We start from the raw sequence: 55,509 nt of genomic DNA, 5'->3' as shown, positions 1-55,509 counted from the left end.
CGGTCTCCGGTTCGCCGGTCTCCGGTTCGTCGGTCTCCGGTTCGTCGGTCGGCTGTTCGCCACCCGTCGATCCGTCCAACAAGCCGGTACACCCGGCGAGACCGCCGGCGGCGGCGATCCCACCCAATCGGAGCGTCCGTCGCCGCGTCGTGTCACTGTCGGGCCACATCGTTCTCGGTATGCCAGCGGTGCGGGTCGGGACGCCTAAGTGTTACTTTTCGTGGATGAACGTTCCGACAGACCGGCCTCGACACCACCATCGAGTGAAGCACGTACCATTTACGGCAGTCGGCGTACGTGTCGGTCGTATGCAACGACGGACGTACGTCGCGACGGTGGGGGCGGCGCTGGCCGGTGGCTGTCTCGGACTCGGGGGCAGGGATGGACAGGGAACGGACGGCGGAACGGGGACGCCGACCGGAACTACCGAGTCCGGCGGGGACGGGACGGTGAGGTTCGAGCGCCAGTGGCAGACCGACCTGGGCATCGACCGTCTCAACATGACGCGCGTCTCGACTGCGACGCGGTCAGACACCGTGTACACGACACACGACCGGGGGATGACCGCGCTCTCGCTCGCGGACGGGGACGAACGCTGGGCCAGGCCGACCACGAGGCCGTTCGACGCGCTGGCCGCCGACGACGACGGCGTGTTCGCAGTGTGGACGACCGGCGAACTGCTGGCGGTCGACCCCGACACCGGCGACCTGCGCTGGGAACGCGGCGACAGCGGAAACGGGAACGCCGTCTACGGCCCGGTGGTCACGACCGCCGAACACGTCGCCGCCGAGGGCCCCGAGGGGATTGTCGTCTACGGGAAGGCCAGCGGCCAGCGCGTCGCGACCCTCGGCGAGTCGGGAGGGTTGCTGGCCGCGTACGACGGCGGCTTCCTGGTCGACGCCAGCGCCGGACTCACGCGGTACGCCCCCGACGGCACGGTCGACTGGCAGGTCACGGAGGTTCCGTACACGTTCGGCTACGACGCGTCGCTCGGGGAGACGGGCCTCGTCGTGGCCGGCGACACAGCGGTGATCGGTGTCGACCCGGCGGACGGATCGAAACGCTGGACGGAATCGGTCGACGCCGATTTCATGGACGCGAACGTGACCACCGCCGGCGGCGTCGCGTTCTTCGGTGGCGGCTTCGACAGAAACGCCGTCTACGCCGTCGAGATCTCCTCCGGCACGCGCCTCTGGGACGCCAGTCTCGACGGGATGGTCCCGTTCCCGATGGTGGCGCTGGACTCGGCGCTGATCGTCGAAGACGACGACCAGGCCCAGGCCCGCGATCTCGAAACCGGCGAAGTCCTCGATTCGATCTCGACGAGTTTCGAGAAGTCGTTCATGGGCACGGCCGCCCGCGGCCGGACCTTCGTCGGCGTCGGCCGGACGGTCTACGGCTACCGGGTCTGATCGCCCCGACCAGCGCCGACCCCTGTCCCGCGCGGCCCCGGAACCCTACACTTTTCTCCCGACGGCCCCTCCTCTCGGGTAATGAGTCGCGCCCGCAAGCCCGACTGGCTCAAGATGGCGCCCCCGTCGGGCGAGCGCTTCACCGACATCAAGGAGACCCTGCGCGAGCACGACCTCCACACCGTCTGTGAGGAGGCCAACTGCCCCAATCTGGGGGAGTGCTGGAGCGGCAGAGAGGGGCCCGGCACTGCAACCTTCATGCTCATGGGCGAGCGCTGTTCCCGGGGCTGTAACTTCTGTGACGTGGAGACCGGCGGGATGGACCCGCTGGACCCCGAGGAACCCCAGCAGGTCGCCGACGCCGTCGCCGAGATCGGGCTGGACTACGTCGTCCTCACCTCCGTCGACCGCGACGACCTGCCCGACCAGGGCGCGGGCCACTTCGCCGAGACGATCCGCGCGATCAAGGAGCGCCACCCCGGCATCCTGGTCGAGTGTCTGATCCCCGACTTCCAGGGCGAGCCCGAACTGGTCCGGAAGATCATCGACGCCGACCCCGACGTGATCGCCCACAACATCGAGACCGTCGACCGACTCCAGTGGCCCGTCCGCGACCGTCGAGCCGGCTACGAGCAGTCCCTCTCGGTCCTCCGGCAGGTGGATCGGGAGTCGGACATCTACACCAAGACCAGCCTCATGCTCGGCGTCGGCGAGTACGACCACGAGATCTACCAGACCCTCCGCGATCTCAGGACGGTGGGCGTCGACGTGGTGACGCTGGGCCAGTACCTCCAGCCCTCGCGGTCGCACCTGGAGGTCAGCGAGTACGTCCACCCCGACGCCTTCGACACGTGGCAGCGGGTGGCCGAGGAGGAACTGGACTTCCTCTACTGCGCGTCGGGGCCGATGGTCCGCTCCTCGTACCGCGCGGGCGAGTTGTTCGTCGAGGCCGTGCTGGACGGCGAGGATCCGGCCGTTGCGCGCGAGCGGGCGCGGGCGAGTGAGTGATCATGGAACGAAACGAAGACGAACTGGCGGAAATCGAGTCACTGACCGACCTCCGCGGCATCCTGGCGGGGAAGACTGACGACGAGGGGCGGACAGCGATAGAACTGCTCCGGGAGAGCCGCGAGGACGACAGGGAAGACGCCGAATAGCGATCTCATTCGGAGGTCGGAACTAACACCAGCGCCGGGCCGTCGGTGGTGTCGGGACAGCGTTCGGCTCGGCGGACCGGGACTGTTCCCAGGTCGCGAATCTCGGTAAGTGAGCGACCCTCGACGCTGTCGAGGAGGAGGACGACGCTGTACTGGCGACGCTGGTCACCAGCGAGTCGTACCTCGTCGACGGGCCTGGCATACTGGTCCTCCTCGACGACGAGAACGGGCCCGTGACCGGCAGTCATCTGAATCCGCTCGCCACCAGTGTCGTACAAACAAGCGACGTACGATGGAACGTCGGCGGTCCGTTGAAATTCAAAGGTATTGCCGGCCGAAAGGGTACCGACGGGAACGGTCGACGACTGAACAGTGTAATCAGAAACGAGATGCGACTGGTTCTCGGCGGCGGAAAGGTTCACCGTCGCGTCGGTGTCGAGTTCGACGGCAGGTCGCGGTCCGGAGAGGTCGTAAGCCATCGCGCCGCCGGCGACGAGCGCGAAGACGAGCGCAAACGCGACCGAGAGTCTGCGGTCGACCGGCAACCCGTTGCGTACCCAGCGACGTGCCACGAGGAAGGACGCGGTCCCGATGACCGCTGTAATCAACAGACCAGCAATATCGAATACAGGATACAGCGCCGCTGGGACTACGAACAGATAGATCGTCCCACCGGCGCTCGATAGTGCCGTGTCGAGACCACGAATCGACACCGCGTCGCCGGCGAAGACGAACGCGACGGCCGCCGCGAACAGCGCGACGAGTGGCAGCGTTGTCGAGAGCCAGTCCGGAACGCCGAATACCAGCCCACCACCGACGACCGAGCCGACAGCGGTTCCCGCCAGCGCGGTCGCAATGTGCTCCCACTCCATTCCGGAGTCTGCGGCGTTGCGGCCGCTCTCTCCAGTGGTCGCGCCCGATATCTGTGCCGCCGCCATCGCACCGAAGACGAAGAGAAAACCGACCATGACGTAGAAACTAAGCATGAGCGGGACGATTACAATCTCCAGTCCCTCGATCCGCACCAAGGGCGCGAGCGAACCGCCGAGGAGGCCACTGCCCGCGGCGATCAACAGAACCGCCCCAGCGACGAGCGCCTGCATTGCCAGCCGGAACGGATTGCTGTTTGACACGTTTCGTCCGACCCCGACCCGCAGAATAAGCCTTGTGTCACGTAGGGCGATGCTGTCTCGCGTACGCGGTCACACGCGGCCCAAGGGCGACGACGGCGCGACAGACCACCGACATCGCCGGCCCACGGCACGAAACGTTCGTCCACTTCTGAACCCAGTCAACATCTAAAAGTTCCAGAATATCCAGCCCTGAGCGCCCGACCGCGGAGCGCCGCGGGCAAGATTGCGTGGTAACGAAAGCTATTTGCCAAAAGCCTATTAGCGAGCGCCGCGACGTGTATGGTATGTGTTGTCGGAGGGCAGTATGAGTACCCTACAGCGTGACCCGGGCGAACGGGTCGAGATCCTCGACGAGGACGGACAGGTCCGGGAGGGCGCGACGGTGCCGGACCTCGGTGACGAGGAACTCGTCGACATGTACAGACAGATCACGTTGGCCAGACACTTCGATCAGCGGGCAGTCAGCCTCCAGCGGCAGGGCCGGATGGGCACCTACCCGCCCCTGTCGGGCCAGGAGGCCTCACAGGTCGGGAGCGCCCACGCGCTGGACGAGGAGGACTGGCTGTTCCCCAGCTACCGCGAGGCCGGCGCGGCGCTGATTCGCGGGGTGCCCCTGAAGCAAGTCCTCCTGTTCTGGATGGGCCACGAGGGCGGCAACGCCGTCCCCGAGGAGGTCAACATGTTCACGATGGCGGTCCCCATCGCCACGCAGGTCCCCCACGCGACGGGGGCGGCCTGGGCCTCCAAACTGAAGGGCGAGCGCAAGGCCTTCCTCTGTTACTTCGGGGACGGTGCGACCAGCGAGGGCGACTTCCACGAGGGCATGAACTTCGCCGGCGTGTTCGACACGCCCACCGTCTTCTTCTGTAACAACAACCAGTGGGCGATCTCGGTGCCCCGCGAGCGCCAGACCGCGAGCGCGACGCTGGCCCAGAAGGCCCACGCCTACGGCTTCGAGGGCGTCCAGGTCGACGGGATGGACCCCCTCGCCGTCTACCAGGTCACCCGCGAGGCCGTCGAGAAGGCCAAAGACCCCGCCGAGGGCGAGTTGCGGCCGACGATGATCGAGGCCGTCCAGTACCGCTTCGGCGCACACACCACCGCCGACGACCCGTCGGTCTACCGGGACGACGACGAGGTCGAGGAGTGGAAGCGCAAGGACCCCATCCCGCGGCTGGAGACGTTCCTGCGCGAACGGGGCCTGCTGGACGACGAGGCCGTCGCCGCCATCGAACAGGAGAACTCGGATCGGGTGGCCGAGGCCATCGACGCCGCCGAAGCGGTCGAGCGGCCCGAACCCGCGGAGATGTTCGCACACGTCTACGCGGAAATGCCCCAACGCTTACAGCAACAGCTAGAGTACTTCGAGCGCGTCAGGGACCGACACGGCGACGACGCCCTCCTCGAATAACATGAGTCAGGCAACCGATACCGAGACCGAGGCACAGGATCTCACGCTCGTACAGGCCGTCCGCGACGGGTTGTACGGCGAGATGCAACGGGACGACGACGTGCTCGTGATGGGCGAGGACGTGGGCGAGAACGGCGGCGTCTTCCGGGCCACGCAGGGCCTCATCGAGGAGTTCGGCGACGACCGGGTGATCGACACGCCCCTCGCGGAGTCGGGCATCGTCGGCACCGCCATCGGCATGGCCGCCTACGGCCTCCGCCCGGTGACCGAGATCCAGTTCATGGGGTTCATCTACCCCGCGTTCGACCAGATCGTCTCCCACGCCGCCCGCCTGCGCACCCGAAGCCGGGGCCGGTTCACCTGCCCGCTCGTGGTGCGGGCCCCCTACGGCGGCGGCATCCGCGCGCCCGAACACCACTCCGAGTCCAAGGAGGCGTTCTTCGTCCACGAGGCCGGCCTCAAGGTCGTCATCCCCTCGACGCCCTACGATACGAAGGGGCTGCTGGCCTCGGCCATCCGCGACCCGGACCCGGTGATCTTCCTCGAACCCAAACTCATCTACCGGGCGTTCCGCGAGGAAGTGCCCGACGAGCCCTACACGGTGCCGCTGGGCGAGGCCGCGGTCCGCCGGGAGGGGACGGACGTGTCCGTGTTCACCTGGGGTGCGATGACTCGCCCGACGATGGAGGCCGCCGAGAATCTCGCCGAGGAGGGGATCGACTGCGAGGTCGTCGACCTCCGGACGCTCTCGCCGATGGACGAGGACGCCATCAAGGAGTCGTTCAAGAAGACCGGGCGCGCGGTCGTCGTCCACGAGGCCCCCAAGACGGGCGGGCTCGCGGGCGAGATCATCGCCACCATCCAGGAGGACGTCCTGCTCTATCAGGAGGCCCCCATCAACCGGGTGACGGGCTTCGACACGCCCTACCCGCTCTACGCGCTGGAGGACTACTACCTGCCCGAGGCCGCCCGCATCGAGGACGGCATCCGCGAGACCGTGGAGTTCTAGGATGGTCCGCGAGTTCAAACTCCCCGACGTGGGCGAGGGCGTCGCCGAAGGCGAGATCGTCCAGTGGCTCGTCGGCCCGGGCGACCCCGTCTCGGAGGACCAGCCCGTCGCCGAGGTCGAAACCGACAAGGCCGTCGTCGAGGTCCCCTCCCCGGTCGACGGTACGGTCAAGGAACTGCGGGCCGAGGCCGGCGACGTGGTCCCGGTCGGCGAGGTCATCATCGTCTTCGACGTTCCCGACGAGGGAAGCGAGTCGGGTGCAAGTCGGACGGAGTCCGACTCTGTGGAGGGCGAGGAGGCCGAGGAGACCGGCGCGGATGCGGCACCCGAGCCAGCGGAGGGCGGTGAACCACCCGAGGACCCCGCGGGCCCGAGTACGAACGGCGAGTCGAGCGGCCGGGTCTTCGCCGCGCCCAGCGCCCGCCGACTGGCCCGCGAACTCGGCGTGGACCTCGCCGCGGTCGAAGGGTCCGGTCCCGGCGGGCGGATCACGGAGATGGACGTTCACACCGCGGCCGAGACCGACGCGGACGAACCCGACGAAGCCGAACCGGCGGCTGAGACGGAGACAGCCGGTGCCGACGGGACGGCGGCCGACGCCGACGAGACCGGCGAGGGCGAACGCGAGGCCGCAATCGCCGAGGCCGAGGAACCGCTGGGCGGCGCCCAACCGACAGTCGTCGAGGGGAGCCAGCCCACGACGGAGGGCGCGGCGGCCCCAGCGGCAGAACCGGCCGACCGCGACCGCACGCTGGCGACCCCGGCGACCCGCGGCGTCGCGAAGGAACTCGACGTGGACATCGACGCGGTGCCCGCGACCGAGGAACGCGACGGCGAGGCCGTGGTGACGACCGAGGCCGTCCGGCAGTACGCCGAGTCCCAGCGAGCGGCCCAGGCCGCCGACGCGGAAGCGGTCAGCGCGGGCGGCGAGCGCGAGGGAGCCACGGCGGCCGAGTCGGACCGGGCCGAAGTCGCGGCCGGCACCGAGGAGCGGGTCCCCTACCGCGGCGTGCGCCGGACCATCGGCCAGCAGATGGAACAGTCGAAGTTCACCGCGCCCCACGTCACCCACCACGATCAGGTGGACGTGACCGGGCTGGTCGAGGCCCGCGACGACCTCGCCGAGCGAGCCGAGCAACGCGGGATCAGGCTCACCTACCTGCCCTTCGTCGTGAAGGCCGTCGTCGCCGCGCTCCGGGAGTACCCGATCCTCAACTCCCAACTCGACGAGCAAGCGGAGGAGATCGTCAAGCAGGGCGACTACAATATCGGGATCGCCACTGCCACCGACGCCGGGCTGATGGTGCCCGTCGTCGAGGACGCCGGGCGGAAGTCACTGCTGTCCGTCGCCAGCGAGGCCAACGAACTCGTCGAGAAGGCCCGCGACCGGTCGATCTCCCGGGAGGAGATGCAGGGCGGCACCTTCACCGTCACGAACTTCGGGGCCATCGGCGGCGAGTACGCCACGCCGATCATCAACTACCCCGAGACGGCGATTCTGGGCCTGGGCGCGATCAAGAAACGTCCCTGGGTCGTCGAGGACGAACGCAGTGAGTCCTCGGAGAGCGCGACCGGCGAAGCCGTGAGCGGCGAGGTCGTCCCGCGCCACGTCATGACCCTCTCGCTGTCCATCGACCACCGGGTGATCGACGGCGCGGAGGCCGCCCGCTTCACGAACACGCTGAAGGAGTACCTGCGGGACCCGACCCTGCTGTTGCTGGAGTAAGGACCGCGAGCGGATCGACGGCTACTCCTCGATCTCGACCTCGGCACCCGGCGCGTTCCGCTGGACGCTCTCCAGGCCGTTCATCGCGTCTTTCCGGCGGGCGTACCCCTCACCGCTGTCGGCGACGATGTTGCCGTTGCGGTGGCGGAGTCGCCAGCGCCACTCGTCGGCCCTGTCCCGGAACACCTCGAAGGTGGCCTGTGAGGCGGGGGTAGTGTCGCCCGACGCGTTCGTGGGGTCGGCTGTCGTGTCGGCGGAGTCGGTCGCCGACGGGTCGTCCGTGCCGGCCGTCTCCGTCACCGCGGTCTCGCGCTCGTCGGCGGGGTCCCACAGGAGTTCGACCTCCAGTTCCCGCTCGTCGGTCTCTGTCTCCCGGTCGAGTTCGACATCGACGGTCATCTCGGTCGGGACGCCGACGTCGAGGGGCTCGCCGGCCAGCGCGTCGAAGCCGGTCCCCGATTCGAGGTCGTCGGCGAGCGAGCGCAACAGGGCGGCCGTCGCCGCGGCGTCGCGCTCGTCGGTCCGCTTGAACAGGCGTTCCTCCATACCCCGACTGGTCGGGCCCGCGAGGGATAAAGCCAACCCGCACACTCAAAGTCCGGGGGTGCGTTGCCGGTGTATGGTCGTCGGCGACATCGCGACTGGCACCGACGTACTGGTAATCGGCGCGGGCCCCGGCGGGTACGTGGCGGCGATCCGGGCCGCCCAGCTCGACCTGGACGTGACCCTCGTCGAGAAAGAGGCCTACGGCGGGACCTGTCTCAATCACGGCTGTATCCCCTCGAAGGCACTCGTCTCGGCGACGGACGTGGCCCACGAGGCCCGCGAGGCCGAACACATGGGCGTCCACGCCGACCCCGCCATCGACATGGCCGGCATGACCGCCTGGAAAGACGAGGTGGTCGACCAGCTCACCACCGGCGTCGAACGGCTCTGCAAGGGCAACGGCGTCAACCTCGTGGAGGGAACCGCGGAGTTCGCCGACGAGAACACCGCGCGGGTCGCCCACGGCGGCGAGGGCCAGGGCTCGGAATCCATCGAGTTCGAACACGCCGTCGTCGCGACGGGGAGCCGCCCGGTCGAACTCCCCGCCCTGCCGTTCGACGGGGAGCGAATCCTCTCGTCCCGGCACGCCCTGGCACTGGAGTCCGTTCCGGACAGCCTGCTCGTCGTCGGGGCGGGCTACATCGGGATGGAACTGGCGACGGTGTTCGCGAAGGCCGGGAGCGACGTGACCGTGGTGGAGGCGCTGGATCAGGCGCTCCCGATGTACGAGGCCGACGTGACCCGCGTCGTCACCCAGCGGGCGAAGTCACACGGGGTCGACTTTCACTTCGAGGAGGCCGCCGCCGACTGGGAGGAACGGGAGGACGGGGTGACGGTCGTCACCGAGGGCGAGGACGGCACGGTCTCGGAGTACGACGCCACGAAGGCGCTGGTCGCGGTCGGGCGCGAGCCGGTGACCGATACCGTCGATCTGGACGCGGCCGGCGTCGAGACCGACGCGGACGGGTTCGTTCCGACGGACGACCGCGCGCGCACGAACGTGGATCACATCTTCGCCGTCGGCGACGTGGCCGGCGAGCCGATGCTCGCCCACGAGGGGATGAAAGCCGGCGAGGTCGCGGCGGAGGTGATCGCGGGCGAACCGGCCGCGCTCGACCAGCAGGCGATCCCTGCGGCGGTGTTCACCGATCCGGAGATCGGCACGGTCGGGCTGACCGAGGCCGAGGCCGAGGAGGCGGGTTTCGAGCCAGTCGTCGGGGAGATGCCGTTACGCGCGTCCGGGCGGGCGCTCACCCACGACGACACCGACGGGTTCGTCCGGATCGTCGCCGACGAGGCCGACGGCTTCGTCCTCGGGGCCCAGATCGTGAGCCCGGACGCCTCGGAGTTGATCGCCGAGGTCGGCCTGGCCATCGAGATGGGGGCCACCCTGGAGGATCTGGTGGCGACGGTCCACACCCACCCGACGCTCTCGGAGGCGGTGATGGAGGCGGCCGCGGCGGCGTTGGGACAGGCGATCCACACGCTGAACCGTTGAATCGGACCCCTCCGCAGTCGGGCGAAAATCGTACACGTTTTCCGACAATCGTGGCCCCCTACTGCGATGAGGTCAGTGGTGGAGGTGACCAAAAGAGCTATAATCACGATTTCGAAATTCCGGAACACGAGACGACCGAATAGCCATGACAGACGATACGGACGACACGGACGACGCCGACGCCGCAGACGACATCACGAGCGCGATCCTCTCGGGTTCGATGTACGATCAGTTGCGCCTCCAGCGGCGGACGTACTTCTCCCAGCCGACTATCACGAAACTGACGTGGCAGAGCCTCCTGCTCGGCGGTCTCACACTGCTCTTGCCGATCTATCTGCTCTTTCCGGCGACGGTGCGGGAGTACGTGCCGTCGGCCGATCCGGCGACGGCCTCGCCGAAGGTGTTGATTCTGGGGCTGGTCGGCGCAGGTATCGTGACGTTCACCGCCCTCCTGCTGGTCGGCGGTGCGCTGTACCGCATCCGCAACCACCCCCTCGACGAGACGGAGGCACAGGCGATCCTCAACGTCGAGGACTTCGCGTCCTACCTGGCCTTCGGCACCGGCGGTCTGGCCATCGGGCTGACCGTCGTCTACTTCCTGCTCGGCCTCGGCGGCGGTGCGGCCGTCGGGAGCTACGTGCAGGCGATGGACGGCGTCAACCCGTTCGCGTCCTCGGGCACGGGGCTGTCCGTCGTCCAACTGGCCGTCGCCTCCTTCCTCGGCTGTATCGTCTTGCTCATGATCCGGCTGTACCTCAAGCTCCGACTGTTCGAACTCGACGGCGTGTGAGCCTGGGGCCGCCGGACGTGGCCGGCCAGTGATTGCTGACGGACATATAGCATCGAATATATTTTATGTGATTACATACAGGAATACGCCATGGAACAGACACGTCGGCGGTTTCTCACCGCCAGTGCAACGCTCGGGACAGGCGCGCTCGCGGGCTGTAGTACGGTCACGGACGCGATCCCGTTCATCGGCGGTGGCGGCCTCGGCGACTACGAGCAGTGGGTCTACGAACCGGATCGGTTCGCGAGTTCCGGCGGGGGCGGGGACTTCGGTGACGAAAACGTCGCGTTGAGTCTCTTTGCGATCAACCAGCAATCGATCTACGAGAACCGCAAGGAACTGTATCCGAGCACGTACAACTCGCTGTCGACGAACTTCGCGTCGAACACGGGGATTCTCCCGCGGAACGTCTCGTTGCTGCTCAGCCTGCCCGAAGGACTGGTCCTCTCGGGGTCGTTCGAGCGGAGCGAGGTCACCGCCGAACTCGAAGACGGCAGCAACACCGAGTACGAGAGCGACGGGAGTTACGACGGGTTCGACCTGTACGTCCGGTCCGAGCGCGAGGAATCGCCGGACGCGTTCGGCGTCTCCGGTAACGCCGTGGTCCAGGGCCAGCGGGTCGACAACTTCGGGTCCGACTCCGACTCGGTCCCGGCCACGGACGTGGTCGAGGGGATCATCGACACCAAACGCGGCAGTGCCAACAGGTACGTGAACGCAAACGACGCCTTCGGGACGCTGGTCAGTTCACTCGGCGGCAGCAGTTTCCTCAGCGCGACCGTCCGGACCGAGCCAATCAGTGCCGGCGAGGCCAACGAGGACAGCGGCGAGTTCGAGGGGCTGGTCGCCAGCGGGCAGGCATCCAGCATCAACGGCGGAACGACCGACTCCCAGTCCGTGTTCGTCTTCGACTCACAGAGCGACGCCGATACGGGGTCGGTCAACGACTACATCGAGTACAACGACAACAGCGGCCAGTTCGCCCGCGCCAGGAACGTCAAGGTCAGCCAGAGCGGTCGGACGATCACCGTCAGCGTCACCTCGGACACCTACACCACCCCCAACCTGGGGACCGGCGGCGAGTGACGCCACACGCCCGCCGTCGACACACTCCACCTCGACCGCCGTAACGGCCCGCTACCCCGTCTCGAACGCGGACGGCGGGGCACCTGGGGTGTTACTATCGAATATATTTTATGTGATAACATACAGAAACAGTACATGGAACAGACACGTCGGCGGTTTCTCACCGCCAGTGCTGTGCTGGGTACAGGTGCGATGGCGGGCTGTAGTACGGTCACGGACGCGATCCCGTTCATCGGCGGTGGCGGACTGGGCAACTACCAGCAGTGGGTCTATCCGGCCGACCAGTTCAACCAGGACGCCGATAGTCTGAATTTCGACGGCACGAACCAGAAAGGCATCTACGACAGCCGCAAATCGTTCTATCCGAGTACCTACAGTTCGCTCGCGACGAACTACGGCGCGGTCGGACTCACGGGCCGGTCCGTGTCCATGGACCTCGGCCTGCCCGAGGGGCGCGTGCTGACGGGGTCCTACGACACGGCCGAGGTCGTCGCCGAACTCGAAGACGACGCCAGCACCGAGTACGAGAGCGACGGGAGTTACAGCGGCTACGAACTGTACGTCCCGTCGGACAGGGACACACCCTCACAGGCGGTAGGTGTCTCCGACAGCGCCATCGTGTTCGGCCAGCGCGTCGAACCCGGGTTCGGTTCCGACTGGGACGCGGTCGGCGCGACGGACGTGGTCGAAGGCATCATCGATACCAAAGGCGGGAGCGGCACCCGCGCAGTCAACGAGAACGACGACCTGGCGACGCTGGTGAACGCGCTGAACAGCGGGACCAGCGTCAGCGGCGGGACCCGAGCGGACGAGGTCGATTCGGACCAGGCAGACGCCGAGTCGGGTGTCTTCGACGGCCAGGTCGCCAGCGGCCAGTCCTGGTCGGTCAACGGGAACACGACCAGCCGCCAGTGGGTGTTCGTCTTCGACTCCGAGGGTGACGTGAGTACCAGCGACCTCAACGACTGGGTCGAAGCCAACGACACCGGCGGTGCGTTCACCCGCGCCCGGAACGTCAAGGTGAGCCAGAACGGGCGTGCGGGCGTGGTCACCGCCAAGATCGACACCTACGACCTCTTCCGCTGAGGACGGCTCCCGGTCGAGATCGAGCGCTGGGCGTCCGTTTCCGGGCCGACACCACGACGCTTTTCACCGCCAGGAGCGAAGGCGTCGGCGATGAAGGCACTCACGCTCGGTCCGGCGGGGACCTACTCACACCGGGCCGCGACGGCCGTCGCCGACGAGGTGGCCTTTACCGAATCGGTGACGGCCATCGTCGAGGCCGTCGCAGGGGGCGAGTACGACCGCGGCGTCGTCCCGGTCGAGAACAGCATCGAGGGCAGCGTCACCGAGTCGCTCGACGCCTTCGCCGAACACGACGTGGCGGTCGTCAGGGAACTGATCACCCCCATCCGCCACGCCCTGCTCGCCCAGGGACCGGAGTTCGACCTGATCGCCAGCCACGCCCAGGCGCTGGCACAGTGTCGGGACTACCTCGACGCCGAGTACCCCGACGCCGACCTGGAAGCGGTCGCCTCGACCGCTCGCGGCGTCGAGCGCGCCCGCGAGGACCCGTCGGTCGCGGCCATCGGCCACCCCGAGAACGCGACCAACGGGACCGATCTGGAGGTGCTGGCGAAAGACATCCAGGACCAGTCCTCGAACGCCACGCGCTTCCTGGTGGTCGCGCCCGAGAGCGAGCGCTCCGAGGGCGGCGGCAAGACCTCGCTGATCGTCTACCCCAACGTCGACTACCCCGGCCTCCTGCTGGAGATGCTGGAACCCTTCGCCGAGCGGGACATCAACATGACCCGCGTCGAATCCCGCCCCAGCGGCGAGCGACTGGGCGATTACGTCTTCCACATCGACATCGCGGCCGGCCTCTACGAGGACCGCACGCAGGACGCCCTCGCGGAGATCGACGACATCGCCGAGGACGGGTGGGTCCGTCGGCTGGGGTCGTACGATACCGAGCACGTGGTGGATTAATTAGCCGTCGGCGCGACGGAACGAACCGATGCTCGACGCAGGCGACGCGGCACCCGATATCGAGGCACAGAACCAGGACGGCGAGACGGTCACACCGACGTTCGCGGAGCCGACGGTCGTCTACTTCTATCCCCGCGATGGAACGCCGGGCTGTCAACTCGAAGCCCGCCAGTTCCAGGACGAACTCCCCCAGTTCCGTGATCTGGGCGCGACCGTCTACGGCGTCTCGACCGACGACGTCGACTCCCACCGCGAGTTCGCCGACGAGGAGGCTCTCGATTTCGACCTGCTGGCCGATCCCGGCGGCGAGGTGGCCGCGGCGTTCGGCCTCGACACCGAGGGCGGGTACGTCGAGCGGATCACGTTCGTGCTGGCCGACGGGGCGGTGCAGGCGGTCGTCGACGCCGACGACGTGAACCCGGACGGCCACGCCGCGGCGGTCCGCGAGCAGGTGGCGACCCTGTAGCCCGTTATCGCAGACGATACCCTCGGCGAAACGTTCAGGGGAGAGGTGTGTGAACGTTCGGCAGAGATGTCTGAGCAAGAGCGACGCGGGGCGGCGGGCGTCTACGCCGACTTCGACGACGCCGAGATGATGTGGGTACAGGCGTTTCTGGACCTGCCCGTCCCCATCGTCGTCACGGACGCCGAGCCGAATATCCTGCTGTTCAACCCCGCCATGCAGGAGTTGATGGCGCTTCCCCCCGAACGCGTCCCGGAGATGGAGGGGTACGAGGTGTTCCGGACCGAGGAGACACACGGGACACAGACGACGACGGCACAGCGGACGATGGCCAACGAGACCCAGATCAGGGGCGTCGAGGCGAAACTGTTGAACCACGACGACGAGGAGCGGACGGTCAAGATCACGAGTACACCGATGTACGACGCCGACGGCGACCTCGCGGGGTCGGTGACGGCACTCCAGGACGTGACCGAGTTGCGCGAGAAGGAGCGCCGCCTCCAGGAGAGCCAGGAGCAGGTCGCCGAGCGGCTGACGGACGTGATCGCGCGGCTGGAGACGGTCGCGGGGGACGTGGCCGACAACGCGGCCGACATCGAGGACCGTGCGGTCGCACAGGACGACCGGCTCGACGAGATCAGCGGGGAGATGGAGTCGCTCAGCGCGAACATGGAGGAGATCGCGGCGACGACCGACGAGGTGGCCGAGACGGCGGCCAGCGCCCGCGAGGCCGCCCGCCGCGGACAGGAGGCGGGGACGGAAGCCGAGTCGGCGGCCGACGACATCCTCGCGACCAGCGAGAGTCTGGAGGCGACGGTGGACCGACTGGCCGACCGGATGGACGACATCGAGGCGGTCGCCGAGATCATCGCCGATATCGCCGAACAGACGAACATCCTGGCGCTGAACGCCAACATCGAGGCGGCGCGAGCGGGCGAATCGGGGGAAGGGTTCGCCGTCGTCGCCGACGAGGTGAAAGACCTCGCGGACCAGACTCGCGAGTACACCGACGAGATCGGCGACGAGATCGAGGCGATCACCGGCGAGACCGACCGGACGGTCGAGGAGGTCGAGCGGGCCCACGAACGCGCCGTCGAGGTCAGCGACCGCGTCGACGAGACCCTCGACGCGCTGGAGGAGATCGTCGAGCACGTCGAAGACGCCGCCGAGGGGGCCGAGGAGATCGCGACGGCCAACGACGACCAGGCGGCCCACATCGAGGAGGTCACCGCGTCGGTCGAGCAGAGCGCCACGGAGGCGACCGAGATCCACGAGACCGCCACCGAGACGGCCGACCTGACCGAGCGCCAGCACGACATCGTCGAGGAGGTCCGCGAGGCCGTCGAGGAACTCTCCGAGGACCTCGCGGAGGGGGACGACTGACCGGCGGGGTGGCCCTCGCCGACAGACAGTTTTAGCAGGCCGTCGTAGTCGTGGTGGGGTGAGCCCATGGATCGACAGAACCCATTCGAGGAGATCGACCGTCTGTTCGACCGGATCAGCAGCGAATTCGCGGACCTGCCGGAGGCCGGACCGGGCGGGAGCGTCGCCGTCGACGTGGCCGACACGGGCGAGGCCTTCGAGGTGACCGCCGACGTGCCCGGCTACACCAGCGACGACATCGACGTGACCCTGCCCGACCCGCGGACGGTGCGGATCGCCGCCAGCCGGGAGACGACCAGCGAGACCGAGGACGGGGACGACGACCGCCAGTACCTCCGTCAGGAGCGGACCCGACGCTCGACGAGCCGCACAGTGGCCCTCCCCGACCGCGTCCGGAAGGGCGACGCCGAGGCGAGCTACGACAACGGCGTCCTGACGATCACGCTCCCGAAACAGGAGGCCGGTGGCGGGACGGACATCCCGGTGAACTAGCACAACGGCCTTCCCGCCGGCCGTCGAACCGGCGGGTATGCTCGAACCGGGCGACCCGGCACCCGACGTGACGGCACGGAACCAGCACGGCGAGTCCGTCTCGCCGACGTTCGCCGACCCCACGGTGGTCTACTTCTATCCCGAGGACGGGACGCCGGGCTGTACGACCGAGGCCGAACAGTTCGCGCGCGAGCGCGAGACCTACGACGACGCCGGCGTCACGGTCTACGGCGTCTCGACCGACGACGCCGAGTCCCACCGCGCGTTCGCCGAGGAGACCGGCGTCGAGTTCGACCTGCTGGCCGACCCCGACGGCGAGGTGGCCGCGGCGTTCGGCGTGCCCCTGGACGCACCCGGCGATTCGACGCCACGGACGACGTTCGTCCTCGTGGATGGCGTCGTCGAGCGCGTCCACACGGGCGTGAATCCGGACGGCCACGCCCGTGATCTGCTGCTCGAACTGCTGGACGACGGCGTCGTCGCGCTGGAGTGAGGGGTCCTATACGATACGGGCGAGGATAAAGTTTCCACGCTGGTAGTTTTTTTAGTAGTGGATATCGAAACGGTAGGTTATGGTCGACGAGAGGTCGCCGGCGGACGCTGCCGGGCACGGCGTGGGAGAGCGGGACAGGGCACTCGCGGAGCGGGGTGAGCGGACCGGACGGTACCAGCTGGCCGCCGACGGAACGGTCGTCGCTGTCGACGACGGGCTGTGCCGGCTCACGGGGTACAGTCACGCCGAGGTCATCGACGAACACGTCTCGTTCTTGCTCGGTGAGGAGGGGAGCGAGCGCTACGGTGTCGCGCTCGGCAAAGTGCGACAGCGCGGCGAGTTGTGCCGGACCGACATCGCCGTCACGCTCGCCACCGCGGACGGCGACCCGCTCCCCTGCACCGTCGACCTGCAGGCACTGGGTGGCGGGTCCGGGGCGTGGGCGAGTCTCGGCGAGCTTCGGCCACAGCGAGTCGAGGACTCGGCGGACGCCACACCGAGGCAGGGCGAATCGACCGCGGGCCGCTCCGCCGACTCGGCCCCGCTCACCGACCGGATCTACGGTCTCAGTCGCGTGCTGGGGACGGCCACGACGCGGGCCGAGCTGGCCGAGCGTGTCTGCGAGCGGCTGGCGGCGCGCCCGGAGTACCGGGCCGTCTGGTTCGGCCGGAGCCACTGCAGTGACGCCGTCCTCGAACCGGACGCGACCGCCGGGGTCGACGACGTGACGCTCCGGACCGACGGTGGCGGGCCGGTCGAACGCGCCGTCGAGACCGCGGCGGTACAGGTGGCCGAGACCGACGCGACCACGGACCTCCCGGTGGACCTGACGGAGACGGGGGCGACGGTGGCGGCCGTGCCGCTCGTCCACGGGGAGACGGTGTACGGATTGCTCGTCGTCACGGCGGTGGAGGCGGACCCCCTCGGCCCGGCAGAGCGGGCGGCGTTCGCGGACATCGGGGGTGCCATCGGGCACGCGTTGTGCTGTCAGCGGGCGCGGCGGACGCTGATGACCGGGCGCGTGACCGAGGTGACGCTCCGTGTTCGGGACGGCGGATCGGTCCTGCCGGCGCTGTCGGACCGCCTGGACTGTCGCGTCACGGTCGAGGGCGTCGTGTCCACGACCGACGGCCGGCCCCAGCACTACGTGACCGTTCACAGTGCGGACACGGACCGGATCCGTGCGGTCGGGGACGACTTGCCGGGCGTCGAGCGGTTCGAGATCGTCAGCGAACACGACGACGCGTGCGTGGTCAGAGTCGAACCGCCCGAACCGACGCTCCACCGGGTGACCGCCGAACACGGCGGGTCGGTCCAGGAGCTGGCCTTCGAGTGTGGCGACGCGACGGTCACCGTCGAGTTGCCCGACGCGGACGGGACCCGGGAGTTGCTGGCGGCCCTGCGGGCGAGGTTCGAGACGGTGACGCTGGCGGCCCAGCGGGAGACCGACCGGTCGATCCAGACCAGACGGCAGTTCCGGTCGGCGCTGCTCGACCGGCTCTCGGATCGCCAGCAGACGGCGCTCCGACTGGCCTACCGTGCGGGGTACTTCAACTGGCCCCGCGAGAGTACCGGCGAGGACATCGCCGCATCGATGGACGTCTCGGCGCCGACCTTCCACAAACACCTCAGACACGCCGAGGAGAAACTCGCGGGTTCGGTGGTCGCGCCCGAGGAGGGGTGCTAATTCTTTACCCGTCTCACTGATGGGCAACGAACAGAGAGGTATATACAATGGGTAAGAACGGCCCCTCCGGAGAGCGCAGCGGCGGTCCAGTCGGGTTGCCGGTCGAGGGGAACACCACACGGGACGAACTGTTCAGAGCGCTCGCCCACGCCCGTCGCCGCCGCGTCCTCGCGTACCTCCGTCGCGAGCAACGCGCCGTCCCGGTCGAACACGTCGCGACGTACGTCGCCACAGCCGAAACGACGGGCGACAGCGACGCGCCGTACGCCGACGTCGAAACCTCGCTGTACCACGTCCACCTGCCGAAACTGATCGACGTGGGGCTCGTCGCCTGGGCGGACCCCGACAGACGGGACGCCATCCGCTTGACGACGCTGGGCGAGGAGTTACCGACGACGCTCGGGTGGGTCCCCGGCGACCTGACGAGCGGCGACTGAACGGGCGAGGAGTCGGATAGGGAGTTCTTTTAGGCTGGCAGGGGGAACCGGTACGTATGGATTACGAGCCCCAGGAACTCGAAGCGAGGTGGCGCGATCGCTGGGCCGAGGCGGGACGGTACGAGGCCGATCCCGACGGCGAGGCCGAGCCGACGTTCATCACCGTCCCCTACCCCTACCCGAGCGGCGGCATGCACATCGGGCACTGCCGGACCTACACCGTGCCCGACGTGTACGCCCGCTACCGCCGGCTCCAGGGCGACGACGTCCTCTTTCCCATCGCCTGGCACGTCACCGGCACGCCGATCATCGGTGCCGTCGAGCGCCTGAAGAAGGGCGAAGAAGATCAGCTGTCGGTCCTGCGTGACACCTACAACGTCCCCGAGGACACGCTCGAAGACCTCGAAACCCCGATGGGCTACGCCCGCTACTTCATCGAGAACCACTACAAGTCGGGGATGAAGCAACTCGGGCTCTCCATCGACTGGCGGCGGGAGTTCACCACCAACGACGACCGCTACTCGAAGTTCATCACCTGGCAGTACGAGACGCTCAAGGAACGGGGCCTGCTGGAGAAGGGGCTCCACCCCGTGAAGTTCTGCACCGACGAGGAGAACCCGGTCACCACCCACGACCTGCTCGAAGGGGAGGAGGCCGAGTTCCAGGAGTACACGCTGGTGAAGTTCGAGGCCGAGGTCGACGGTGACTCGGTGATCGCACCGATGGCCACCCTCCGCCCCGAGACCGTCCGGGGCGTCACGAACGCCTACGCCCACCCCGACGGCGAGTACGTCCGGGCCGACGTGGATGGGGAGACGTGGATCGTCTCCAGTGCGGCCGTCGAGAAACTGCGACTCCAGGAACGCGACATCGAGGTTCGCGAGGAACTGTCGGGTGCGGACCTGATCGGCGAGACGGTGACGAACCCGATCACCGGCGACGAGGTGTTGATCCTGCCGGCGACCTTCGTCGACACCGACAACGCCACCGGCGTCGTCATGTCCGTCCCGGCCCACTCGCCGGACGACTACCTGGCCCTACAGGAGGCCAAGGCCGACGACGAGCGCATGCGCGAGTACGGGATCGACCCCGCCGACGTGGCCGACATCGAGCCGATCCCGATCCTCGACATCGAGGGCTACGGCGACGTTCCCGCGAAGACCGCGGTCGAGGAGGCCGGCGTCGAGTCCTCGGACGACCCCGACCTGGAGGGCGTGACGGCCGACCTCTACCAGGCCGAGTTCCACCAGGGGATCATGCACGACGACTACGGCGAGTTCGCGGGCATGACCGTCGAGAACGTCCGCGAGGAGTTCCGCGCCCACTACCAGGACGAGGGCGCGTTCGACGAGATGTACGAGTTCACCGAGGACGTGGTCTGTCGCTGTGGCGGCGACGTGGAAGTCGCCAAACAGGACACCTGGTTCCTCCGGTACAACGACGCCGAGTGGAAGCAGAAGGCCCACGATGTACTCGACGGGATCGAGACGATCCCCGAGAACACCCGCGACCAGTACGATCACACCATCGACTGGCTCAACGAGTGGCCCTGCATCCGCAACTACGGGCTGGGCACCCGCCTGCCGTGGGACGAGGACTTCGTGATCGAGCCCCTGTCGGACTCGACGATCTACATGTCCTACTACACCATCGCCCACCGACTGGACGAGATTCCACCCGAGGACCTCGATCACGACTTCTTCGACGCGCTGTTCTACGGCGAAGACGCCGTCGACGACCCCGACGAGCGCGCGCTCGAACTGCGCGAGGAGTGGGATCACTGGTACCCCGTCGACTGGCGCTGTTCCGGCAACGACCTCATCAACAACCACCTCACCTTCTTCCAGTTCCACCACGGCGAACTGTTCGACGAAGACGCGTGGCCCGAGGGCATCACCATCATGGGCATGGGCCTGCTCGAAGGCGAAGCGATGTCCTCCTCGAAGGGCCACGTCGTCCTGCCCTCGAAGGCAATCGACGAGTACGGGGCCGACACCGTTCGGTTCTTCCTGCTGAACTCCGCGGAGCCGTGGCAGGACTACGACTGGCGCGACGACCTCGTGGGGAGCACGCGCGACCAGCTCGAACGGTTCTGGAGCCGGGCCCAGGAGGTCATCGACTTCGACATCGACGAGATGGTCGAGATCACCCTCGAAGTCGAGGGCGAGGAGACGACCGACGTGGCCATCGACGAGGACGCGCGACCCGATCTCGAACACGTCGACCGGTGGCTCCTCTCGAAACTGCAGGGCACGATCCGGGAGGCGACCGAGGCCATGGAGGGCTTCGAGACCCGGACGGCGAGTCAGGCGATCTTCTACAGCTTCGAGGAACACCTGAAGTGGTACCGGCGGCGGGCCGACCTCGACCGCGAGGGCGCACAGTGGACCCTGCGTGAGGTCCTGCGGACGCGCCTGCGCCTGCTCGCGCCCTTCGTCCCGTTCATGGCGAACGAACTCCACGAGCAGTTGACCGGCGAACCGGCCGAAGACGCCGACTGGCCCGAACCCGACCCGGCCTTCGAGGACGAACGCGTCGAGCGCCGGGAGCGACTGGTCGAGGCCGTCACCGACGACATCCACGACATCGTGGACGTGACCGGGACCGACCCGGACACGGTGCGGGTGTACGTCGCGGCCGACTGGAAACGCGACGTGTTCGAGACGGTCCGGGAGGTCGGCACCGACATCGGCGCGGTCATGGGCCAGGTCATGGAGGACCCGGACCTCCGCGAGAAAGGCGACGCGGTCAACGACCTCGTGCAGGACCTGGTGGAACTCGTTCGGGAGCGCGACGAGGACGAACTCGCCGCGCTGGCCGGCGTCGACGAGCGGGCCGTCTACGCGGACGCCGAGGCCTTCCTCGAAAACGAGTTCGACGCCACCGTCGAGGTCTACGACGAGGCCGACCCCGACGCCGTCGACCCCGACGGGAAAGCCGACAGTGCCGTCCCGTTCCGGCCGGCGATCCACCTGGAGTAGTCACTCCAGCGAGAGCGCACCGTCCGCCAGCCGCCCGTCCGTTCCGGTGTAGTACCAGCCGTCCCGGAGCGCGTGGGCCGCGTTCCGGTCGTCGAGACAGCCGTCCATCACGGTCGGCCCGTCCAGCAGGACGGTGCCGTCCTCGGACAGCGCCAGTTCGGTTCCCGCCACTGGCGTCCCGACGGTCCCGAGCTGGAACGACGCGGCGCGGTTCAGCGTCGCCACGCCGGCCGTCTCGACCGGGCCGTACAGTTCCGTCAGCGGCACGCCGATCCCGCGGAAGAACTCGATCAGGTGATCGTCGAGCCGTTCCAGCCCCGAGAGGGCGTACTCCAGGTCGGCCAGACCGAACGCCTCGCGGAGCGGGCCGAAGACGAGGCGCTTCGCGGCGCGGTACTTCAGCGGCGTCCCCTCGCCCGCGAGGATGCCCCGCCCGTACGCGGTCGCGCGTCCGGCGAGTTTCCGTTTCATCCAGCCCATGTCGCCGATCCGATCCTGCAGGGTGCCGTAGAGTTGCTGGTAGAGTTTGGGCACGCCGACGAGCACGTCGGGGTCGATCTCGCCGAGCCGGGCCGTGGCGTCCTCGAAGGGGGCGTAGGCGACCGCGCCGCCGGACGACCAGAGGTGGTAGGCGAGCACGCGCTGGTAGACGTGTGCCAGCGGCAGGAAACAGGTTCCGGTCGCGCCGGGGTCGAGCGGTAACTCGGCGTCCAGCGCGGCGACGGCCGCCCGCAGGTTCCGCCCGGTCAGCACACAGCCCCGGTCGGTCGGTGTCCCCACGTCGAAGACGACCGTCGCCGGGTCGTCGGGGTCGGCGTCGAGTCCGGGGAGTGCCCGCGGATCGGCGGTCGGGAGGTCGTCGACGTGGACGACGGTATCCGCCACCTCCTGCACCGCGACGGGCGTGTCCACGTCCGCGACCAGGCCGTCCACGTCGGCCCGTTCGGCGCGCTCGCGCAACCGCTCGTCCGTCGCGGAGGGGTACAGCGGCACCGACACCAGCCCGGCCAGGTGACAGGCCAGGTCGACGACCGACCACTCGTAGCCCGACGGGAGCGGAACGGCGAGCCGGTCGCCGGGCGCGAGGTCTGTCGTGAGGAGGCCGCCGGCGACGGATCGGGCCCGGTCGTAGAGGTCGTCGAAGGTCCGCTCGGCGTACCCGTCACCCGCGGGAACGAGCGCGGCGGTCCGGTCGCCGTGGGTCTCCGCGAGGTCCGCGAACCAGGTCGCCATCGACGCCTCGGGGACCGCGAGCGACCCACCGTCCTCGACCTCGCTCCCGAGGGTGACCGGCTGGTCCTCGATGCCGCCGGTCGCCTCGGTCTCGCCGGCGGTCTCTGGGGGTTCGTCGACAGCCCCGGGGTCGTCGGTCGCGCGGTCGCGTTTCAGCGTCCCCGGGCTGTACTCGTAGTCCTCGTCGACCTCGGCGTCGTAGTAGTCGCCGTATCGCTGGTCCTCGTCGGCCGCGGCGATGTGTGAGTCCAGCCAGTCACGGGCGAACACCAGCACGTCCATCGTGACGTACTCGCCGTTCTCGTGTCGCTCGCGGAGTTCGCGTACCTTCTGTTCGAACTGCTCGTGCATCTCCCGGTGGTCGAAAAAGCAGTCCGCACAGTCCATCGCGTACCCGCAGTCCTGCATGAACTCCTCCTCGTCGCCGAAGTGGTACTCGGTGTACCGCTCCAGTTCCCGCAAAATGTCCCCCACGCGCTCCTCGGAGTGCCCCTCGTCCATCGCAGTGTGCAGATCGTTCAACAGTCCGAACAACCGTTTGTGCTGTTCGTCGAACCGTTCGATGCCGGTGCTGTACCGGTCGTCGTCCCACTCGGCGAAGGCCTCGCTCGAACGAGAGGTCATAGTCGACGTAGAGCGCAGTGGCTGAAAAAGGAGCCAACGGGTTCCCGTCGTGTGAAAATACGCCCGACAGTCATTACGTCGGCGTGTGAGGTGCCAGCAGAATGCGACAGCTCAGCGACGCGGAGATCGTCGAGGTCCTCACCGGGAACCGTGTCGGCGTCCTCGCCCTGGACGGCGGTGACCACCCGTACCCACTCCCGGTGTCGTTCGGGTACGATCCCGACGCGGACCTGTTCGTCCTCCAGCTCGAAGGCGACGACGACACCCGCAAGCGGCGCTGTCTGGACCGCGACGACACGGTCGGATTCACCGTCTACGAGGAGACCGAACCGGGACGGCGCTGGCGCAGCGTCGTCGTCAGCGGCCGACTCGTCGAGACGACCTACCAGGCGGCCGAATCGGCGCTCGCCACGCTCGCCCGGAGCGCACAGTCGGTCCCCAATCCCGTCACCTGGAGCGACGCGTCGGCGGTGACGCCGTTCGAGTTACGGATCGAGGACTGGAGCGGACGGGCGTTCGACGTGAGCGGCCCCTGAAGCGTCCACACCGACGGTCCTGCGGACCGAGCGGCCGCTACACCTCCGCGAGCGACTCGTACTCCTCCCAGCAGTCACAGTCGAGATCGTCCAGCGAATTCACCTCGTCCGGCAGGTCCGAGAGCGGCATCCACCCCGACTCCTGTTTGGCGCAGTCGTCGGCGTGAACGCTGAAATCGTCACCCGACATGTACGGCATACTAGCAGATACGGCCACAAGATTGAAAACAGTATCGTCGGGTTTGGAGCGTGGAAACGGCGGCCGAACCCCGACGGCAATCCCGGCGTAAGCGGGCCTTACCGGAGTCGTGACAGCCCCGGTCGGGAAACGATCACGGCGTTTTATCGCCCGGTTCGTGGAGCGGCCGGACATGAGCGAGCGAGCGGCCGATTCGCCACTGCCCGAACCGCTCCGGACCGTGACGCCGCCGTACCAGGGGCGGCCGAACGTGGAGATGGACGTGATCGGCTGGGGCGTCTTCCTCGTGATGGCCGTCCTCGTCTTGCCGCTCTTGCCGTTCGTGCTCCTGCTCTGGCTCGTCTGGAAACTCATCCCGAATTTATTTGGTATCGTGTGTGAGTGGTAATCCAGTGAATTACGCCGTTTGGCCTTGGTTTTTGGCCATTTTATCTGAAACTCTCCGGTAGATTATTATACAGGTCTCAGAAACCCCTCGGCGAGAACTATGGCGTCACAGGAAGGATCTGCGGATGGGATTACGTCGAGCGACGGAGCGAGTGCGGACGATCTTCGGTTCCCGCTCTCCTTTGGCCCGATACTGGATCACATCGACGCGGCGATATTCGTGCTGGACGCCGACCACGAGATCGTCACGTGGAACGAGGGGCTTCGGCAGTTGACGGGCCACGACGAGGCCGAGGCGAAGTCGATGGAGATGGCGAGTCAGGCGTTCTACCACGACGGGCGGCGGTCGAAGACGCTGGCCGACAAGGTACTGGACGCGCCCGAGTCGGCCGACGAGGCGTTCGGCGTCCCGCGAGACGAGGACGTCGACTACACGCTGTACCGGGACACGAGTACGATGGTCGCGGCCGACGGCACCGAGCGCGAGATCGAGTTCAGCGCCGCGCCACTGTACGAGAGCAGCGAGGGACAGGGTCCCTCTGGCAGCCGGACGCAGTCCGGCGACGGCGACCTCGTCGGCGTCGTGGAGAAGGTCCGGGACCGGACCGACGCGGTCCGCCGTCGCGAGCAGTTACAGGCGCTCGTCGACGAGGTGTCCGGAACGCTGACCGAGATCGCCGACGGGAACCTCGACGCGCGAGCCAGTTTCGAGTCGGATCGCCTCGACGACGAGGTACTCGCGGTCGTCGAAGCCGTCAACCGGACGGCCGAACAGCTAGCGGACCTCGTGGCGGACATCGGACAGCGAACCGGTGAGCTGGAGCGGTCTGCGGCCGACGTGGCCGAGAGCGCGAACGAGATCTCCGACCTGGCGGAGGGCCAGGCCAGCGAGGTCGATACCGTCGCCAGCGAGGTCTCACAGTTGAGCGCGACCGTCGAGGAGATCGCCTCGACCGCCGACGAGGTGGCGGAGACGAGTCGCGAGGCCGCGGACATCGCCGAGGACGGGCAGACGGCCGGTGAGCAGGCCATCGACGTGATGACCGACGTGGGTGCATCCACGGAGACGGTGACCGACGACGTCGACGACCTCCGGGATCGTATCGAGGCGATCGACGAGATCGTCGAGATCATCAACGACATCGCCGATCAGACGAACATCCTCGCGCTGAACGCGTCCATCGAGGCCGCTCGGGCCGGCGAGGCCGGCGAGGGGTTCGCCGTCGTCGCCGACGAGGTGAAACAACTGGCCGGCGAGTCACAGGAGAACGCCAGCGAGATCGAGGAGATGGTTCGGGCCATCCAGGCCGACGCCGACGAGACCGTCGCGAGCCTCGAGGAGATGGCCCAGCAGGTCGAATCGGGCATCCAGCAGGTCCAGCGGGCCGTGGACCGACTCGACGAGATCGTCGAAGTGGCAGAGGAGGCCGCCGACGGCATCGAGCAGGTGTCGGACGCGACCGACGATCAGGCCGCCTCGACCGAGGAGATCGCGAGCATGATCGACGGGATCGTCGACCGGGCCGAGGAGGTCTCGGCCGAGATCGAGGAGGTCGCCGCCGCCAACGAGGAACAGACCGCGACCGTCAACGAGATCAACGAGTCGCTCCAGCGGCTGACCGAGGCGGAGTGACCGCGACGCCGCTCACAGGTCGGTCCCGACCAGTTCCATCGACTCGCCCACGCCGTGCTCGCGGGCGTACTCGTAGACGACGTGGGCGCTGGCCACGTCCTGGATGGCCAGTCCCGTGGAGTCGAAGACGGTGATCCCGTCCTCGTCGGTCCGGCCGCTCGCCTCGCCGATCACCACTTCGCCCAGTTCCGCGTGGATGTCCTCGTCCCCCAGCGTCCCGGCGGCGTAGGGGACGTTGATCTCCCCGGAGTGGGTACACTGGGCGTGGTCGTCGATGACGAGTTTCGCGTCCAGCAGGATCTCGTCGTCGAGTTCGTGTTTCCCCTCGGCGTCGGCCCCCATCGCGTTGATGTGGGTGTGGTCGCCGACGGCCTCGCGGGGGACGATGGGGTCGCGGACCGGGGTCGTCGTGGACACCACGTCACAGCCCACGGCGTCGGCGATGGAGCCCTCGCGGACCTCGAACTCGTCGCCAGCGTCGGCCCGGAACGCCGCCACGGCGTCGGGGTCCTTGTCGGCGACGACGACGGTCTCGATATCGCGGACGGTGGCGATAGCGTCGAGCTGGGCGTGGGCCTGGACGCCGGCCCCGACCAGTCCCAGCGAGGTGGCGTCGGCGACGGCGAGGTGATCGGTGGCGACGGCGGCGGCCGCGCCGGTCCGCTTGCGGGTGAGCGTGGTCCCGTCGATGACGGCCAGCGGCACCGCAGTCTCGGGGTCGGAGTAGATCATCGTCCCCATCACGGTCGGGAGGCCGTGGTCCTCGGGGTTGCTGGGGTGGGAGTTGACCCACTTGATGCCCGCACCGTCCCAGTCGTCCGCTTCCAGGTAGGCAGGCATCGACCGGAAGTCCCCGTCGTACTGGGGGAGGTCGATGTAGGATTTGGCGGGCATCTGGGCGTCACCGCGGGCGTAGGCGGCGAAGGCGGCCTCGACGGCGTCGACGACCGCCGGCAACTGGGCGCTCTCCTCGACGGCGGCCGGATTCAACAGCAGCGTCTCCATACCCGCATCTGGTCGGCCGGGCGACTTAGTTCCAACCCCGCACCCGGCCGAGTACGGCCGGAGGTTTATCCCGAAACAGCCCCACGAGTGGCTATGTCCCGCCTCGCGCCGGTCCTGCTGTGCTGTGTCCTCCTCGTGGCCGGCTGTGCCGGGTTCACCGCCGACGAGCCCGAGACTCCCGGCCCCGTCTCCGTGCCCGAGGTCACGGTCCCGACGCCCGAGGCGACGCCGACCGCGACCGACCGCCCCCGGATCGCCGCCGGCGTGACCCGGGAGCGCGTCGTCGACCCCGAGGCGCTCGTGGCCGCCCACGTCGGAACCCTCCGGAACGCCTCCGTCCTGTTCACCTACGAGCGGACGGTCACCGCCGGGAACGGGACCGTCCAGCGGCGCGTGATCGACGGGCGCGTCGACCGCGGCGCGAACGCGACGACGACGTGGACCGTGACGAACACCAGCGACACCGCCGCCGGGACGGAGACCACGACCGAGACGCGGTCCGGTGAGGACCGGTCGTTCTCACCATCGTTCCGGGACCGGCTCCGACCAGTGCTCGCGGCGGTCGAACTGGTCCGGACCGACAACCCCAGCGGGGTGCCGCTACGGACGACGACGTACTTCTACCGGGCCGACGCGACGACGGCGACGCTGTTCGGGGAGCGAGCGCGGAACGTCTCGGTCCTGCTGGAGGTCGAATCCAGCGGCGTCGTGATGTCCTACCGACTGCGCTACGAGCGGGTCGGGACCGGCGCGGAAGTGGTCGAGCGCCTGAACTACGGCGCGGTCTGGTTCGGGAGCGACTGAGCCGTCGCTGGGCGGCGAGCGTCGAAAGAAAGCGTCCGTTTGTTCAGCGAGCGGTGCGGGTTGCAGTTCGGCGGGAACGAGGACGTTGCACCGCACGCGAACGGCACGAAGTGCCGTGAGCGCGCGGATCGCGGCGAGCGACTACGGGCGCGCTGTGCGCGCCCACTGGAGCGAGCCGCGATTTTTCCCCACGTTTTTGCCTGACCGAGCGCGCCTTCGGCGCGCGAGGGAAGTGCAAAAAGTGGGCTTACATCATCCCGCCCATGCCACCGCCCATGCCGCCCATGCCGCCGCCCATACCGCCGGGCGCGCCGCCGGGGCCGCCTGCGGGTGGTCCTTCGTCGTCGTCGTCGGAGCCGCCGCCCTTGAGGTCGCCGGCCGCGATGACGTCGTCGATGCGCAGGATCATGACTGCGGCCTCCGTCGCGGACTCGACGGCCTGGGTCTTGACGCGGAGGGGCTCGACGACGCCGTCCTCCTCCATGTCGACGACTTCGCCGGTGTAGGCGTCCAGTCCGGACGTGGTGGCACCGCCGTCGTGCTTGCTTCGCAGGTCGACCAGCGAGTCGATGGGGTCGAGCCCGGCGTTCTCGGCGAGCGTGCGCGGGACCACGTCGATGGCGTCGGCGAACGCTTCGACGGCGAGCTGTTCGCGGCCACCCACGGAGTCGGCGTAGTCACGCAGGCCCAGCGCGAGCTGGGTCTCGGGTGCGCCGCCGCCGGGGAGGACCTTGCCGTCCTCCAGCGTGACGGACACGACGCCCAGCGAGTCGTCGATGGCGCGTTCGACCTCGTCGACGACGTGGTCGGTGCCGCCGCGCAGGATCATCGTGACGGCCTTTGCGTCCTCGACGTCCTCGACGAAGATGCGCTGGTCGCCGCCGATGTCCTTCTCCGCGACGGAGCCGGCGAAGCCGAGGTCGTCCTCGGTGATGTCGTCGATGTTGGAGACGACGCGAGCGCCGGTCGAGCGGGCGAGCGCCTTGATGTCGGACTTCTTGGCCCGACGGACTGCGAGGATGCCCTCCTGGGCGAGGTAGTGCTGGGCCATGTCGTCGATGCCCTTCTGGCAGAAGACGACGTCGGCGCCAGCGTCGGCGAGGTTGTCGACCATCTCCTTGAGCTGTTTCTCCTCCTGGTCGAGGAACTGCTGGAGCTGGTCGGGGTCGGTGACGTTGACCTCGGTGTCGAGTTCGGTCTCGGGGACCTCGATGGCCGTGTCGAGCAGGGCGACGTTGGCGTCCTCGACGGCGTAGGGCATGTTGTCGTGGACGCGTTCCTTGTCGACGATGACGCCCTCGACGAGTTCGGACTCGTCGATGGAGCCGCCGACGACCTTCTCGACTTTGATGTTGTCCGTGTCGATGCCCTCGTCGTCGGCGACGGCACGGACCGAGTCGACGACGAGCGAGGCCAGCGTGTCCTTGGCGTTCTCCGCGCCCTTGCCGGTCATGGCGGTCGCGGCGATCTGCTCGAGGATGTCGGTGTCGTCCTCGTCGACCTCGATGGCCATGTCCTCGAGGATCTCTTTGGCCTTCTCGGCGGCCTGGCGGTACCCCTGAGCCAGGATGGTGGCGTGGATGTCCTGGTCCAGCAGGTCCTCGGCCTTCGCGAGGAGTTCACCGGAGATGACGACGGCGGTCGTGGTGCCGTCGCCGACCTCGTCTTCCTGGGTCTGGGCGACCTCGACGATCATGTTGGCCGCGGGGTGCTCGATGTCCATCTCGTCGAGAATGGTGACGCCGTCGTTCGTGACGACGACGCTGCCCGTGTCGCCCACGAGCATCTTGTCCATCCCCTTCGGACCGAGGGTGGTCCGAACGGACTCGGCGACGGCCTTGCCGGCCGTGATGTTCATCGACTGTGCGTCTTTCCCCGATGTCCGCTGACTCTCCTCGGAGAGTACGATGAGGGGCTGGTTACCCATCTGCTGAGCCATAGTCAAGCAAAGGATTGTATTGCCATTCTATATAAACGTTGTGTTACCCACAGGGAAAACCGCCAACGGGCGACGCGTCCGGACGGCGTGGCACCGGATACCAAGGGAGGGTTTAAACAGCAGGACGGCGGCCGGGAGGGGCTCGGCGGCCGGTCCGGCACCGGGATTTACGTGACCTGTTCACATACGTTCGAGCGATGGAGATTCGCCTACGTCTGGACGACGATCTGGTCGCCGAGTTGGACGAGGAGGCACAGCTCCAGGGGTTCGACGACCGGGGGTCGTACCTCCGGTGGATCGTCGCCAACCGCCCGATGTCGGACCTGGCGACCACACAGGCGCCGGCCGTCGCGAGCCGTGTCTCGGAACTGGAGGAGCGCGTGAAACTGCTCGAACGCCAGCTGGACCTGGACGAACCGACGAACCCCGACGCCGACCTCGGGCAGACCGGCGGGTCGGGAACCGTGACGACGGGTTCCGACACCGGCGGTGCGGGGCTGGAGCCCAGCGGGACGAGCGAGCCCGACGAGACCGCCGACGGCGAGCCGGCGAGTCTGGACGACGACATCGAACCCGACCAGGAGGCGATGGATCTCGACGGCGAGGAGACCGAGGAGGAGGCCGCCGCCGACGACGACATCGCCGAGGCCATCGGGGACGTGTCGCTGGAAGACGAAGAAAAAGAGGGCTGAGCGCCGGCCGAGACCGACGGGGTTTTGCCCGCCAAGCCACAGCCCCGACCGATGGGTACTGAGGCCGAGGCCGACGACGGTTCGGAGGTGTCGTTCGTGGAGTACGGAGTCGACGACTGGCCGGGACTGGGGCCGTCGATACTGCTCGGGCTTCAGCACTACCTGACGATGGTCGGGGCGAACGTCGCCGTCCCGCTGATTCTCGCGGGTGCGATGGGGATGCCGACCGACGTGACCGCGCGGTTCGTCGGCACCTTCTTCGTCGTCTCCGGCGTCGCGACGCTGGCACAGACCACGCTGGGGAACCGCTATCCGATCGTCCAGGGCGCGCCCTTCTCGATGCTCGCACCGGCGATCGCCATCGTGACCACCGTGACCGCCACGGGCGGACTCCCGGGCTGGCAGGCCAAACTCCAGGTCCTCCAGGGCGCGATCATCGTCGCGGCGCTGGCGGAGGTCGCCATCGGCTACCTCGGGATCGTCGGGAAGCTCAGAGCCTTCCTCTCGCCGGTCGTCGTCGCCCCCACGATCACCCTCATCGGACTGGCGCTGTTCGACGTGCAACAGGTCACCGCCGCCACCACGGACTGGTGGTTGCTCGGGCTCACTCTGGGCCTGATCGTCCTGTTCTCGCAGTACCTCGACCGCAGTCACCGCGTGTTCAGTCTGTTTCCCGTCCTGCTGGGCGTGGTGATCGCCTGGGTCGTCGCGGCCGCCCTCTCCGTGGCCGGCGTCTACACCCCGAGTGCGGCCGGCTTCGTCGATCTTGGCGCGGTCACCGAGGGGCGGCCGCTGTTCCCGATCTACCCGCTCCAGTGGGGGCTGCCCCGCTTCGAGCTGGCCTTCGCCATCGGCATGTTCGCCGGCGTCCTCGCCTCCATCGTCGAGAGCTTCGGCGACTACCACGCCGTCGCGCGCCTGACCGGGAGCGGCATGCCCAGCGAGCGCCGCATCAACCACGGGATCGGCATGGAGGGACTCACCAACGTCTTCTCCGGGATCATGGGGACCGGGGGCGCGACCTCCTACTCCGAGAACATCGGTGCTATCGGCCTGACGGGCGTGGCCTCGCGCGCGGTCGTCCAGATCGGCGCGCTCGTGATGCTGGTGGTCGGGTTCGTCGGCTACTTCGGTCGGCTCGTCGCGACCGTGCCCGACCCCATCGTCGGTGGCCTGTTCGTCGCCATGTTCGGCCAGATCGTCGCCGTCGGCCTCTCGAACCTGAAGTACGTCGATCTGGACTCCTCGCGGAACGTGTTCGTCCTCGGCCTGGCGCTGTTCGTCGGCCTCGCCGTCCCCGAGTACATGGCCAACGTCGGCGACGTGGCCACCTTCCAGGCGGGATTGGCCGGAATCCCCCTCGCCGGCCCGGTTCTGGGCACGGACGCGGTCGCCAACACGGTCTACGTAATCGGCACGACCGGCATGGCCGTCGGCGGCCTCACGGCGCTGGTGTTCGACAACACGATCCCCGGGAGCGACGCGGAGCGGGGCCTCACCGAGTGGGACCGGATCTCCGAGGCCGAGGACGCCTTCCAGCCGGTGTGGACCCGCTGGTTCGGGCGGGAGGCGACGGAGGCGGAGATGGAGGAAAAGCGGTAGAACGGTCAGCCCGTGTCCACACGAGCGGAGGGGGTGTGGGCTCGGATACCCGTGTTATCCGGTGAACTGGTGGTACTCCATGCCCTTCTGTTTCATCTCGTTGTGGCGACGCTCCAGGAACGAGTAGACCGAGCCGTGGGGCGCGCCGTCTAAGATCATCTCGGCGGCTTCCCGGACGGTGTCGACCTGCTCGGGTTCGCCGATGATCGACAGCGTGGAGCCGTAGATGACGACGGCCGCGCCGGAGAGTTCCTCCATCAGTTCCCGCGTCCGGCCGTCCTCGCCGATGAGTCGGCCCTTCTTCCGGCGCATGTCCTTCTTGTTCCGGGAGGCGGCCTTCAGATCGACCACGTCGAACATCATCAGGTCGTCTTCGAGCAGTTCCAGTGCGTCCTCGGGGGCGAACCCGCGGCCGATGGCCTTCACGATGTCCGGGCCGTTCAGCCCCACGATGGGGTCACCGACCGTCTCGACCTTGACCGAGCCACTCTCGGAGTCGATGTCGAGTCGCACCTCCGCGCGCTCTTCGATCTCGCGCATCGTCTCCCCACCTTCGCCGATGAGCACGCCGATGCGGTCCTGCGGTATCTTCACGTGCTGCATAATATGCTCGCATCTACGGCACCGCGCGGTTTTAAGGCTTCGCACGGAGACCGCCACTGAACCGTCGCTCCGTGGCCGTCGATCAGCCGTCGTCCTCGCCGCCCGTCACGAATTTCAGCAGGTCGTCGTCCTCGACCTCCAGTCCCTGTCGGCGGAAGAAGGAGGCGACGTTGTGGCAGTCCCGTTCGAGGAAGTCGCGGCTGTTGGGATGGTGGACGGTGACCGCCTGGCCCAGGTCGATGACGACCAGTTCCTCGCCGTGGAGGATGATGTTGTACTCCGAGAGATCGCCGTGGACCAGTCCGGCGCTGTGGAGGCGGCGCATGTACTCCCGGACCACCTCGAAGGCGGTCTCGGGGTTCTCGACGTGGACCTCCGCCAGCCGTTTCGCGCGGCCCTCGTCGATCCCCAGTAGTTCCATCACGAGGACGTTGCGCTCGACGGCGATGGGTTCGGGGACGCGGACGCCGGCTTTGCGCGCGCGTTCGAGATTGGCGAACTCCTTGCGGACCCACGCCTTGACGATGTCGCTTTTCTTCGAGCCGATGCCGTCGAACCGGGGGTCGCCGTCGAGATAGCCCCGCATGTCCCGGAAATCGGAGGCGTTGATCCGGTAGACCTTGACGGCGACCTCGGGCGACTCCGCGGTATCCAGCGTGTCGGCGGCCGCCCGGCCGCCCAGCGCGGAGTAGACGTTGGCTTCCTTGCCCGTCGATATCGGGCCGCCGAAGGCGTCGATGTGGCCGTCCTGGACGAGTTTGTAGAGGGCACCGAAGGTGGCGTCGTCGAAGACGGACGCCTCGACCTTGAACTGGTCCGCGTCTTTGATCCGCTCGCGGAACTGGCTGAACTCCCGGTCGCGGCTCCGGGCGATGCGGTCGGCCTCGGTGTCGGCGACGTCGATCTCCTCCCACTCGTCGCCGGGCGAGTCCACGTCGTCGGTGTCGACCAGATCGAATTCGGCGGTCATCGGACCGCCCCGTCACTGTCGGAGCCGCGTGTCCTCCCGGCGAGCCACCCGGCGGGTTCGGAGGTCACTCTTGGATGTGACCCTCCTGTCGAAGCTGGTCGGCCTCCTGTTTCTCGTAGCGCCACGTGATGTCCGCCTTCTCGTCCTGCCAGTCCCACGGTTCGACCAGCACCACGTCGTCCTCGCGGATCCAGATGCGTTTCTGCATCTTTCCAGGGATGCGCGCTGTGCGTTCGACACCGTCCATACACCTGACGCGTACCCGGTTCGCACCGAGCATGTTCGTAACGACCGCAAAGACCTCGTCGTCGTCGGGCATCCGGAGGTCCTTGCGTCCCTCGTTGTCGCTCATAGTCGCCCCTTCGGCGGGCAGACGGTTTAAGTTTTTCAACACCCGGAGGCGCGCACGACACCCCACACAGCGGCCGAAATCGGCCACGTACGCGTGATACCACACCCCATGAAATACGACCCCATATAACCGGGCAGACCTCAAAAATTGGGGGTATGAAAAGGCCTACCAATGTTTTATTACGGTGTCTCTATTGATAGGGGCTGTATGAAAGCAGCAGTCTTTCAGGGGGTAGAGGAGCCCCTTGAGATTCAGGACGTCGAGGAGCCGACGGCCGACGAAGACCAGGTGGTCGTCGAGACAGAGGCCTGCGGGATCTGCCGGAGCGACTGGCACGCCTGGAAGGGGGACTGGGGACACATCGGCGTGGTCCCGACGGAGGGGCTGATCTTCGGTCACGAACCGGCCGGCCGCGTCGTCGAAGTGGGGGACAACGTCGAGCGGTTCCGCGAAGGCGACATGGTGACCGTCCCGTTCAACCTCTCGGACGGCACCTGTCAGCACTGCCGTGACGGCCGCGGGAACATCTGTGACCGGATGGTCCCGCTGGGCTTCCTGCAGATGGCCCCCGGGGCATTCGCCGAGCGGTTCCCCGTCCGGGAGGCCGACCACAACGTCGTGAAACTGCCCGACGGCGTGGACCCGGTCAGCGTCGCCGGCCTGGGCTGTCGGTTCGCCACCGCGTTCCACGGCCTGGTCAGTCGCGTCGACATCACGCCCGGCGACTGGGTGGCCGTCCACGGCTGTGGCGGCGTGGGGCTGTCGGCGGTCCACATCGCCGACGCGCTCGGCGCCAACGTGATCGCCGTCGACATCAAGGACGAACAGCTCTGGGCCGCCGAGGAACTCGGTGCCGACGAGATCATCAACGCCACCGAGGTCCAGGACACACCCCAGGCGGTCAAGGCCCGCACCGAAGGGTCCCACGGCGTCGACGTGGCCGTGGACGCACTGGGCGTCGCCCAGACCTGCAAGAACGCCGTCAACTCGCTGGGCAAGGCCGGCCAGCACCTCCAGATCGGCCTCACCACCGGCGAGAACGACGGCAACGTCGAGTTGCCCATCGACAACATGGTCATGGACGAACGGGAGTTCTACGGCTCGTTCGGCATGCCGCCCAACGAGTACGACCAGATCTTCCGCATGATGTCCCGCGGCAAGATCGACCCCGGTCAGATCGTCACCGAGACCGTCGCCCTCGAGGAGGTCCCGGGCGTGATCAGCAACATGGGGAACTACGAAACCGTCGGCATCCCCGTCTGCAACGAATTCTAGCGGTCTTTCCGTTTGCCTTCTGCCGAAAACGAGCGCGCCTAGTCCGACGAGAAGCCAAAGGCCGGTGTACCGGAATCGGTGCCGAAGGCGAAGTCCGCCCCACCGGCGTCCGTGCCGAAGTCGAAGCCGGACTCGCCCGTGTCGTCACCGAACCCGAAGGTCGGCGTGTCCGAGCCGGTCTCGAAGCCGAATCCGGACCCGGCACCGTCGTTGCCGAACTCGAACGCCGGCCCGCTCGCGTTCGTCGCGAAGTCGAAACCGGAACCACTGCCCTCGGTGCCGAACTCGAACGCCGGTCCACTCGACCCCGACGCGTTGAACCCGTCGAACGATCCGCTGGTATCGTTCCCCATTCCGTCGAACGTCCCACCGCTCGAATCGTTGCCGTCCTCGAACGTCGGGTCGGAGTCCGTCGAGTCGTTGCCGTCCTCGAACGTCGGGTCAGTGTCGCCCCCGTCGGACCCGCCGTCGGAGGTCCCGCCGTCGCTTCCGCCCCCGTCGGAGGTGTTCAGCGACGGGTCGACGGTGAGGACGGTCGAGGCGGCCGCGTCGCCGCTCCGGACGGTGGCGGTATAACTCCCCTCGGCGTCGGCGCTCGCCGTCCACACGAGCGTGACGGACTGGGTCGCGCCGGCGGCCACCGAGACGAACGTGTCGTCGACGGTCGCGCCGTCGACGACGAGCGAGACCGGCTGGCTGACCGTCTCGTCACGCTGGTTCGTCAGGGACGCGTCGACCGCGACCGTGCCGCCCGGCGCGACCGGATCGGACGTACCGGTGATCGCGACCGCGAGCGGTGCCTGGGACGCGTTGCGTTCGGCGAGCGCGAAGTCGGTCTCCGTGGTCTGGCCCGCCTGAACGTCGATCTCGCTGGTGGTCGGCCGGTAGCCGTCGGCGTCGACGACGACCGTGTACGTGCCTTCGGCCATCGTGAGATCGAAGGTCCCGTCGGCACCGGTCGAGGCTGACATCGTGCCGTTGAGCGTCGTCACGGTGGCGTTCGGGATCGGCGTCCCGCTCTCGTCGGTGACGGTACCGGCGAGCCCGCCGTCGGCCCGGTCGAGCGTGAAGTTCCGCGTCAGCGTCTCACCCGGCGAGAGCGAGACGTTCGTCACGTGGAGTTCGTACTCGACGCTCCCGGCTCCGAGGTCGTACTCCCCCGGGTCGACGGAGAGCTGGTAGCTCCCGTCGGCGGCCGGCTGTGTGCGAGCCACGTACTCGTCGGGGAACCCGGCCGTGTCCGCGAACCCGCCGGGCTGGCGCAGGTCCACGAGTACCGAACTGATCGGGTCGCCGTCGCTGTCGGTCACCGTTCCCTGAATCGTCGTGGTCACCGTGACGGTCACGTCGACGGTCGTCGTCGCGTTGGCCGTCACGTTCACCGACCGCGTGGCGACCTGCTCGCCGTCGACCGACACCGCGAGCGTGTACGTCCCGGTCTGCACCGCGACCGCGTACCCCCCGGTCGCGTTCGTCGTCGTCGCCGCCGGGCCGACCGAGACGGTCGCGTCCGCCACCGCCGCACCACTGCCGTCCGTCACCGTCCCCGTGACGCCCCCGATGGTAGTCTCGTCGGTCGTGTCCGTGCCGTTCGTCCCGTCAGTCGTGTTCGTGTCCGTCGTGTTCGTCGTGTCCGTCGTATTGGTCTCGTTCGTCTGTATCGTCCCGAGCGACGCGTCCGCCGCGTCGGCCCCTGTCACGGTTGCCCCGCCGACGGCACCCGCAACCCCCACGGCCGCGATACCGAGTGCGACGACGGCAACCACTGCTGCGATCCGTATCTCCCCCATAGTGTTCACTTAATTTCTATATTTTCCGCTTAAAATTTTTCTGGCTATTTTAATTATAAACTCGTGTCCCGTTTCCGTCGCTGGGGTCGTCGGGACAGCCCCAAGCACTGGCGCTGTCATGCCGAGTCACCGTTTTTAAGCTACCCGAGACGGGAGGGGAGTGTATGCTGGACAAAATCGGGACGGCTGGGGTTCTGGGGCTGGTCCTCCTGATCGGAGGGATCGGTCTCGTCGCGATAGAGAACCCACTCATCGCGGCTGGCATCTGTTTCGCCATCGCGGGCTTGCTACTGGTGGCGTACGGGTTCGTGACGACAGTACTGGGCGCGCTCGGGATGGGACTGGGCGACGTGACCTAGCTCTCCGGTCGGTCCGCCCGGTGTTCGCTGATCAGTCGATCCACCATCTGCTCGTTGTTCTGTTTCTCGCGTTCCTCGGCCCGGTCTTCCCAGTCGTCGATCACCGTCTCGACCTCGCTCTCCCGGGCCACCGCGAGTTCGTCGACCTCCTGAATCCCAACGTCGTCGGCGGGGCCGACGGGCACCTCGTGTTCGAAGAGCAGGTCGTCGGCGGCCTCGGAGAGTTGGCCGCCGTCCCGCAGGACCACGCGCGGGTTCACGTCCGCGAGGCGCTGAGCGGTCGACCGACCGGCACCGCTCCCGTCGCGCAGGTAGATCACGTCACCCTCGGCCAGCCCGTAGGCCTCGTCGGCGTGTTCGAGGGCGTCTTTCGTGAACTCCTCGACCACCTTCACCGGGACGAGATCGGCCTGTTTCTCCGACACGTCCGCGAAGTTCGAGTGGTCGAGTTTCCACAGCGCCTTCAGCCGTTCGAGTTTGTTCTCCAGTTCGTCGACCCGCTCGCGCTCCTCGTCGAGTTCCCGTTCGAGGCGTTCGTTCTCCCGCTCTAGCCGGGTGATCTCGCGGCGCTCGCGGGCCTCGCGGCGTTCCTCGCGGCGGGCCTCCGAGAGTTCCTGTTCGTACTCCTCGATCCGGTCGTCCTTGCGCGCGATGGTGTCTTTCAGGTCCTCGTTGTGGTCTTCCAGTCGGTCGACCCGGGCTTCGAGGCGCTTGATTTTCTTCTCCTCGGCGGTGAGTTCCCGGGCGGTGTGTTCGGTCGTCTCCTCGTCCTCGTCGGGGTCCCGTTCCAGATCATCGATGACGGCCTCGACCGACTCCTCGCCGGCGACGACGCGGGCCAGCACCTCGCCGAGGTCGAACTGCGGCGGCACCTTCTCGGCGACGCGCTCGAACTGGTCCTCGTGGGCGTCGAACGCCGACAGCGCCGCGGCCAGGGCGTCGCGCTGGTGGTCGTCGTCGTACCCCTCCTCGCGGGTGCGGTGTTTCTTCTCGTCGACCGGGAGGTCGCTGGCTGGCACCCACGCGGCGGCCTCGAAGCTCCGCCGGATCTTCTCGACGGTCTCGGGCATCGGCTCCACGTCGGCGGCGACGACTATGGGTCGACCGCGCTCGATGATCCACTCGATCACGTCCGCGGTGTCCGCGGTACGAGTACTGAACACGTCCAGCACCTCCCCGTGCACGTCGACGACGGCCGCCGCGGTGGTCGTCCCGGGGTCGATGCCGACGATGACGTGATCGCGGCGCTTGACCAGCGGCTGGAACTCGATGCCGTCGCGGCGCTCGCGCTCGATCTCGACCCGCACGTCGCCCGAGCGGTGCGCCGAGACGGGGATGTCGACGGGTCGGCCCTCGACCTCGAAGATCGCGTTCGAGAACCCGCCGTACTTCTCGGTCACGTCCCGCTCGTAATCGAGGCCGGCGTCGTCCAGTTCGGACTCGACCTCGCGGCTCCGTTTCTTGACTGCCCCGTGAATCCGGCGGGTGTAGCGGTCCTCCGACCAGCCGCCCTTGCCGGTCGAGCGCCCGCGAGCGACCTTCACGCGGGTGGTGTTCGTGAAGGCCGACACTTCCTGCCCGACGTTCATCGCGGCGAGTCGCGCCGCGGCCTCGGCTTCCTTCATCGGGTCCTTGCCGTACGGGACGTTGTGCCGGCCGGCGACCCGGGAGAGCGGTTCCGGCCGCTCCGCGCCGGTGACCTGGACGAGTTTCGTCTCGTCGGGGAGTTCGCCGAGGAAGTGGATGAGGGCGTCCTTGTCCGCGGCGAGTTCGTACATGTTGTCCGTCGCGACGATGGCCGGCTCCCGGTCGTCGATCAACCGGCGGAGTTTCCGCCGGGAGACAACGTCCCGGTCGACCGACTCGCCGTCGAAGACGACCAGTGCGTACGACGGTGCATCCCCCCTCACGTCACCGCTCTGGATGTCCACCCCGAAGACGACTGCATCGAGCGCGCTCGTACGGGCGTTCACGACTACCACGGACTAGGGACCTGTGTGGCATAAACTTCGTGCCGGGTCACCCGCCGAACAGGTCACGACGGTGCGACGAGCCCCGCGAGGACCTACAGCTCCGCCGCGACCGCGTCGGCGATGGTGTTCAGCCGTTCGCGTCCGGGTTCTGACCGCTCGAACCCGAGTGTGACGCTGTCGTCCCCCGTTCGAGGAATGACGTGCAGGTGGACGTGGAACACTTCCTGGCCCGCGACCGCGCCGTCGGCCAGGAAGAAGTTGATGCCCTCGGTCGGCACGTCCGACGCCCGCAACGCCGCGGCGATCTCCTGTCCCACCCGAAACAGTCGCCCGCCGGTGTCGGGGTCCAGTCCGTCGAGCCCCGCCGAGTGGGCCTTCGGAATCACCAGCGCGTGTCCCTCCGTGACGGGTGCGATGTCCATGAACGCGAGCGTCTCGTCGGTCTCGTGGACGACGCTGGCCGGCGCGTCACCGGCGACGATGGCACAGAACGGACAGTCGTCGGGCATAGCGGCATCTGGGTGGCCGACGGGAAAAAGTCAGTCCCCGCCCTCCCCGTCCGGGAAGGGCACGTCGAGTTCGTCGCCGTCGTCGGGGAGGAAGGCCTCGCCGTCGAACACCTCGCGGGCCTCCCGTTCCAGTCGCTCGGACTGGCCGGCGTAGCGCGTCGAGACGTGGGTCAGCGCCAGCCGTTTCGCCCCCGCGCGGTTGGCGATCTCGGCGGCCTGTTTCGCCGTCGAGTGGCCGGTCTGGCCCGCCCGCTCGCGGCGGTCCTCGGCGAAGGTGGCGTCGTGGATCAACAGGTCCGCGTCCTCGGCCGCCTCGACGACGCCCTCGGTGGGGCAGGTGTCGCCGGTGTAGACGACCCGCCGACCGGGCCGTGGCGGGCCGACGACCTGTTCGGGCTGGACGACGGTGCCGTCGTCGAGTTCGACCGGCTCGCCGTTGTGGAGTTTGCTGTACGCGGGGCCGGGTTCGATGCCGAGTTCCTCCTCGGCTTTCTCGCGGTCGAACCGGCCTTTGCGGTCGTCCTCGACGATGGCGTAGCCGACCGACGTGGCCCGGTGGTCGGTCTCGAACGCCCGGACCTCGAACTCCCCGCCGTCGAGTGCCACGTCGCCGGGCGAGACCTCGTTGACGCGGACGGGAAAGGAGGGTTCGTTGCCGGTCACGGTGATCAGGTCCCGGATCCGGCGGCGGGTGCCCGCAGGCGTGTGGATCGCCACGGGCTCCTCGCGGTCGTTGAAGTCCCAGGTCTGGATCAGACCGGGGAGGCCGAGGACGTGGTCGCCGTGGAGGTGGGAGACGAAGATCTGCGAGACGGCGAAACCGGTGGCAAAGCGCATCATCTGGCGCTGGGTCCCCTCGCCGGCGTCGAAGAGGAAGCGCTCACCTTCCCGGCGGACCATCACCGCGCTCGGGTTGCGCATCGTCGTCGGAACGGCCCCGCTGGTCCCGAGAAAGGTCACGTGCATATCCATCCGGTCGGCAGGCGGCCCTAAACCCGCTTCGAAAGGGGGCCAGCCGGGATCGGGACCCCACGGCAGCGCCGGCTTGCGGTTGCAACGGTAGAGTCGCGGCTTACCACCAGCCATCGGGGACCCGAAGCGAGTGCAATCCAGTCCTACCAGCGAGTAAGGCCGGGTTCCAGCTGTTGACGGAGCGAGGCCGGCCCGCAACGGTGGCCGTGATTTAATCACGTCACCGTGGAGGGGCCGACGCCCATGACACAGCGTACCCTGGCAGCAGCGGCCGCCGTCGTCGTCGTGCTGGGGCTCGGCGTCGCCGGTGCGATGGCGGTCAACGCCGGCACGAGCGGGCCCACGGCGACCCAGATCGCACAGCAAACACCCCCGGACGATCCGGGCGTCACCTTCGACGATCAGGAGACCGACGGCGAGACGGTCACGGTCGAGCAGGTGCGCCTCCCCGACGGCGGGTACGTGGTGATCCACAACCGGAGCCTCCTCGACGGCGATGCGGTCGGGAGCGTCGTCGGCGTCTCGGAGTACCTCGACCCCGGCACCTACGAGGACGTGACGATCCGGCTGTTCGACGTGCGAGGCGCGCAGTTCGACCGTGACGACCTCGACGACGATCAGGTCCTGATCGCGATGCCACACCGGGACTCGAACGACAACGAGACGTTCGACTTCGTCACCGGCGACGGGGACGTGGACCCGCCCTACAGGAACGACGACGGCACGCTGGTTCTCAACGGCGCGTTCGTGACCGTCGACGACGACGATGACGGCGACGGCGACGGCGATGGTGAGGAAGGGATCGAGGAAGACGACGAGGACGACGAGGACGACGAAGACACCACGACGACTCCCAACAACACGCCCACGACCCCGGAGACGACCACGACGGACACGCCCACGACCACGGAGACGACCACGACAACCGACTCCCCGGGAGTGATCACGACCGAAACCGAGACCGCGACGCCGGAGCCGGCCCTGCCCGGCGACGGCGGGACGCCCGAACCCGACACCCCCGAGGACGTGACCGAGACGCCGGATATCGATATCACGCCCGACGAGGACGACGACGAGACGCCCGGGGCGGACGAGACGCCCGAAGACGGTGAGGACGGCATCGACACCCCCGAAGACGAGGAGGGTGAGGACGAACCGGAAGACGGGGGAGCCGACGAGAACGGTGGGGCCGACGAGATGGACGAACCCGCCGACGAGGGTGACGAGGCCGACGAGGGCGGTGAGAACGGCGCGGACGACGGCGAGGAAAACGGTGGTGACGAGAACGGAGCCGACGAGGACGGCGACGGTGAGGAGAACGGCGACGAGGACGGCGATGAGGACGGCGACGAGGACGGCGGTGACAGCGGCAACGGGAACGGTAACGGAGACGACGGCAACGGCGACGGCGGGGAGTCCTGAGACTCGCGGCGCACATCTTCCGCGGTCGCCGACCGACCGATTCTTACCGGCCGTCCCCGTAGCCGACGCCAATGGACGCCCCCCTGTGGACCGAGGAACACGCGCCGGAGATCGACGATCTCCCACAGTCCGGGGTCCGCGAGTCGCTGTGGCGAGCGGTCGACGAACCCCTCAATCTCGTCGTCCACGGCCCGAGCGGGAGCGGCAAGACCGCCGCCGTGCGCGCGCTGGCCCGCGAGACCCACGCCGACCCCGACAACGACTTCGTGGAGATCAACGTCGACGACTTCTTCGGAATGACCAAGAAGGAACTGAGCGAGGACCCACGCTTCAGTTCGTTCATCACGTCCAAGCGCCGCCGCGAGTCCTCGAAGGCCGACCTCATCAACCACGTCCTCAAGGAGTCGGCCAGCTACTCCCCGGTCTCGGGCGAGTACAAGACGGTCCTGCTGGACAACGCCGAATCGATCCGCGAGGACTTCCAGCAGGCGCTGCGCCGCGTGATGGAGAAGTACTACGAGACCACCCAGTTCGTCATCGCGACCCGCCAGCCGTCGGCGCTGATCCCACCGATCCGCTCGCGGTGTTTCCCCGTCCCCGTGCGCGCGCCGACTCACGACGAGACCGTCGCCGTCCTCCGGTCGGTCGTCGAGGACGAGGGCGTCGAGTACGACGAAGACGGCCTGGAGTACGTCGCCGGCTACGCCGACGGCGACCTCCGGAAGGCCCTGCTCTCGGCCCAGACCACCGCCGAGACCGAGGGCGAGATCTCCATGGAAACGGCCTACGAGGCGCTCGGCGAGGTCGGCACCGACGACCGCGTCGAGGAGATGCTCGACGACGCCGAAGCCGGCGACTTCACCGACGCCCGGAAGACGCTCGACGACCTGCTGGTCGACGAGGGTTACAGCGGCGAGGAAATCATGGAGGACCTGCTACGCGTCGCTCGTTCGCGATACGAGGCCGACCGGCTGGCGCGACTCCACCAGCTGGCCGGCGAGATCGACGTGGACCTGAAAGAGGGGACCAACGAGCGCCTGCACGTCTCCCATCTCCTCTCGAAGTTGGCCGAGTAAACCAGAGGGTGCCGATATTCGGCGACGACTACGGCGAGCACGCGTCCGTCAGCGGCTACACCGCCGCTCTTGTCACCGACGACCCCGGCTGGATTGCCGCTCTTGTCACCGACGACCCCGGCTGGATTGCCGCTCTTGTCACCGACGACCCCGGCTGGATTGCCGCGGTCGTCAGCGCGGCACCGTCAAATCCTCCAGATACCCACCGCAGTCAGGACAGAGCCGGTCGTCGACCTCCTCGGTAATGCGCTGATCGCAGTCCAGACACTCGTAGTACGGGTCTGTGTCCGGCGTCGGTTCGGTCAGTGGCATCCCTTCGGTTCGGGCAACGACAGCCACCCTTGTTAATCCCTTGCACAGTTCAACCCTCGGCGCGAGCCAGCACGAGGACGTGCCGCGTCAGCGAGCGATGGACGCGGCGCTCGAACCGATCAGTCACTCGCCAGCCGGCCTCGCGTGCGGCGTCGTCCCAGGCACGGTCGGCGACGACGACGGCCCGTGGCGCGACCCGGCGGGCCTCGGCGAGCGCGCCGGCCACGAGGTCTTCGAGTGGCTGATTGGCGATCTTCGACTGGCGGCCGTAGGGAGCGTCGAAGACCACGCCGTCGACCGCGTCGTCGGGGAGCGGGAGCGCAGTCGCGTCCCCGCGGAGCGTGTGCCAACCCCCCGGTTCGGGCAGGCCCCCGGGCGACCGTGCGGCCGTGAGGCAGTGCCCGAGGTTCTCTGCCGCGCCGCGGACCATCTTCGACTGGGCGTCCACGCCGAACACGTCGGCCCCGACCAGTCCGGCCTCGATCAGCCCGCCGCCGGTGCCACACATCGGGTCCAGAATCGTCGCCTCCGGCCCCGCACCCGCGATGTTCGCCAGGGCGCGGGCCAGAAGCGGGTCCATGCTCCCGGGCTGGAAGAACGGGCGGTCGGTGGGCTGTCGGTCGCCGAAATCGCGGACGCTCTCGAACGCGAGCCACCCCAGGGCGCACGCGTCGGTGGAAAATACCGCCCGAAGTTCGTGGTCCGGATCGTCGAGGTCGACGGCGAACCCACGGTCCACGAGGACGGCCCCGAGTTCCCGCTCGGCCGCCTGGGTGTCGACGCCGGAGAGACCGCGCACGTCGCGGGCCCGGACCGCGACGGTCCCCGACCGCTCGATTGGGGCGGCCTCCAGCAACGCCCGGGCACTCGCCACGTCGGGGTCGGTCCGGCCAACGTACTCGCTGGCGCGGTGGGTGTACGCGAGACCGCGTGTGCGCGCGTCGACGCCACGCGCTGTCGCCAGCCCCGGTGCGAGCCGGGCCACGCCCGTCGCGACGGCCGCGGCCTCCCGCGCGGCGAAGGCGTCGTCCTCGCCCGCCAGTTCCAGCAGGTACACGCCCGTAGATGCCCGCCTGTGGCGTATACGCCTTCCGGTCGGCCGCGCCGAAACCGGCCCGCCGAACGGCCGCGACGGTCCCACCGGGACTGGTAAGCACAGCGACCTATCATCGACAGGTACCAAGCTTTATAAACCTTAAATACGTGCTTTAAGTCGAGACATGGTTGACCCCAAGGAAACAATCAATATTGAAAACGTCGTCGCCTCGACCGGCATCGGGCAGGAGCTGGACCTCCAGAGCGTGGCAATGGACCTGGAGGGGGCGGATTACGACCCCGAGCAGTTCCCCGGCCTCGTCTACCGGACCCAGGAGCCCAAGTCGGCGGCACTCATCTTCCGGTCGGGAAAGATCGTCTGTACGGGCGCGAAGAGCACGGACGACGTGCACGAGAGCCTGCGGATCGTCTTCGACAAGCTGCGTGACCTGAACATCCAGGTCGACGAGGACCCCGAGATCGTCGTCCAGAACATCGTCACCTCCGCGGATCTGGGCCGGAATCTCAACCTCAACGCCATCGCTATCGGCCTCGGCCTGGAGAACATCGAGTACGAGCCCGAACAGTTCCCCGGGCTGGTCTACCGGCTGGACGACCCCGACGTGGTCGCGCTCCTCTTTGGCTCGGGCAAGCTCGTGATCACGGGCGGCAAACAGCCCGAAGACGCCGAGGAAGCCGTCGACCGGATCGTCTCCCGGCTCGAAGAACTCGGCCTCCTCGACGGATAGCGCAGGCTACATACCCACGCCACACCAAGCGCGGGTATGCTACCGCTACAGGTCGACGCGACGGGTGGTGGGCCGCTGGCGATCGTCGTCACCTTCCTGCTCGTCGCCGCCTTCTACGCCGTCACCCTCCACCTGGCGGCGACTTTCTTCATCGGCGACGTGCCGAGCCAGCGCGCCGCCTACGTCGCCCCCGCGCCCGCGATTGCCTCCCTGTTGCTCCAGCAGTGGGGCCTCCGTGGGTTCGGTCCCCTCTCGCCGAGTCTCGCCGCCGGCATCGCCATCCTCGCGATCCTGGCCGCCGACCTCATCGCTATCAGCTACGTCTACCGGCTGCAGTGGTCGTCGGCACTCCCGCTCACCCTGTTGCACTTCGGGTTCGCCGCAGTCCTCGGTGTGGCACTGAACAATATCTTCGGCCTGCTCTAGGCCTCCTCGAAAGCCACGTCGTCGAGCAAGCGGCCGAACGTGTCGTCCTCGACGGTGCAGACGGCGCGCCTGTCCTCGGCGTCGTACGTGATCACGCCCACAGCGTCGAGCTTCGGCAGGTGGGTGTGGTGGAGCTGGAGACGAACCGTCTCCAGCGGGGGTCGGTCGTCACCGGCCGCAGTTACGTCACGCCGGGCCAGGACCGCCCGTGCGAGGGCGTCGAGCGAGAGCCATCCCCCGTTCCGGAGGACCGCGAACGCCGCACGGCGATGGGGATGTGCCAGTACGTCGAGCATACGCGAGAGGTCGTCGGATTCGTTGGGGGGTCGTCCTGTCCGACGCCACCCATCCAGCGTGGTCCGGGTAGCCGTCCGCTCGGTCCCCTGGGTATCCTGGCCCATACGCCCCAGAGGGGCGGCCCGCCTCATCAGCATATCCCGTGCACAGCGTGCAGGGGTTGCACGCGCTGGCCGGCGACAGCAGGTCGCGGTTACCGCTCGAACGGCGTCGCCTCGGTGCGGTACTCCTCGACGGTGCGTTCGGCCCATCGGCGAGCGCGTTCGTCCTCGGTCGCCACCAGCGCCGCGGGTTGCCCGTCCTCTACCAGACCGAGTTCGACGGTGTCGGCGTACCGGCCGAGATAGTAGGGGAACTGCCCCTCGTAGACCCACAGCGAGGCCGTCTCGGCCGCCTGCAGGTCCGCGACCAGCTCGCGGTAGTCCGCCTCGCTCCGGAGGTTCTCCGCGACGGCGGGGGTCACCACCAGTTCGAGGTCCGCCCCGGCCTCGGTGACCTGCTGGTGGAGTGCCTCCAGTGCCTGCGCGCAGGTCAGCGGGAACAGCATCCGGAGGTACTCCGCGCCCTCGATGTGTTTGACCTGCTCGTGGATCATCTTCAGCGGGTCGGCCGGGTCCGGCGTCGTCACCGACACGTCCATGTGCCGGAGGTTCAGGTCGACCGCGCCCGTGTCGACGTGTTCGTAGACCGGCGCGAGTTCCGAAGCGGTGTCGACGGTCCGCACGAGGTGTCCGAAGTCCTCGGCCACCCACTCGCCGGCCTGCGTTGCGTCGTACTCGCGGTTCCGTTCCCGGACCCATCCCCGTTCGGTCAGCGCGTCGAGGTTGCGCTGGACCGTCGTCCGGGCCGCGTCGAACCGTCGCTGGAGGTCGTCGCGAGTCAGCGGCCCCGACTCGACCAGCGCGTTCAAGATTCGGACGCGCGTCTCCGAGCGCGCCAGGAACTCCACGGCCTCGATGGCCTCGCTCCGCTCGCCCGCCGTCGTCGGCGTCGGTCGCTCACTGGCGAACTGTGATGGCACGTCGCCAGTCGTCCCGCCGTCCGTCCGTTCGGTGCCAGTCACGCCGTCGCCCCCCGAATCCCGCGCCTCGGTCCGCTCGTCCACTCTTGCACCGTCTGTCGCCTCGTCCATATCGCCTTTCGTTTCAGGCTATCGCCACATAAAACCAGCCACACGTCCCAGCGGTCACTCGACCAGCCGCTCGATCTCGGTCACCAGCACGTCCGTCGCCCCTTCTGCCTTGAGGTCGGTGATCGTCTCGAACACCGACCGTTCGTCGACGACCGCGTGGACCGCCACCATGTCCTCGCCCGCGATGTCCATCACCGTCGGACCGCCCATGCCCGGAATCACGTCTTTCACCGCCTCGACTCTCTCCTCGGGGACGTTCATCATCAGGTAGCGTTTGTCCTCGGCGGTCTTGACCGACGAGAGAGCGGTCCGCACCTGCTCGACCTTCGGGTCGTCCACCACGTCCTCGCGGGCGAACAACCGGACGGAACTCTCCAGCACGTCGTCGATCACGGCCAGCCGGTTCATCCGGAGGGTCGTCCCCGTACTCGTGATGTCGACGATGGCGTCGGCGATGTCGACGTGCGGCGTGAGTTCGGTCGCACCCGAGACCTCCGCGATGTCGGCGTCGACGCCCTGCTCGTCGAGGTACGCCCGGGTGACGTTGGGGAACTCGGTGGCGACGGTCCCGCCGTCCAGGTCGCCCACGGACTCGACCGGGCCGTCCTCGGGTGCCGCCAGCACGAGGCGGCAGGCCCCGAACTCCAGGTCGAGCAGGTCGACCAGCTCGTCCGTCTCGGATTCCCTGACCTGATCGAGGCCGGTGATCCCCACGTCCGCGGCCCCGTCGCTGACGTACTCGGGGATGTCGGCGGCCCGGGCGTAGAGAATCGTGACTTCGGGGTCGACAGTGTCGGCGTAGAGTTTCCGGTCGGCCCCGTCGACCACGTGGAGGCCGGCCCGTTCGAGCAGATCGACCGACGGATCGTGTAGACGCCCCTTGTTGGGCACGGCGATGCGCATACCGGCCCTTCCGGACCCGCGGGCAATTGCTTTTCGCACGCCGCCCCGACCGCTCGACCCACCCGAGAGGCGTTATCAGCCACGATACTGCCGGAGAAATCGACTTATATGGCCCCTTTACACGAGAACACATGGCAAACGTACTGGATAGACTCTTTCTCTCGCTCCCGGGTCCGATCCGCGAGCGACTCTGGGGGAAATTCGCGTTCGCCCTGGGCACGGTCGCGGTCCTCTCGGTCGTGCTGACGGGGGCACTCATCGTCGTGTTCGACCTGCCGTGGGTGCCGCTGCTGTTGCAGTGGGCGATCCTGATCGGTCTGGCGACCGGCACGAGCATCTACGTCGGCGCGGACTTCATCGGCCAGATGCAACGCGTCGAGCGCAAGGCCAAGGCCATCGGGCAGGGGGAGTTCGACACGCGGGTGACGACGCCACGGGAGGACGAGGTGGGAGAGGTCTTCGACGCGCTGGCGACGATGCGTGACAAGCTCCAGGAGCGCATCGAGGAGGCCGAGCGGGCCGAGGCGGCCGCCCAGCGCGAACGGGAGAAAGCGGAGGCGCTGAGCGCCGAGGCCGAGGAGTTGAACGACCACCTCGAACGGAAAGCCGGGGAGTTCGGCGAGACGATGGCGGCGTGTGCCGACGGCGACCTGACCCGTCGGCTCGACGCCGACGGCGAGAGCGAGGCGTTGGCCCGTATCGCCACGGAGTTCAACGAGATGATGGACGAGATCGAGGCGACGATCCTCGATCTCCGGGCCTTTACCGACGACGTGGCGGCCGCGAGCGACGAGGCCACGGCGGGCACCGACGCGGCCCGCGAGGTCGGGTCGGAGGTCCGGGAACACATCACGGACATCGCCGACGGTGCGAGCGAGCAAGACCGGAAACTCCAGTCGGCCTCCGACGAGATGAGTCAGCTCTCGGCCACGGTCGAGGAGATCGCGGCCACCGCCGACGAGGTGGCCGACGTGTCCGACCGCGCCGCGGAGGCGGGCGACCAGGCCAGGGACGCCGCCGAGGCGGCCGTCGGCGAGATGGACCGCATCACCACCCAGACCACCGAGGCCGTCGACGACGTGGAGGAACTCGACGCGGAGATGGCCGAGATCGACGAGGTCGTCGGCATCATCGAGGACATCGCCGAGCAGACCTCCGTGCTGGCGCTGAACGCCTCCATCGAAGCCGCCCGGGCCGGCGAGGCCGGGTCCGGGTTCGCCGTCGTCGCCGACGAGGTGAAAGACCTCGCCGAGGAGACCCAGGCGGCGACCACGGAGATCGCAGAGCGCGTCGAGCGGATCCAGGACCGGACGGACTCGGCCGTCGAGGGGATGCACGAGACCAGCGACCGCGTCGAGGACGGCATGGAGACCATCGCGGCGGGCCTCGATTCGCTGGAGCGCGTGGCCGAACTCGTCGCCGACGCCAACCAGGGGATCCAGGAGATCGACGCGACCACCGACGAGCAGGCCGCCCGCACCCAGGAGATCGTCGCGACCGTCGAGGAAGTCGCCGACATCAGCCAGCAGACTCGTGAGGAGACCGACGCCGCGACCGAGGCCGTCGACCGCCAGCAGGAGACCCTCGAAGCGGCGACCGACACGGTGGAGGGCGTCGCCGACCGGACCGACGAGTTGCGCGACCTGGCCGACTACTTCGAGGTCGACGCCGACGCCGAGCGCGCGACGCTCGCGGCGGACGGCCGCGGCGATTGAGTGGGAGTCCCCGTCTTTATGCCGTCCGGCCGCGGACGCCAGAGCATGACGACGCTGAAAGTTGCGGACGGTCGCGTCCTCCGCCCCGACCACACGGTCGAGCGGGCGGACGTTCTCGTCGATCAGACCAGCGGCGAGATTCTATCGGTCGAACCCGACGGCGAGGGCAGTGCCAGCGCCGACGACACCCTCGACGCCGAGGGCGGCCTCGTGATCCCGGGACTGGTCAACGCCCACACACACGTCGCGATGACGCTGTTGCGGGGCTACGCCGACGACAAGCCGCTCGACGCCTGGCTCCAGGAGGACATCTGGCCGGTCGAGGCCGAACTCACCGCCGAGGACGTGCGAGCGGGCGCACGGCTGGGCATCCTGGAGATGATCCGCTCGGGCACCACCGCCTTCGCGGACATGTACTTCTTCATGCCCGAGGTCGTCGCCGCCGTCGAGGAATCCGGAATGCGCGCACTGCTGGGCTACGGCTCGATCACCGTCGGCAACGACGACGAGGCCGCCCACCAGGAGATGCAGGACGGCCTCGACTTCGCGGAGGGGTACGACGGTGCGGCCGACGGCCGCGTCTCGACGGCGTTCATGCCCCACAGCCTCACCACCGTCGGCGAGGCGTACCTCCGGGAGTACGTGCCCGAGGCCCGCGAGGCCGACGTTCCGATCCACTTCCACGCAAACGAGACCGGGGGCGAGGTCGAACCCATCGTCGACGACCACGGCGAACGCCCGCTGGAATACGCCGACGACATCGGGATGCTGGCCGACACGTCCTTCCTGGCCCACGGCGTCCACACCGACCGGACCGAACACGAGTTGCTGGCCGAGCGCGACACCGCCGTGATCCACTGCCCGGCCTCGAACATGAAACTCGCGAGCGGGATGGCCCCCGTCCAGGCCATGCGGGACCGCGGCGTGACCGTCGGCCTCGGCACCGACGGCGCGGCCTCGAACAACGACCTCTCGCTGTTCGACGAGATGCGCGACGCCGCCATGCTCGGGAAGCTGGCGGCCGACGACGCCAGTGCCGTCGACGCCGACGCGGTCGTCGAGATGGCCACGCAGGGCGGCGCGGACGCGCTCGGGATGGCCTCGGGCCGGATCGAACCGGGCGCGAACGCGGATCTGGCGGTGCTGGATCTGGACCGGCCCCATCTCACGCCGGCCCACGACCTCGTGAGCCACCTCACCTACGCCGCGAGCGGGTCGGACGTGCGCCACACGGTCTGTGACGGCCAGGTCCTCATGCGGGACCGGACGGTGCAGACGCTGGACGCGGACGAGGTGCTCGCGGACGCTCGCGAGCGTGCCGCGGCCCTGATCGACCGCGCGGAATCGTGACGCGACGGGTGAATTAAACGGCCAGTCCTGGCTTTGAACGTTCTACGGATAGCTGGCGTCGTCTTGGATCGCAGTGAATTCACTGAACGGGAATCCGGGTTTATGCAGGTCTCTCGCCTGGACACAGGTGAGATGCAATCGAGAAGCACACTGTTCGCACTCGTGTCCGTGGCGCTGCTCGTCGGCGCGGCGCTGGGCCCGGCCGTGGCCGCCGGCTCACCGACCGCCGTGTCGAGCGGAGCCGCGCTCGCACAGGACGACACCACCACCAACGAGACAGCCACGAACGACACCGACGACGGCAACGAGACTGACCTGAACGAAACGGACGGCAACGAGACCGACGACGGCAACGAAACGGATCTCGACGAAACGGACGGCAACGAAACTGAAACCAACGAAACCGACGACGGCAACGAGACTCGCGTGCCGTTCGGGCAGCTCGTGTCCGCGTTCATCGAGAACACGCGTGCCCAGATGAACAGCACGAACAGCACGAACGGGTCCAGCACCCCGTTCGGCCTGCTGGTCGCGGCGTTCGTCACGGAGAACAACCCCGGGAACGCACCCGACCACGCGGGACCGCCCGCACACGCCGGCCCCGGTGGCAACGAGACGAACGCGAGCGAGCGCGGCCCGCCCGAGAACCGCGGACCACCCGAGGACCGTGGCCCCAGCGAGGACCGGCGACAGGGCCCGCCCGAGGACCGCGGCCCCGACAGTGACGACGAGGCAGACACCGAGAGCAGTGGCGGCAACGGCGGCGGGAACGGTGGCGGTCCGCCCGCGAACGCCGGCGGTAACGGCGGCGGTAACGGTGGCGGTAACGGTGGCGGCGGCGGCGGTCCGCCCGCGAACGCCGGCGGCCCCGGTCGATAGGGCGACTCGTTTCTGACGCTCCGATTCGTCGCTCGCCCTGACGGTTCAGTCGGACTCGGAGACGGCGATGTTCCGGTACTGCGAATCGTGTGACCCGCAACTGATCCCCTCGTTCCCGTCGCAGTCGTTGACGATGATGAGCGAGTCGGCGTCGCCGAGGTTGTTAGTATTTTTGTACACCTCGCCGAGTGGAACCTCGTAACGGGTCCAGCCGTCACCGGTCCCGTAGTAGGCCCCGCCGTAGTCGCTGACGTTGACGCCCCAGTTCTGCACGCCCGAGAGCCGGACGACCCGGCCGCTGTCCTGCCCGGTCCCGGCGTTCTCGAACCCGATGCCGTGGATCGCGCCCTCGTTCGTACTCCTGAACTCGAAGGTCAACACCGTGTCCTCGGTGACCGTGTAGTTCTTCGAGATCAGTTGCCACTTGTTACCGGTCACTTCGACGCGTCGCCCGTCGTCCGAGATCGTCGTCGTCGCCGACGGGTCGTTGTAGTTCCCGCTGAAGTCACTGAGCGAGTCGGCGTCGGCGGTGATCAGTTCGCCGGCGATGCCGTCCGCGATCCAGAACTGCCGGCTGTGCAGGACCGCGCCGCTGGCTTCGTGGACGACCGAAACCGTCAGTTCGCCCCGGATCACGTCGTGCGGGAGCCGATACTGGTCACCCGCGGTGATCCGGTCGTCGTCACCGCCGGCGACGGGGGCCAGCGACGACAGCCTGACGCGCCGGGTATCGTCGCCGTGACGCAGGACCGCGACCGTCTCGGCGGCCGACAGGCCGTCCCCGGCGGTGTGGACGAGAGTGACGTTCCCCGCCGAGGCCGACGACGAGAGCGACGCCGTCGTCGGGTCGCGTGTCGTCTCCTCGGCGAGCGAGAAGCCGAGGACGGCGACGACCCCGATCAGGACGACGCCGACCGCGACGAGCAGGAGGCTCCCGATCACCTCCGACTGCCCCCGACCCCGGCCGACATCTCGCATATCCGAGTCTTAGATCCGCGCTGAGTAATCGTTTTCGTCGGTCTCGGTCCGTGAGCCGCGCGCTCGCCGCCCCGGTTCGGCAGCGTTTTGAGGGTGCTGTCCAACTCTCGGGCAATGACTGCGCCGATCAGCGAGCGGCTCGACGACCCCGAGACCGCACGTGAGGAGGGGCGACGGAAGATGGACTGGGCGCGCGAACACATGCCGATTCTCGCCTCGCTCCGCGAGGAGTTCACCGAGAGCCAGCCCTTCGCGGGCGAGGTGATCGGGATGGCGATGCACGTCGAGGCCAAGACGGCCGTCCTCGCGGAACTGCTGGCCGAGGGCGGTGCCGAGGTCGCCATCACCGGCTGTAACCCGCTCTCCACCCACGACGACGTGTCCGCGGCCCTGGACGCCCACGGGAACGTCACGTCCTACGCCGAGCGCGGCGTCGACGACGACGCCTACTACGCCGCCATGGAGGCCGTCATCGAACACGAACCGACCATCACGGTGGACGACGGGATGGACCTCATCGCGGCCATCCACGAGGACTACCCCGAACTCATCGACACCATCGTCGGCGGGTGTGAGGAGACCACCACCGGCGTCCACCGCCTGCGCGCGATGGACGACGACGGCGCGCTCGAATACCCGGTCTTCGCCGTCAACGACACGCCGATGAAGCGACTGTTCGACAACGTCCACGGCACCGGCGAGTCCGCGCTCGCCAGCATCGCCATGACGACGAACCTCTCATACGCCGGCAAGACCGTCGTCGTCGGCGGCTACGGGGACTGCGGCCGCGGCGTCGCCAAGAAGGCCGCCGGCCAGAACGCTCGCGTCATCGTCACCGAAGTCGACGCCCGGCGCGCCCTCGAAGCCCACATGGAAGGCTACGAGGTCATGCCCATGCACGAGGCCGCCAAAGAGGGCGACGTGTTCGTCACGACGACGGGCAACCGCGACGTGATCACCGCCGAGGACTTCGAGGTCATGCAGGACGGCGTCTTGCTCGCCAACGCGGGCCACTTCGACGTGGAGATCGACCTCGTCGCGCTGGAGGAGATGGCCGCGGAAGTGACCGAACCCCGCGACGGCATCGAGGCCTACGTCATGCCCGACGGCCGCGAGTTGAACGTCCTGGCGGAGGGCCGCCTCGTCAACCTCGCCACGCCCGTGGCGCTGGGCCACCCCGTCGAGGTCATGGACCAGAGCTTCGGCGTGCAGGCCGTCTGTGTGCGCGAACTCGTCGAGGCCGGGGACGCGTACGAGGCCGGCGTCCACGACGTGCCCGACGACCTGGATCGTGAGGTCGCGGAGATCAAACTCGACGCCGAGGGCGTGGCCTTCGACGACCTGAGCGAGGCCCAGGCGGAGTACATGGGCTCGTGGCAACACGGGACCTAGACGGCCGGTCGATTTTTCGGGTCGCCACGCGAAGCGATCCGTATGGCCGAGGACGACGGTGCCCGGAACCGCTGGAACCCGGACGATTACGACGAGGACCACACGTACGTCACCGAGTACGGGGCGGGCGTGATCGACCTGCTCGACCCGAACCCGGGGGAGCGCGTCCTCGATCTCGGTTGCGGGACGGGCCACCTGACCGCGGAGATCGCGGACGCGGTCGGCGAGTCCGGCGAGGTCGTCGGCATCGACCGGGCCGCCGAGATGGTCCGGGAGGCCCGCGAGAGCTATCCCGACATCTCCTTCCAGCGGACCGACGCCCGCTCGTTCAGCGCGCGCGAACCCTTCGAGGCCGTCTTTTCAAACGCCGCGCTCCACTGGATCTCCGACGTGGACCAGAACCGCGTGCTGGCGGGCGTGGCCGACGCGCTCCGCCCGGGCGGCCGCTTCGTCGTCGAGATGGGGGGCGCGGGCAACGTCGACCGGATCGTCACGGCGACGCTGGCCGAACTCGACGCCCGCGGCTACGACGCGACCCACCCGTGGTACTTCCCGAGCATCGGCGAGTACGCGCCGCGACTGGAGACCCACGGGTTCGAGGTGCGACACGCGCGGCTGTTCGACCGGCCGACGGAACTGGACGGCGGTGCCGACGGCCTCGCCAACTGGCTCTCGATGTTCGGCGATAGCCTC

55 protein-coding genes (2 of these 55 running past the window's edge) are annotated in these 55,509 nt (G+C 68.1%); 35 read left to right on the top strand and 20 right to left on the bottom strand.

What is annotated here, in order from left to right; genetic code table 11:
- Positions 1-169, bottom strand: partial view of a hypothetical protein gene (locus tag ACOZ4N_RS16310; RefSeq protein WP_424017424.1) — the 5' portion only. It extends 560 nt beyond the left edge of the window; only the first 169 of its 729 coding nucleotides appear in the window; the start codon lies at positions 167-169; the stop codon falls past the left edge of the window.
- A 139-nt stretch (positions 170-308) separates the two neighbouring features.
- Between ACOZ4N_RS16310 and ACOZ4N_RS16305 the strand changes: the two genes are divergently transcribed.
- From ACOZ4N_RS16305 to ACOZ4N_RS16295, 3 genes are all read left to right on the top strand, one after another.
- Positions 309-1,412 carry a PQQ-binding-like beta-propeller repeat protein gene (locus ACOZ4N_RS16305; protein ID WP_424017422.1) on the top strand — a complete coding sequence of 368 codons (1,104 nt, stop codon included), beginning with the start codon at positions 309-311 and terminating at the stop codon, positions 1,410-1,412.
- Between the two features lie 81 nt (positions 1,413-1,493).
- Positions 1,494-2,420 (top strand): lipoyl synthase, encoded by a 927-nt coding sequence (gene lipA / locus ACOZ4N_RS16300; protein WP_424017421.1) that lies wholly within the window; start codon positions 1,494-1,496, stop codon positions 2,418-2,420.
- Between the two features lie 2 nt (positions 2,421-2,422).
- Positions 2,423-2,569 (top strand): hypothetical protein, encoded by a 147-nt coding sequence (locus ACOZ4N_RS16295; protein ID WP_424017420.1) that lies wholly within the window; start codon positions 2,423-2,425, stop codon positions 2,567-2,569.
- Positions 2,570-2,574: 5 nt separating this feature from the next.
- Here ACOZ4N_RS16295 and ACOZ4N_RS16290 read toward each other — a convergent pair whose 3' ends face one another.
- A complete protein-coding gene (locus tag ACOZ4N_RS16290; protein WP_424017419.1) occupies positions 2,575-3,702 on the bottom strand; it encodes a hypothetical protein in 1,128 nt (375 codons plus the stop codon).
- A 304-nt stretch (positions 3,703-4,006) separates the two neighbouring features.
- Between ACOZ4N_RS16290 and pdhA the strand changes: the two genes are divergently transcribed.
- Genes pdhA through ACOZ4N_RS16275 form a run of 3 tightly spaced genes read left to right on the top strand, consistent with a single transcriptional unit; the run spans position 4,007 to position 7,848 of the window.
- A complete protein-coding gene (gene pdhA, locus ACOZ4N_RS16285; protein ID WP_424017418.1) occupies positions 4,007-5,113 on the top strand; it encodes a pyruvate dehydrogenase (acetyl-transferring) E1 component subunit alpha in 1,107 nt (368 codons plus the stop codon).
- Between the two features lies 1 nt (position 5,114).
- Complete coding sequence (locus ACOZ4N_RS16280; protein WP_424017417.1) at positions 5,115-6,122, top strand: alpha-ketoacid dehydrogenase subunit beta; 1,008 nt, start codon at positions 5,115-5,117, stop codon at positions 6,120-6,122.
- A gap of 1 nt (position 6,123) precedes the next feature.
- Complete coding sequence (locus ACOZ4N_RS16275) at positions 6,124-7,848, top strand: dihydrolipoamide acetyltransferase family protein (protein WP_424017416.1); 1,725 nt, start codon at positions 6,124-6,126, stop codon at positions 7,846-7,848.
- A 21-nt stretch (positions 7,849-7,869) separates the two neighbouring features.
- Here the strand turns inward: ACOZ4N_RS16275 and ACOZ4N_RS16270 are convergent, their stop codons facing one another.
- On the bottom strand, positions 7,870-8,394 hold the full coding sequence (locus ACOZ4N_RS16270) for an HVO_2922 family protein (protein WP_424017414.1): 525 nt from the start codon (positions 8,392-8,394) through the stop codon (positions 7,870-7,872).
- A gap of 73 nt (positions 8,395-8,467) precedes the next feature.
- Between ACOZ4N_RS16270 and lpdA the strand changes: the two genes are divergently transcribed.
- The 12 genes from lpdA to leuS all read left to right on the top strand — a co-directional run bounded on the left by lpdA (position 8,468) and on the right by leuS (position 21,693).
- On the top strand, positions 8,468-9,892 hold the full coding sequence (gene lpdA, locus ACOZ4N_RS16265) for a dihydrolipoyl dehydrogenase (protein ID WP_424017413.1): 1,425 nt from the start codon (positions 8,468-8,470) through the stop codon (positions 9,890-9,892).
- Between the two features lie 145 nt (positions 9,893-10,037).
- Complete coding sequence (locus ACOZ4N_RS16260; protein ID WP_424017412.1) at positions 10,038-10,682, top strand: hypothetical protein; 645 nt, start codon at positions 10,038-10,040, stop codon at positions 10,680-10,682.
- Between the two features lie 90 nt (positions 10,683-10,772).
- Positions 10,773-11,768, top strand: coding sequence for a hypothetical protein (locus tag ACOZ4N_RS16255; RefSeq protein WP_424017411.1), 996 nt, complete (start codon positions 10,773-10,775; stop codon positions 11,766-11,768).
- Between the two features lie 135 nt (positions 11,769-11,903).
- Positions 11,904-12,854: a hypothetical protein gene (locus ACOZ4N_RS16250; RefSeq protein WP_424017410.1), complete on the top strand. Its 951-nt coding sequence runs from the start codon at positions 11,904-11,906 to the stop codon at positions 12,852-12,854.
- Positions 12,855-12,944: 90 nt separating this feature from the next.
- Positions 12,945-13,757: a prephenate dehydratase gene (gene pheA / locus ACOZ4N_RS16245; RefSeq protein WP_424017409.1), complete on the top strand. Its 813-nt coding sequence runs from the start codon at positions 12,945-12,947 to the stop codon at positions 13,755-13,757.
- Positions 13,758-13,785: 28 nt separating this feature from the next.
- Positions 13,786-14,223: a peroxiredoxin gene (locus tag ACOZ4N_RS16240; RefSeq protein WP_424017408.1), complete on the top strand. Its 438-nt coding sequence runs from the start codon at positions 13,786-13,788 to the stop codon at positions 14,221-14,223.
- Positions 14,224-14,289: 66 nt separating this feature from the next.
- Positions 14,290-15,603: a methyl-accepting chemotaxis protein gene (locus tag ACOZ4N_RS16235; protein ID WP_424017407.1), complete on the top strand. Its 1,314-nt coding sequence runs from the start codon at positions 14,290-14,292 to the stop codon at positions 15,601-15,603.
- Between the two features lie 66 nt (positions 15,604-15,669).
- A complete protein-coding gene (locus tag ACOZ4N_RS16230; protein ID WP_424017406.1) occupies positions 15,670-16,095 on the top strand; it encodes an Hsp20/alpha crystallin family protein in 426 nt (141 codons plus the stop codon).
- A 37-nt stretch (positions 16,096-16,132) separates the two neighbouring features.
- Positions 16,133-16,588 (top strand): peroxiredoxin, encoded by a 456-nt coding sequence (locus tag ACOZ4N_RS16225; protein ID WP_424017405.1) that lies wholly within the window; start codon positions 16,133-16,135, stop codon positions 16,586-16,588.
- Between the two features lie 79 nt (positions 16,589-16,667).
- On the top strand, positions 16,668-18,275 hold the full coding sequence (locus ACOZ4N_RS16220; RefSeq protein WP_424017404.1) for a bacterio-opsin activator domain-containing protein: 1,608 nt from the start codon (positions 16,668-16,670) through the stop codon (positions 18,273-18,275).
- 47 nt (positions 18,276-18,322) lie between these two features.
- Positions 18,323-18,712, top strand: coding sequence for a DUF7344 domain-containing protein (locus ACOZ4N_RS16215; RefSeq protein ID WP_424017403.1), 390 nt, complete (start codon positions 18,323-18,325; stop codon positions 18,710-18,712).
- Between the two features lie 56 nt (positions 18,713-18,768).
- Positions 18,769-21,693 (top strand): leucine--tRNA ligase, encoded by a 2,925-nt coding sequence (leuS, locus tag ACOZ4N_RS16210; protein WP_424017402.1) that lies wholly within the window; start codon positions 18,769-18,771, stop codon positions 21,691-21,693.
- Here the strand turns inward: leuS and ACOZ4N_RS16205 are convergent, their stop codons facing one another.
- Positions 21,694-23,550, bottom strand: coding sequence for a bacteriohemerythrin (locus tag ACOZ4N_RS16205; RefSeq protein WP_424017401.1), 1,857 nt, complete (start codon positions 23,548-23,550; stop codon positions 21,694-21,696). It lies immediately after the preceding gene.
- A 101-nt stretch (positions 23,551-23,651) separates the two neighbouring features.
- Between ACOZ4N_RS16205 and ACOZ4N_RS16200 the strand changes: the two genes are divergently transcribed.
- Positions 23,652-24,086, top strand: a complete 435-nt coding sequence (locus tag ACOZ4N_RS16200) for a pyridoxamine 5'-phosphate oxidase family protein (RefSeq protein ID WP_424017400.1) — start codon at positions 23,652-23,654, stop codon at positions 24,084-24,086.
- 37 nt (positions 24,087-24,123) lie between these two features.
- On the opposite strand, the gene ACOZ4N_RS16195 is transcribed toward ACOZ4N_RS16200, so the two are convergent.
- Positions 24,124-24,285 (bottom strand): hypothetical protein, encoded by a 162-nt coding sequence (locus tag ACOZ4N_RS16195; RefSeq protein WP_424017399.1) that lies wholly within the window; start codon positions 24,283-24,285, stop codon positions 24,124-24,126.
- A gap of 172 nt (positions 24,286-24,457) precedes the next feature.
- Between ACOZ4N_RS16195 and ACOZ4N_RS16190 the strand changes: the two genes are divergently transcribed.
- Together ACOZ4N_RS16190 and ACOZ4N_RS16185 are read left to right on the top strand one after the other, a co-directional pair.
- Complete coding sequence (locus ACOZ4N_RS16190) at positions 24,458-24,673, top strand: DUF7535 family protein (RefSeq protein ID WP_424017398.1); 216 nt, start codon at positions 24,458-24,460, stop codon at positions 24,671-24,673.
- Between the two features lie 99 nt (positions 24,674-24,772).
- Positions 24,773-26,305, top strand: a complete 1,533-nt coding sequence (locus ACOZ4N_RS16185; protein ID WP_424017397.1) for a methyl-accepting chemotaxis protein — start codon at positions 24,773-24,775, stop codon at positions 26,303-26,305.
- 12 nt (positions 26,306-26,317) lie between these two features.
- On the opposite strand, the gene ACOZ4N_RS16180 is transcribed toward ACOZ4N_RS16185, so the two are convergent.
- The gene (locus ACOZ4N_RS16180; protein ID WP_424017396.1) at positions 26,318-27,310 is read right to left on the bottom strand and encodes an ornithine cyclodeaminase family protein; all 993 of its coding nucleotides are present in this window, start codon (positions 27,308-27,310) and stop codon (positions 26,318-26,320) included.
- A gap of 93 nt (positions 27,311-27,403) precedes the next feature.
- Between ACOZ4N_RS16180 and ACOZ4N_RS16175 the strand changes: the two genes are divergently transcribed.
- Positions 27,404-28,114, top strand: a complete 711-nt coding sequence (locus ACOZ4N_RS16175; RefSeq protein WP_424017395.1) for a hypothetical protein — start codon at positions 27,404-27,406, stop codon at positions 28,112-28,114.
- A 247-nt stretch (positions 28,115-28,361) separates the two neighbouring features.
- Here ACOZ4N_RS16175 and thsA read toward each other — a convergent pair whose 3' ends face one another.
- On the bottom strand, positions 28,362-30,041 hold the full coding sequence (thsA, locus tag ACOZ4N_RS16170) for a thermosome subunit alpha (protein ID WP_424019966.1): 1,680 nt from the start codon (positions 30,039-30,041) through the stop codon (positions 28,362-28,364).
- Between the two features lie 209 nt (positions 30,042-30,250).
- On the opposite strand from thsA, the gene ACOZ4N_RS16165 reads away from it, so the two are divergent.
- Together ACOZ4N_RS16165 and ACOZ4N_RS16160 are read left to right on the top strand one after the other, a co-directional pair.
- Entirely contained in the window at positions 30,251-30,745 is a 495-nt protein-coding gene (locus ACOZ4N_RS16165; RefSeq protein WP_424017394.1) for a hypothetical protein, read from the top strand.
- 51 nt (positions 30,746-30,796) lie between these two features.
- On the top strand, positions 30,797-32,347 hold the full coding sequence (locus ACOZ4N_RS16160; protein ID WP_424017393.1) for a uracil-xanthine permease family protein: 1,551 nt from the start codon (positions 30,797-30,799) through the stop codon (positions 32,345-32,347).
- Between the two features lie 54 nt (positions 32,348-32,401).
- Here the strand turns inward: ACOZ4N_RS16160 and ACOZ4N_RS16155 are convergent, their stop codons facing one another.
- From ACOZ4N_RS16155 to eif1A, 3 genes are all read right to left on the bottom strand, one after another.
- Positions 32,402-32,950, bottom strand: coding sequence for a KH domain-containing protein (locus ACOZ4N_RS16155; RefSeq protein WP_092688298.1), 549 nt, complete (start codon positions 32,948-32,950; stop codon positions 32,402-32,404).
- A gap of 82 nt (positions 32,951-33,032) precedes the next feature.
- Complete coding sequence (gene rio1, locus ACOZ4N_RS16150) at positions 33,033-33,920, bottom strand: serine/threonine-protein kinase Rio1 (protein WP_424017392.1); 888 nt, start codon at positions 33,918-33,920, stop codon at positions 33,033-33,035.
- A gap of 64 nt (positions 33,921-33,984) precedes the next feature.
- Positions 33,985-34,272, bottom strand: a complete 288-nt coding sequence (gene eif1A / locus ACOZ4N_RS16145) for a translation initiation factor eIF-1A (protein ID WP_092658708.1) — start codon at positions 34,270-34,272, stop codon at positions 33,985-33,987.
- Positions 34,273-34,479: 207 nt separating this feature from the next.
- On the opposite strand from eif1A, the gene ACOZ4N_RS16140 reads away from it, so the two are divergent.
- Positions 34,480-35,547, top strand: a complete 1,068-nt coding sequence (locus ACOZ4N_RS16140; protein WP_424017391.1) for a zinc-dependent alcohol dehydrogenase family protein — start codon at positions 34,480-34,482, stop codon at positions 35,545-35,547.
- Between the two features lie 38 nt (positions 35,548-35,585).
- On the opposite strand, the gene ACOZ4N_RS16135 is transcribed toward ACOZ4N_RS16140, so the two are convergent.
- Positions 35,586-37,337 (bottom strand): carboxypeptidase regulatory-like domain-containing protein, encoded by a 1,752-nt coding sequence (locus ACOZ4N_RS16135; RefSeq protein ID WP_424017390.1) that lies wholly within the window; start codon positions 37,335-37,337, stop codon positions 35,586-35,588.
- 164 nt (positions 37,338-37,501) lie between these two features.
- Between ACOZ4N_RS16135 and ACOZ4N_RS16130 the strand changes: the two genes are divergently transcribed.
- Positions 37,502-37,696 (top strand): DUF7470 family protein, encoded by a 195-nt coding sequence (locus ACOZ4N_RS16130; RefSeq protein WP_424017389.1) that lies wholly within the window; start codon positions 37,502-37,504, stop codon positions 37,694-37,696.
- Here ACOZ4N_RS16130 and ACOZ4N_RS16125 read toward each other — a convergent pair.
- The 3 genes from ACOZ4N_RS16125 to rnz all read right to left on the bottom strand — a co-directional run bounded on the left by ACOZ4N_RS16125 (position 37,693) and on the right by rnz (position 41,144).
- The gene (locus ACOZ4N_RS16125; RefSeq protein ID WP_424017388.1) at positions 37,693-39,669 is read right to left on the bottom strand and encodes a DUF460 domain-containing protein; all 1,977 of its coding nucleotides are present in this window, start codon (positions 39,667-39,669) and stop codon (positions 37,693-37,695) included. The genes ACOZ4N_RS16130 and ACOZ4N_RS16125 overlap by 4 nt on opposite strands.
- A gap of 92 nt (positions 39,670-39,761) precedes the next feature.
- On the bottom strand, positions 39,762-40,178 hold the full coding sequence (locus ACOZ4N_RS16120; RefSeq protein ID WP_424017387.1) for an HIT family protein: 417 nt from the start codon (positions 40,176-40,178) through the stop codon (positions 39,762-39,764).
- Positions 40,179-40,208: 30 nt separating this feature from the next.
- Positions 40,209-41,144 (bottom strand): ribonuclease Z, encoded by a 936-nt coding sequence (gene rnz / locus ACOZ4N_RS16115; protein WP_424017386.1) that lies wholly within the window; start codon positions 41,142-41,144, stop codon positions 40,209-40,211.
- A 249-nt stretch (positions 41,145-41,393) separates the two neighbouring features.
- Between rnz and ACOZ4N_RS16110 the strand changes: the two genes are divergently transcribed.
- Positions 41,394-42,572 carry a DUF7282 domain-containing protein gene (locus ACOZ4N_RS16110; protein ID WP_424017385.1) on the top strand — a complete coding sequence of 393 codons (1,179 nt, stop codon included), beginning with the start codon at positions 41,394-41,396 and terminating at the stop codon, positions 42,570-42,572.
- A 71-nt stretch (positions 42,573-42,643) separates the two neighbouring features.
- Positions 42,644-43,648, top strand: a complete 1,005-nt coding sequence (locus ACOZ4N_RS16105; RefSeq protein ID WP_424017384.1) for an AAA family ATPase — start codon at positions 42,644-42,646, stop codon at positions 43,646-43,648.
- Positions 43,649-43,819: 171 nt separating this feature from the next.
- On the opposite strand, the gene ACOZ4N_RS16100 is transcribed toward ACOZ4N_RS16105, so the two are convergent.
- Positions 43,820-43,960: a rubrerythrin-like domain-containing protein gene (locus tag ACOZ4N_RS16100; RefSeq protein ID WP_424017383.1), complete on the bottom strand. Its 141-nt coding sequence runs from the start codon at positions 43,958-43,960 to the stop codon at positions 43,820-43,822.
- 49 nt (positions 43,961-44,009) lie between these two features.
- Entirely contained in the window at positions 44,010-45,017 is a 1,008-nt protein-coding gene (locus ACOZ4N_RS16095; RefSeq protein WP_424017382.1) for a methyltransferase domain-containing protein, read from the bottom strand.
- Between the two features lie 163 nt (positions 45,018-45,180).
- Here ACOZ4N_RS16095 and ACOZ4N_RS16090 point away from each other — a divergent pair, with 163 nt between their 5' ends.
- The gene (locus ACOZ4N_RS16090; protein WP_092658697.1) at positions 45,181-45,744 is read left to right on the top strand and encodes a TATA-box-binding protein; all 564 of its coding nucleotides are present in this window, start codon (positions 45,181-45,183) and stop codon (positions 45,742-45,744) included.
- 36 nt (positions 45,745-45,780) lie between these two features.
- A complete protein-coding gene (locus tag ACOZ4N_RS16085; protein ID WP_424017381.1) occupies positions 45,781-46,170 on the top strand; it encodes a DUF7473 family protein in 390 nt (129 codons plus the stop codon).
- Here ACOZ4N_RS16085 and ACOZ4N_RS16080 read toward each other — a convergent pair.
- The 3 genes from ACOZ4N_RS16080 to hisG all read right to left on the bottom strand — a co-directional run bounded on the left by ACOZ4N_RS16080 (position 46,167) and on the right by hisG (position 48,502).
- Entirely contained in the window at positions 46,167-46,571 is a 405-nt protein-coding gene (locus tag ACOZ4N_RS16080; RefSeq protein ID WP_424017380.1) for a DUF7344 domain-containing protein, read from the bottom strand. The genes ACOZ4N_RS16085 and ACOZ4N_RS16080 overlap by 4 nt on opposite strands.
- An 89-nt stretch (positions 46,572-46,660) precedes the next feature.
- The gene (locus ACOZ4N_RS16075) at positions 46,661-47,599 is read right to left on the bottom strand and encodes a helix-turn-helix transcriptional regulator (protein ID WP_424017379.1); all 939 of its coding nucleotides are present in this window, start codon (positions 47,597-47,599) and stop codon (positions 46,661-46,663) included.
- Between the two features lie 54 nt (positions 47,600-47,653).
- Positions 47,654-48,502, bottom strand: a complete 849-nt coding sequence (gene hisG / locus ACOZ4N_RS16070) for an ATP phosphoribosyltransferase (RefSeq protein ID WP_424017378.1) — start codon at positions 48,500-48,502, stop codon at positions 47,654-47,656.
- Positions 48,503-48,633: 131 nt separating this feature from the next.
- Here hisG and ACOZ4N_RS16065 point away from each other — a divergent pair, with 131 nt between their 5' ends.
- The 3 genes from ACOZ4N_RS16065 (at position 48,634) to ACOZ4N_RS16055 (ending at position 52,446) form a co-directional block, all read left to right on the top strand.
- Positions 48,634-50,217: a methyl-accepting chemotaxis protein gene (locus ACOZ4N_RS16065; RefSeq protein ID WP_424017377.1), complete on the top strand. Its 1,584-nt coding sequence runs from the start codon at positions 48,634-48,636 to the stop codon at positions 50,215-50,217.
- A 45-nt stretch (positions 50,218-50,262) separates the two neighbouring features.
- Positions 50,263-51,567: an amidohydrolase gene (locus ACOZ4N_RS16060; RefSeq protein ID WP_424017375.1), complete on the top strand. Its 1,305-nt coding sequence runs from the start codon at positions 50,263-50,265 to the stop codon at positions 51,565-51,567.
- Between the two features lie 132 nt (positions 51,568-51,699).
- Complete coding sequence (locus ACOZ4N_RS16055) at positions 51,700-52,446, top strand: hypothetical protein (protein ID WP_424017374.1); 747 nt, start codon at positions 51,700-51,702, stop codon at positions 52,444-52,446.
- A gap of 45 nt (positions 52,447-52,491) precedes the next feature.
- Here the strand turns inward: ACOZ4N_RS16055 and ACOZ4N_RS16050 are convergent, their stop codons facing one another.
- Positions 52,492-53,424, bottom strand: a complete 933-nt coding sequence (locus ACOZ4N_RS16050) for a type IV pilin (RefSeq protein WP_424017373.1) — start codon at positions 53,422-53,424, stop codon at positions 52,492-52,494.
- A gap of 114 nt (positions 53,425-53,538) precedes the next feature.
- On the opposite strand from ACOZ4N_RS16050, the gene ACOZ4N_RS16045 reads away from it, so the two are divergent.
- Positions 53,539-54,816, top strand: a complete 1,278-nt coding sequence (locus ACOZ4N_RS16045) for an adenosylhomocysteinase (RefSeq protein ID WP_424017372.1) — start codon at positions 53,539-53,541, stop codon at positions 54,814-54,816.
- Positions 54,817-54,858: 42 nt separating this feature from the next.
- Positions 54,859-55,509: the 5' portion of a class I SAM-dependent methyltransferase gene (locus ACOZ4N_RS16040; RefSeq protein ID WP_424017371.1), read on the top strand. It continues 138 nt past the right edge of the window; the window shows 651 of its 789 coding nt (coding positions 1-651); the start codon lies at positions 54,859-54,861; its stop codon lies beyond the right edge, outside the window.

The organism is Halorientalis pallida (assembly GCF_049605515.1).
GTDB lineage: Archaea > Halobacteriota > Halobacteria > Halobacteriales > Haloarculaceae > Halorientalis > Halorientalis pallida_A.
This window is presented reverse-complemented; position numbering and strand designations above follow the sequence as displayed.

Excerpts from the sequence above, each read along its gene's own strand:
- ACOZ4N_RS16305 (WP_424017422.1), top strand. The coding sequence starts at position 309 with ATGCAACGACGGACGTACGTCGCGACGGTGGGGGCGGCGCTGGCCGGT.
- lipA (WP_424017421.1), top strand. The coding sequence starts at position 1,494 with ATGAGTCGCGCCCGCAAGCCCGACTGGCTCAAGATGGCGCCCCCGTCG.
- ACOZ4N_RS16295 (WP_424017420.1), top strand. The coding sequence starts at position 2,423 with ATGGAACGAAACGAAGACGAACTGGCGGAAATCGAGTCACTGACCGAC.
- pdhA (WP_424017418.1), top strand. The coding sequence starts at position 4,007 with ATGAGTACCCTACAGCGTGACCCGGGCGAACGGGTCGAGATCCTCGAC.
- ACOZ4N_RS16280 (WP_424017417.1), top strand. The coding sequence starts at position 5,115 with ATGAGTCAGGCAACCGATACCGAGACCGAGGCACAGGATCTCACGCTC.
- ACOZ4N_RS16275 (WP_424017416.1), top strand. The coding sequence starts at position 6,124 with ATGGTCCGCGAGTTCAAACTCCCCGACGTGGGCGAGGGCGTCGCCGAA.
- ACOZ4N_RS16270 (WP_424017414.1), bottom strand. The coding sequence starts at position 8,394 with ATGGAGGAACGCCTGTTCAAGCGGACCGACGAGCGCGACGCCGCGGCG.
- lpdA (WP_424017413.1), top strand. The coding sequence starts at position 8,468 with ATGGTCGTCGGCGACATCGCGACTGGCACCGACGTACTGGTAATCGGC.
- ACOZ4N_RS16260 (WP_424017412.1), top strand. The coding sequence starts at position 10,038 with ATGACAGACGATACGGACGACACGGACGACGCCGACGCCGCAGACGAC.
- ACOZ4N_RS16255 (WP_424017411.1), top strand. The coding sequence starts at position 10,773 with ATGGAACAGACACGTCGGCGGTTTCTCACCGCCAGTGCAACGCTCGGG.
- ACOZ4N_RS16250 (WP_424017410.1), top strand. The coding sequence starts at position 11,904 with ATGGAACAGACACGTCGGCGGTTTCTCACCGCCAGTGCTGTGCTGGGT.
- pheA (WP_424017409.1), top strand. The coding sequence starts at position 12,945 with ATGAAGGCACTCACGCTCGGTCCGGCGGGGACCTACTCACACCGGGCC.
- ACOZ4N_RS16240 (WP_424017408.1), top strand. The coding sequence starts at position 13,786 with ATGCTCGACGCAGGCGACGCGGCACCCGATATCGAGGCACAGAACCAG.
- ACOZ4N_RS16235 (WP_424017407.1), top strand. The coding sequence starts at position 14,290 with ATGTCTGAGCAAGAGCGACGCGGGGCGGCGGGCGTCTACGCCGACTTC.
- ACOZ4N_RS16230 (WP_424017406.1), top strand. The coding sequence starts at position 15,670 with ATGGATCGACAGAACCCATTCGAGGAGATCGACCGTCTGTTCGACCGG.
- ACOZ4N_RS16225 (WP_424017405.1), top strand. The coding sequence starts at position 16,133 with ATGCTCGAACCGGGCGACCCGGCACCCGACGTGACGGCACGGAACCAG.
- ACOZ4N_RS16220 (WP_424017404.1), top strand. The coding sequence starts at position 16,668 with ATGGTCGACGAGAGGTCGCCGGCGGACGCTGCCGGGCACGGCGTGGGA.
- ACOZ4N_RS16215 (WP_424017403.1), top strand. The coding sequence starts at position 18,323 with ATGGGTAAGAACGGCCCCTCCGGAGAGCGCAGCGGCGGTCCAGTCGGG.
- leuS (WP_424017402.1), top strand. The coding sequence starts at position 18,769 with ATGGATTACGAGCCCCAGGAACTCGAAGCGAGGTGGCGCGATCGCTGG.
- ACOZ4N_RS16205 (WP_424017401.1), bottom strand. The coding sequence starts at position 23,550 with ATGACCTCTCGTTCGAGCGAGGCCTTCGCCGAGTGGGACGACGACCGG.
- ACOZ4N_RS16200 (WP_424017400.1), top strand. The coding sequence starts at position 23,652 with ATGCGACAGCTCAGCGACGCGGAGATCGTCGAGGTCCTCACCGGGAAC.
- ACOZ4N_RS16195 (WP_424017399.1), bottom strand. The coding sequence starts at position 24,285 with ATGCCGTACATGTCGGGTGACGATTTCAGCGTTCACGCCGACGACTGC.
- ACOZ4N_RS16190 (WP_424017398.1), top strand. The coding sequence starts at position 24,458 with ATGAGCGAGCGAGCGGCCGATTCGCCACTGCCCGAACCGCTCCGGACC.
- ACOZ4N_RS16185 (WP_424017397.1), top strand. The coding sequence starts at position 24,773 with ATGGCGTCACAGGAAGGATCTGCGGATGGGATTACGTCGAGCGACGGA.
- ACOZ4N_RS16180 (WP_424017396.1), bottom strand. The coding sequence starts at position 27,310 with ATGGAGACGCTGCTGTTGAATCCGGCCGCCGTCGAGGAGAGCGCCCAG.
- ACOZ4N_RS16175 (WP_424017395.1), top strand. The coding sequence starts at position 27,404 with ATGTCCCGCCTCGCGCCGGTCCTGCTGTGCTGTGTCCTCCTCGTGGCC.
- thsA (WP_424019966.1), bottom strand. The coding sequence starts at position 30,041 with ATGGGTAACCAGCCCCTCATCGTACTCTCCGAGGAGAGTCAGCGGACA.
- ACOZ4N_RS16165 (WP_424017394.1), top strand. The coding sequence starts at position 30,251 with ATGGAGATTCGCCTACGTCTGGACGACGATCTGGTCGCCGAGTTGGAC.
- ACOZ4N_RS16160 (WP_424017393.1), top strand. The coding sequence starts at position 30,797 with ATGGGTACTGAGGCCGAGGCCGACGACGGTTCGGAGGTGTCGTTCGTG.
- ACOZ4N_RS16155 (WP_092688298.1), bottom strand. The coding sequence starts at position 32,950 with ATGCAGCACGTGAAGATACCGCAGGACCGCATCGGCGTGCTCATCGGC.
- rio1 (WP_424017392.1), bottom strand. The coding sequence starts at position 33,920 with ATGACCGCCGAATTCGATCTGGTCGACACCGACGACGTGGACTCGCCC.
- eif1A (WP_092658708.1), bottom strand. The coding sequence starts at position 34,272 with ATGAGCGACAACGAGGGACGCAAGGACCTCCGGATGCCCGACGACGAC.
- ACOZ4N_RS16140 (WP_424017391.1), top strand. The coding sequence starts at position 34,480 with ATGAAAGCAGCAGTCTTTCAGGGGGTAGAGGAGCCCCTTGAGATTCAG.
- ACOZ4N_RS16135 (WP_424017390.1), bottom strand. The coding sequence starts at position 37,337 with ATGGGGGAGATACGGATCGCAGCAGTGGTTGCCGTCGTCGCACTCGGT.
- ACOZ4N_RS16130 (WP_424017389.1), top strand. The coding sequence starts at position 37,502 with ATGCTGGACAAAATCGGGACGGCTGGGGTTCTGGGGCTGGTCCTCCTG.
- ACOZ4N_RS16120 (WP_424017387.1), bottom strand. The coding sequence starts at position 40,178 with ATGCCCGACGACTGTCCGTTCTGTGCCATCGTCGCCGGTGACGCGCCG.
- rnz (WP_424017386.1), bottom strand. The coding sequence starts at position 41,144 with ATGCACGTGACCTTTCTCGGGACCAGCGGGGCCGTTCCGACGACGATG.
- ACOZ4N_RS16110 (WP_424017385.1), top strand. The coding sequence starts at position 41,394 with ATGACACAGCGTACCCTGGCAGCAGCGGCCGCCGTCGTCGTCGTGCTG.
- ACOZ4N_RS16105 (WP_424017384.1), top strand. The coding sequence starts at position 42,644 with ATGGACGCCCCCCTGTGGACCGAGGAACACGCGCCGGAGATCGACGAT.
- ACOZ4N_RS16100 (WP_424017383.1), bottom strand. The coding sequence starts at position 43,960 with ATGCCACTGACCGAACCGACGCCGGACACAGACCCGTACTACGAGTGT.
- ACOZ4N_RS16090 (WP_092658697.1), top strand. The coding sequence starts at position 45,181 with ATGGTTGACCCCAAGGAAACAATCAATATTGAAAACGTCGTCGCCTCG.
- ACOZ4N_RS16085 (WP_424017381.1), top strand. The coding sequence starts at position 45,781 with ATGCTACCGCTACAGGTCGACGCGACGGGTGGTGGGCCGCTGGCGATC.
- ACOZ4N_RS16080 (WP_424017380.1), bottom strand. The coding sequence starts at position 46,571 with ATGGGCCAGGATACCCAGGGGACCGAGCGGACGGCTACCCGGACCACG.
- ACOZ4N_RS16075 (WP_424017379.1), bottom strand. The coding sequence starts at position 47,599 with ATGGACGAGGCGACAGACGGTGCAAGAGTGGACGAGCGGACCGAGGCG.
- hisG (WP_424017378.1), bottom strand. The coding sequence starts at position 48,502 with ATGCGCATCGCCGTGCCCAACAAGGGGCGTCTACACGATCCGTCGGTC.
- ACOZ4N_RS16065 (WP_424017377.1), top strand. The coding sequence starts at position 48,634 with ATGGCAAACGTACTGGATAGACTCTTTCTCTCGCTCCCGGGTCCGATC.
- ACOZ4N_RS16060 (WP_424017375.1), top strand. The coding sequence starts at position 50,263 with ATGACGACGCTGAAAGTTGCGGACGGTCGCGTCCTCCGCCCCGACCAC.
- ACOZ4N_RS16055 (WP_424017374.1), top strand. The coding sequence starts at position 51,700 with ATGCAATCGAGAAGCACACTGTTCGCACTCGTGTCCGTGGCGCTGCTC.
- ACOZ4N_RS16050 (WP_424017373.1), bottom strand. The coding sequence starts at position 53,424 with ATGCGAGATGTCGGCCGGGGTCGGGGGCAGTCGGAGGTGATCGGGAGC.
- ACOZ4N_RS16045 (WP_424017372.1), top strand. The coding sequence starts at position 53,539 with ATGACTGCGCCGATCAGCGAGCGGCTCGACGACCCCGAGACCGCACGT.